The sequence below is a fragment of the uncultured Draconibacterium sp. genome, from assembly GCF_913060805.1.
GTDB lineage: Bacteria > Bacteroidota > Bacteroidia > Bacteroidales > Prolixibacteraceae > Draconibacterium.
The window spans coordinates 1-57,671 of the sequence record NZ_CAJXTC010000013.1 but is presented as its reverse complement, the minus strand read 5'-3'; the positions used below and the strand labels follow the sequence as shown (position 1 = coordinate 57,671).

At 41.8% G+C, this 57,671-nt stretch carries 44 protein-coding genes (1 of these 44 running past the window's edge); 26 read left to right on the top strand and 18 right to left on the bottom strand.

All coding sequences use genetic code 11. The annotated features are described in order from the left end of the window. A protein-coding gene (locus QZ576_RS09950) for a hypothetical protein (protein ID WP_297096631.1) crosses the window boundary here: on the top strand, positions 1-424 show its 3' portion. 140 nt of this gene lie to the left of the window's left edge; the window shows 424 of its 564 coding nt (coding positions 141-564); the start codon falls outside the window, past its left edge; the stop codon is at positions 422-424. A 98-nt stretch (positions 425-522) separates the two neighbouring features. Further along, on the top strand, positions 523-1,572 hold the full coding sequence (locus tag QZ576_RS09945; RefSeq protein ID WP_297096629.1) for an MFS transporter: 1,050 nt from the start codon (positions 523-525) through the stop codon (positions 1,570-1,572). Between the two features lie 43 nt (positions 1,573-1,615). Here the strand turns inward: QZ576_RS09945 and QZ576_RS09940 are convergent, their stop codons facing one another. Next, positions 1,616-2,197 (bottom strand): hypothetical protein, encoded by a 582-nt coding sequence (locus tag QZ576_RS09940; protein WP_297096627.1) that lies wholly within the window; start codon positions 2,195-2,197, stop codon positions 1,616-1,618. A 199-nt stretch (positions 2,198-2,396) separates the two neighbouring features. Between QZ576_RS09940 and QZ576_RS09935 the strand changes: the two genes are divergently transcribed. Beyond that, on the top strand, positions 2,397-2,585 hold the full coding sequence (locus tag QZ576_RS09935) for a hypothetical protein (RefSeq protein WP_297096625.1): 189 nt from the start codon (positions 2,397-2,399) through the stop codon (positions 2,583-2,585). Positions 2,586-2,868: 283 nt separating this feature from the next. Here the strand turns inward: QZ576_RS09935 and QZ576_RS09930 are convergent, their stop codons facing one another. From QZ576_RS09930 to QZ576_RS09910, 5 genes are all read right to left on the bottom strand, one after another. Next, complete coding sequence (locus QZ576_RS09930; protein WP_297096623.1) at positions 2,869-4,293, bottom strand: FAD-binding oxidoreductase; 1,425 nt, start codon at positions 4,291-4,293, stop codon at positions 2,869-2,871. Positions 4,294-4,448: 155 nt separating this feature from the next. After that, positions 4,449-5,555: a nickel-binding protein gene (locus tag QZ576_RS09925; protein WP_297096621.1), complete on the bottom strand. Its 1,107-nt coding sequence runs from the start codon at positions 5,553-5,555 to the stop codon at positions 4,449-4,451. A gap of 91 nt (positions 5,556-5,646) precedes the next feature. Then, complete coding sequence (locus QZ576_RS09920; RefSeq protein WP_297096619.1) at positions 5,647-6,555, bottom strand: hypothetical protein; 909 nt, start codon at positions 6,553-6,555, stop codon at positions 5,647-5,649. 601 nt (positions 6,556-7,156) lie between these two features. Beyond that, a complete protein-coding gene (locus QZ576_RS09915) occupies positions 7,157-7,900 on the bottom strand; it encodes an energy transducer TonB (RefSeq protein ID WP_297096617.1) in 744 nt (247 codons plus the stop codon). 299 nt (positions 7,901-8,199) lie between these two features. Further along, the gene (locus tag QZ576_RS09910; protein WP_297096615.1) at positions 8,200-9,309 is read right to left on the bottom strand and encodes a nickel-binding protein; all 1,110 of its coding nucleotides are present in this window, start codon (positions 9,307-9,309) and stop codon (positions 8,200-8,202) included. Between the two features lie 397 nt (positions 9,310-9,706). Here QZ576_RS09910 and QZ576_RS09905 point away from each other — a divergent pair, with 397 nt between their 5' ends. Next, positions 9,707-10,042, top strand: coding sequence for a DUF6616 family protein (locus QZ576_RS09905; protein ID WP_297096613.1), 336 nt, complete (start codon positions 9,707-9,709; stop codon positions 10,040-10,042). Between the two features lie 39 nt (positions 10,043-10,081). After that, entirely contained in the window at positions 10,082-10,588 is a 507-nt protein-coding gene (locus tag QZ576_RS09900) for a nuclear transport factor 2 family protein (RefSeq protein ID WP_297096611.1), read from the top strand. A 76-nt stretch (positions 10,589-10,664) separates the two neighbouring features. Here the strand turns inward: QZ576_RS09900 and QZ576_RS09895 are convergent, their stop codons facing one another. After that, positions 10,665-11,420: a nuclear transport factor 2 family protein gene (locus QZ576_RS09895; protein WP_297096608.1), complete on the bottom strand. Its 756-nt coding sequence runs from the start codon at positions 11,418-11,420 to the stop codon at positions 10,665-10,667. Positions 11,421-11,606: 186 nt separating this feature from the next. Between QZ576_RS09895 and hutI the strand changes: the two genes are divergently transcribed. Both hutI and ftcD read left to right on the top strand, forming a co-directional pair. After that, positions 11,607-12,860 (top strand): imidazolonepropionase, encoded by a 1,254-nt coding sequence (gene hutI / locus QZ576_RS09890; protein WP_297096606.1) that lies wholly within the window; start codon positions 11,607-11,609, stop codon positions 12,858-12,860. A 350-nt stretch (positions 12,861-13,210) separates the two neighbouring features. Continuing rightward, positions 13,211-14,908, top strand: coding sequence for a glutamate formimidoyltransferase (gene ftcD / locus QZ576_RS09885; protein ID WP_297096604.1), 1,698 nt, complete (start codon positions 13,211-13,213; stop codon positions 14,906-14,908). A 174-nt stretch (positions 14,909-15,082) separates the two neighbouring features. On the opposite strand, the gene QZ576_RS09880 is transcribed toward ftcD, so the two are convergent. From QZ576_RS09880 to QZ576_RS09865, 4 genes are all read right to left on the bottom strand, one after another. Continuing rightward, positions 15,083-15,835, bottom strand: a complete 753-nt coding sequence (locus tag QZ576_RS09880) for a DUF5995 family protein (protein WP_297096602.1) — start codon at positions 15,833-15,835, stop codon at positions 15,083-15,085. Positions 15,836-16,046: 211 nt separating this feature from the next. Then, positions 16,047-17,297: an alpha/beta hydrolase-fold protein gene (locus QZ576_RS09875; RefSeq protein WP_297096600.1), complete on the bottom strand. Its 1,251-nt coding sequence runs from the start codon at positions 17,295-17,297 to the stop codon at positions 16,047-16,049. 79 nt (positions 17,298-17,376) lie between these two features. Beyond that, positions 17,377-17,754 (bottom strand): MotA/TolQ/ExbB proton channel family protein, encoded by a 378-nt coding sequence (locus QZ576_RS09870; RefSeq protein ID WP_297096598.1) that lies wholly within the window; start codon positions 17,752-17,754, stop codon positions 17,377-17,379. Between the two features lie 47 nt (positions 17,755-17,801). Then, a complete protein-coding gene (locus tag QZ576_RS09865) occupies positions 17,802-18,884 on the bottom strand; it encodes a serine hydrolase (RefSeq protein ID WP_297096596.1) in 1,083 nt (360 codons plus the stop codon). 213 nt (positions 18,885-19,097) lie between these two features. Here QZ576_RS09865 and QZ576_RS09860 point away from each other — a divergent pair, with 213 nt between their 5' ends. From QZ576_RS09860 to QZ576_RS09835, 6 genes are all read left to right on the top strand, one after another. Continuing rightward, positions 19,098-20,183: a sensor histidine kinase gene (locus QZ576_RS09860; protein WP_297096594.1), complete on the top strand. Its 1,086-nt coding sequence runs from the start codon at positions 19,098-19,100 to the stop codon at positions 20,181-20,183. Then, the gene (locus tag QZ576_RS09855; protein WP_297096592.1) at positions 20,176-20,889 is read left to right on the top strand and encodes a LytTR family DNA-binding domain-containing protein; all 714 of its coding nucleotides are present in this window, start codon (positions 20,176-20,178) and stop codon (positions 20,887-20,889) included. Before QZ576_RS09860 ends, QZ576_RS09855 begins: the two co-directional genes overlap by 8 nt. Positions 20,890-20,970: 81 nt before the next feature. Further along, positions 20,971-21,630, top strand: a complete 660-nt coding sequence (locus QZ576_RS09850; protein ID WP_297096590.1) for a TetR/AcrR family transcriptional regulator — start codon at positions 20,971-20,973, stop codon at positions 21,628-21,630. A gap of 4 nt (positions 21,631-21,634) precedes the next feature. Continuing rightward, positions 21,635-22,489 carry an ABC transporter ATP-binding protein gene (locus QZ576_RS09845; protein WP_297096588.1) on the top strand — a complete coding sequence of 285 codons (855 nt, stop codon included), beginning with the start codon at positions 21,635-21,637 and terminating at the stop codon, positions 22,487-22,489. After that, positions 22,482-23,180: a hypothetical protein gene (locus tag QZ576_RS09840; RefSeq protein ID WP_297096586.1), complete on the top strand. Its 699-nt coding sequence runs from the start codon at positions 22,482-22,484 to the stop codon at positions 23,178-23,180. The genes QZ576_RS09845 and QZ576_RS09840 overlap by 8 nt, the downstream gene beginning before the upstream one ends. 10 nt (positions 23,181-23,190) lie before the next feature. Continuing rightward, a complete protein-coding gene (locus tag QZ576_RS09835; protein WP_297096583.1) occupies positions 23,191-23,901 on the top strand; it encodes an ABC transporter permease in 711 nt (236 codons plus the stop codon). Positions 23,902-23,906: 5 nt separating this feature from the next. Here the strand turns inward: QZ576_RS09835 and QZ576_RS09830 are convergent, their stop codons facing one another. Further along, positions 23,907-24,659, bottom strand: a complete 753-nt coding sequence (locus QZ576_RS09830; protein WP_297096582.1) for an NUDIX domain-containing protein — start codon at positions 24,657-24,659, stop codon at positions 23,907-23,909. Between the two features lie 150 nt (positions 24,660-24,809). Further along, positions 24,810-25,682: an AraC family transcriptional regulator gene (locus tag QZ576_RS09825; protein ID WP_297096580.1), complete on the bottom strand. Its 873-nt coding sequence runs from the start codon at positions 25,680-25,682 to the stop codon at positions 24,810-24,812. A gap of 127 nt (positions 25,683-25,809) precedes the next feature. On the opposite strand from QZ576_RS09825, the gene rhaT reads away from it, so the two are divergent. The 4 genes from rhaT (at position 25,810) to QZ576_RS09805 (ending at position 30,953) form a co-directional block, all read left to right on the top strand. Then, positions 25,810-26,838 (top strand): L-rhamnose/proton symporter RhaT, encoded by a 1,029-nt coding sequence (gene rhaT / locus QZ576_RS09820; protein ID WP_297096579.1) that lies wholly within the window; start codon positions 25,810-25,812, stop codon positions 26,836-26,838. Between the two features lie 63 nt (positions 26,839-26,901). Next, positions 26,902-28,164 (top strand): L-rhamnose isomerase, encoded by a 1,263-nt coding sequence (locus QZ576_RS09815; RefSeq protein ID WP_297096577.1) that lies wholly within the window; start codon positions 26,902-26,904, stop codon positions 28,162-28,164. An 84-nt stretch (positions 28,165-28,248) separates the two neighbouring features. Next, positions 28,249-29,610: an FGGY family carbohydrate kinase gene (locus QZ576_RS09810; protein WP_297096575.1), complete on the top strand. Its 1,362-nt coding sequence runs from the start codon at positions 28,249-28,251 to the stop codon at positions 29,608-29,610. A 47-nt stretch (positions 29,611-29,657) separates the two neighbouring features. After that, the gene (locus QZ576_RS09805; RefSeq protein ID WP_297096573.1) at positions 29,658-30,953 is read left to right on the top strand and encodes a class II aldolase/adducin family protein; all 1,296 of its coding nucleotides are present in this window, start codon (positions 29,658-29,660) and stop codon (positions 30,951-30,953) included. A gap of 575 nt (positions 30,954-31,528) precedes the next feature. Here QZ576_RS09805 and QZ576_RS09800 read toward each other — a convergent pair. Continuing rightward, a complete protein-coding gene (locus tag QZ576_RS09800; RefSeq protein WP_297096570.1) occupies positions 31,529-32,248 on the bottom strand; it encodes a GntR family transcriptional regulator in 720 nt (239 codons plus the stop codon). Positions 32,249-32,442: 194 nt separating this feature from the next. On the opposite strand from QZ576_RS09800, the gene QZ576_RS09795 reads away from it, so the two are divergent. The 6 genes from QZ576_RS09795 to QZ576_RS09770 all read left to right on the top strand — a co-directional run bounded on the left by QZ576_RS09795 (position 32,443) and on the right by QZ576_RS09770 (position 42,625). Then, a complete protein-coding gene (locus tag QZ576_RS09795) occupies positions 32,443-33,756 on the top strand; it encodes a dihydrolipoamide acetyltransferase family protein (protein WP_297096568.1) in 1,314 nt (437 codons plus the stop codon). Positions 33,757-33,763: 7 nt separating this feature from the next. Then, complete coding sequence (gene lpdA / locus QZ576_RS09790) at positions 33,764-35,125, top strand: dihydrolipoyl dehydrogenase (RefSeq protein ID WP_297096566.1); 1,362 nt, start codon at positions 33,764-33,766, stop codon at positions 35,123-35,125. Between the two features lie 149 nt (positions 35,126-35,274). Further along, positions 35,275-37,743, top strand: coding sequence for a thiamine pyrophosphate-dependent enzyme (locus QZ576_RS09785; protein ID WP_297096564.1), 2,469 nt, complete (start codon positions 35,275-35,277; stop codon positions 37,741-37,743). Positions 37,744-37,839: 96 nt separating this feature from the next. Continuing rightward, positions 37,840-39,057 (top strand): PHP domain-containing protein, encoded by a 1,218-nt coding sequence (locus tag QZ576_RS09780; RefSeq protein ID WP_297096562.1) that lies wholly within the window; start codon positions 37,840-37,842, stop codon positions 39,055-39,057. Positions 39,058-39,160: 103 nt separating this feature from the next. Continuing rightward, complete coding sequence (locus tag QZ576_RS09775) at positions 39,161-41,122, top strand: SDR family NAD(P)-dependent oxidoreductase (RefSeq protein WP_297096560.1); 1,962 nt, start codon at positions 39,161-39,163, stop codon at positions 41,120-41,122. 228 nt (positions 41,123-41,350) lie between these two features. Next, positions 41,351-42,625 carry a zinc-binding dehydrogenase gene (locus tag QZ576_RS09770; protein WP_297096558.1) on the top strand — a complete coding sequence of 425 codons (1,275 nt, stop codon included), beginning with the start codon at positions 41,351-41,353 and terminating at the stop codon, positions 42,623-42,625. Positions 42,626-42,731: 106 nt separating this feature from the next. On the opposite strand, the gene QZ576_RS09765 is transcribed toward QZ576_RS09770, so the two are convergent. The 4 genes from QZ576_RS09765 to QZ576_RS09750 all read right to left on the bottom strand — a co-directional run bounded on the left by QZ576_RS09765 (position 42,732) and on the right by QZ576_RS09750 (position 49,818). Beyond that, positions 42,732-43,946, bottom strand: a complete 1,215-nt coding sequence (locus QZ576_RS09765; RefSeq protein WP_297096557.1) for a glycoside hydrolase family 88 protein — start codon at positions 43,944-43,946, stop codon at positions 42,732-42,734. Between the two features lie 137 nt (positions 43,947-44,083). Then, positions 44,084-45,796, bottom strand: coding sequence for a RagB/SusD family nutrient uptake outer membrane protein (locus tag QZ576_RS09760; protein WP_297096556.1), 1,713 nt, complete (start codon positions 45,794-45,796; stop codon positions 44,084-44,086). 11 nt (positions 45,797-45,807) lie between these two features. Continuing rightward, the gene (locus QZ576_RS09755) at positions 45,808-48,867 is read right to left on the bottom strand and encodes a TonB-dependent receptor (RefSeq protein ID WP_297096554.1); all 3,060 of its coding nucleotides are present in this window, start codon (positions 48,865-48,867) and stop codon (positions 45,808-45,810) included. Positions 48,868-48,918: 51 nt separating this feature from the next. Further along, a complete protein-coding gene (locus tag QZ576_RS09750) occupies positions 48,919-49,818 on the bottom strand; it encodes a glycoside hydrolase family 16 protein (RefSeq protein WP_297096552.1) in 900 nt (299 codons plus the stop codon). Between the two features lie 325 nt (positions 49,819-50,143). Between QZ576_RS09750 and QZ576_RS09745 the strand changes: the two genes are divergently transcribed. From QZ576_RS09745 to QZ576_RS09735, 3 genes are all read left to right on the top strand, one after another. Next, positions 50,144-54,298 carry a two-component regulator propeller domain-containing protein gene (locus QZ576_RS09745; RefSeq protein ID WP_297096550.1) on the top strand — a complete coding sequence of 1,385 codons (4,155 nt, stop codon included), beginning with the start codon at positions 50,144-50,146 and terminating at the stop codon, positions 54,296-54,298. Between the two features lie 153 nt (positions 54,299-54,451). Next, on the top strand, positions 54,452-55,633 hold the full coding sequence (locus QZ576_RS09740) for a glycoside hydrolase family 43 protein (protein WP_297096548.1): 1,182 nt from the start codon (positions 54,452-54,454) through the stop codon (positions 55,631-55,633). A gap of 12 nt (positions 55,634-55,645) precedes the next feature. Next, on the top strand, positions 55,646-57,454 hold the full coding sequence (locus QZ576_RS09735; protein WP_297096546.1) for a glycoside hydrolase family 2 protein: 1,809 nt from the start codon (positions 55,646-55,648) through the stop codon (positions 57,452-57,454). Positions 57,455-57,671 lie beyond the last annotated feature (217 nt).

Sequence of the window (57,671 nt, the reverse complement as noted above, 5' to 3'; positions counted from 1 at the left end):
CCCCGAACCACCGTCGTTACAAATTGATTTTCCTACTTATCGCTACGATGAGGACCTGAATACTCTAAATGGCATCATTGATTTCGAGATTAATAAAAACCTCAAATTTATTTACGGGGGAGGAGCCTGTTTATCGGGTACAGCAGGTGGTGGTTGTGCCAGTGGGCTTACCGGTGTTTACGAAATACCTTTTGAGAACGACTCGTTTGAAGTGCTGAAAATTGAGGACGATGGTACAATTCGGTTTATATACGATGACGAAGTTTTTAGCCTGGCGGTAAATGAAGAACATGCCGTGGTTACTTCCTACATGGATACGACCGATGTGGATGGGGTGAACAGCATCTCCGAAGTTACAAGTACACATACCATCTCGAATTTTGGTTTTATCGATGAGGAAAATATTCTTCAGTGGGAGTGGTAATTATTAGTTAATTAAGCCGGATTATCTTTCCGCAGTTTTCATCTCCACCCGGTTTATAATCGGTACATTTGGAAAAACTGAAAAATCAGCCTCGTATAATGCCTAAAATCCAAAGCAGCAGTACTTCTGTTATCACTAATTTTTTGATAGTTTATGGCTTGTGTCATGCACTGGTTGATGCATCGTGCGCCTTTTTGTTATTGGGCGCTGTAGATGTTCGGTCAGGATTATTAAGCTATATTATTTTGTACAATGCACTGGCTTTTGTATTGCAGGTGCCACTGGGCTGGTTGCTCGATAAATATGAGCAACCCAAGTTAGCGGCAATTACCGGCGTGCTGATTGTATTGGCGGCCTGGTTCTTTTTGCGAACCCCGGCTTTTGCAATCGTTTTGGCAGGTTTTGGTAATGCGCTGTTTCATGTTGGCGGCGGACAAATCGCTTTAAACATCGATCATCAAAAAGCAAAGTATCCGGGTATTTTTGTTGCGCCCGGCGGAGTTGGTTTAGCCCTGGGAATTTACCTGGCAACTTCTCCCGTAAAAATGTACTTATTTGTTTTCCCGGCGGCTTTACTTTTGTTCGCCCTGTTGTTGCTGTTTACAAAAGTTCCGGCGTATTCGGTGCCCCAAAATCCGGTGAAAAAAATAAACTATTTTGTGTTGGTAGTCGTCCTGTTACTTCTGTCGATCGCCATACGGTCGGTTGTGGGATTAACGGTAAACTTCCCTTGGAAATCAAATGTGTATTTATTGGTCTTATTGACCGCAGTGGTTGCATTGGGCAAAGCATTTGGTGGAATTCTGGCGGATAAATTTGGCTGGATGAAAACCGGCATTTTCGGTTTATTACTGGCTTTACCGCTGTTGTCGTTCGGAAGTTCGTATGTTGTTTTGGGGGTGATCGGCGCTTTGGTCTTTAACTTTACCATGCCGGTTACGCTGGTGGCTATTTCGAATACGCTACCGGGTAAAGCCGGATTTTCATTTGGTTTAACCACACTGGCACTTTTTTTAGGTGCCGTTCCAACGTACACCGAATACAAAGGATGGTTTCAGGTGGATTGGGTAATTTTAATTTTCATACTTTTTGCCTTGCTGTTCTTTTACTTCGGACTTCGGACCTTGTTGAAACAAAAAAAGGCTTAACCAGTAGTCAAGCCTTTTGTATTGGGGTATAAGAATCAGCTATTTATCTTTTTCCTTTAAGCATTGTTATGGTGCCTTCCCAGTTATGGTGAGAGTAGCCATCTTCCGTACTGTTGTAATCGTCCGACATTCCTTCTCCTGTGGCTCCTTCAAATCGTCCGGTACCGCCTAAAATCACAAACGGATCTCTCCAGTAATTCACCACATAATCCGGGTGATCTTCCAGAGGCGGTGAAACTACAGCTCCTTCTACTGAGATAAATAAAGAGTCTCCGTTGTCGGCAACAATGTAGGCGTCGGTATTGCCATAAAAAATAGAATCTCCACTAGCTGTTGCGCCAAGAATACAAAAATCGAAATGAACGGTGGAAACTCCCACGTGTGTTCCTTCACCCACTCCGTCAACTATAACATTGGTGGTGCCGGGACATTTGTCTCCCGGTTCCATATAGGTTCCCAGGTAATGCGCTTTAAATGGCACAGTTACCATTTTTACATCTCCATCTTTGCCGGAGCCGTACTTCCCACTTTTCAGGTCGTTCGTAACATCTTCGTTAAAATCTGCACAAGCAAAACACAGGCTGACGCAAAAAACCAGACACAGCAATTTTTTGAAATTTTTCATAATTGGTAATTTTTGGTTAATAAAAGTCTGGTTTTTCCACAACTGAAAATGGACGTAACTCTTCTTACGAATATTTCGGAATAAAAGTTATCCTATAGGTTTTGTAGGAAGGATTTGCTGTGTTGTCTGGTTTTAATCCTCTGTCCGTCAGCCTGGCGAAGTGCATAATTCCGTAGGGATTCGATTTTGGTAACCCCGGATGAACGATTCGTCGGTAGACGAAGCGGGAAATCCGGGGGTAAAAGGACAAACGGAAAAAGGCGCATCAGCAAAAGCCGATCAGGGCAGGGGAGTTTTATGCGCCGTAATTTTCAATAACACCGCCCAAAAGGACGGTGCAAAAGCACCGTTCCCGCGCCCCCGAAGCTTCGGGGCTTTCGCGTGGTAGAAGCAATCTCCCCAGTCGTTGCCCTTACGGACAACGCTTAAACGTTTCGGACCTTTGGTCCTGTTATCAGGTATAAAATAATCCCGTAGGGATTCGATTTTGGTAACCCCGGATGAACGATTCGTCGGTAGACGAAGCGGGAAATCCGGGGTAAAAGGACAAACGGGAAAGGCGCATCCGCAAAAGCTGATCAGGGCAGAGGAGTTCTATGCGCCGCAATTAGCGAAGTTAAAATCGCCTGCACCTCTTTCGCGTGGAAATCCTTTTAAAGCCGCTCCCCAGACTATTCCGCCGGCTTAATATTTTGGTTGATGCGGAATAAATTGTTCGGATCGTATTTCTTTTTTATCACCGACAGACGCTCGTAGTTTTTTCCGTAAGCCGATTTTACCAGATCGACACCTTCTTCGCCCAAACCGGCAAAGTTCACATACAATCCACCGGGAGAGAATTCCTTCAGGTCATCCAGAAACTCGCGGGCATAACGGATCACTTCGTCATTCGCACTGGCATCGGCCCAAATGGCATCGATACTAAACAGGTAATTCGATTGTCGGCCGGAGAAAGGAGTGGCATCGTCTTTTACGCGGCTAACGGCACCTCCAATATGCCAGATCGCGATTAGCACCATTGGTTGTGGCGGATTACTTGCTTTTGGAACAATGGCATCGATGGCTTTTGTATCCATCCGGTTAATGTATCTCGATTTAAAATAGTACAGCTGCTCGCCTTTCGGGAAGAAAGGATCGAACATGGTTTGCAGTACGGTCCACGGTATAGGAGTGCTCAGGTCGACCAGTGGTGTGCTGAGTTCGCGCAAAGGTTTAAGCATTTGCTCGCCTTTTTCCACATCGCCACAATGTACAGCGAGAAGAATAAGCACGCGTCTGCCATGCGCTTCTTCGGGGAAATCGGGAACGGGAGGGATGGTCCAGAACATCGCAGTCGACGATACTTCGTCGGGCGACTCATCCATAAATTTTTGCCATGCCGGCAATAATTCTGGGGCTTCTTCTGCCGGGTAAAAAGGCGCACACAAGGTTACCATTGGCCCTACCGGATGCAGTTGATACTGGAAAGAAGTAACCACGCCAAAGTTTCCGCCGCCGCCACGTACGGCCCAAAAAAGATCGGAATTCTGTTTTTCGCAGGCGGTTATAAATTGTCCGTCGGCAGTTACCACATCCACCGAAACCAGGTTATCGATACTCAGCCCGTGTTTTTTGCGCAGATGACCCAAACCACCGCCCAGTGTTAATCCGGCAATTCCTGTTGTTGAAACTACTCCTGATGGAGCTACCAACCCGAAAATCGATGTTTCGCGGTCGAGATCGGCAATGGTTACGCCGCCTTGGGCATAAACGGTCTTTTTCTCGAGATCGACACGGATGCCTTTCATTTGCGATAGGTCGATCATCAGTCCGCCATCGTTTGTGGCACTACCACCAACGTTGTGCCCTCCGCCGCGCACCGAAAACAGGATGTCGTTTTCGCGGGCAAAATTTACCGATGCCACCACATCGGCCACTCCCGAACACTGTGCTATCAGTGCCGGTTTTTTGTCGTGCATACCGTTCCAAATTTGTCGAACTTCGTCGTAGTTGTCAGCCGAAGCAGTTACCAATGTTCCACCTAACGATGTGCAAAAATCGTCGATCAGCTGCTGATCGATGTTTGTTTTGTTACCGGATCTTGTAATAATTTCCATGACATTATAATTTTTGGTTAAAATGAAAACGTGCATTAGCTTATTTCGAACCACGGGCATTACAAGCATACCAATGCTGTGAATTGAAATATTATCCTGGTAATCAAAGCTTAATCGAGCGGGGGCTTATACGCGCGGGATGGTGAGTTGCTACCTCATACAGCTACCTGCGAAGGAAGAATTCCGTATTTTTCGTGAAAACATTTGGCGAAATATGATGGATTGCTGATGCCAACATCCAGCGCTATTTCGGTAATGTTTTTCTTTCGTTGTTTCATTAGTGAAAGGGCCTTGCTCATGCGTAAGTCGCGGATAAAACCATTGGGCGAAGTACCGGTAAGACTTCGGATTTTTCGGTACAAATGCGGCCGGCTCACACCGATTTCGCGGCTCAGGCTTTCAACATTAAAAGTTTCGTTGGGGTAGTGGCCGTCAACAATAGTAAACAAACGGGTAAGAAAAGCTTCTTCGGCTTCGTTGAGCACTTTTACCGTTTCCTTTTCAATTTCCTGATCGCAGAAAACGCTTAGTTTACCCATGAGTGTGGAGGTGATAATTTCGCCATCGCCGGCAATTTTGCAGAAACGATAACTTTGTTCCACGGCCCGCTCAAAAATAGCATTTCCGTGATCGGTAACCGGCTGGCCAACACTAATTCCCATTCTAAACCGGATGTTCCAGCCGGCATCTTTTTGTTCGCCGATGTGTTTGTTAAACGAATCACGAATACCAATGGCGCATTGAACGGCACTTTCGGGCGTGTAAAAAGTGGCAATAAGGCTGTCGTTCTGCAATTGCCGCAGGATGCGTCCCTGGAATTTATGGATGTAATTGCCGGCGATCTGCCGTGGTTTTTCCGGGAATTTTAATCGTTCGAAATCGATACTTTTCTTCACTGTGGTGAGCGAAATAATATCAAGCGTTAGTATAAAGCGGTAACCGGTATCGGCCTGACTGGCATTTTTCATTACAATGCCATGATCGAGTGCCTGGTCGTAAGCCATAAACGCCGAATACATACCGCCATCTACTTCCACAAGATTACATGTTTCTATATCGTTGGCTTCTTTGTGTACGGCACGGCAGGCTTCTTTACTTGGGCCTTCCATCAGACAAAACACCATGCCATCTTTTTCATTCACCCAAAACTGGTGGTATTTTACGTTGTATTTCGACTGCACTGCGAGGTCTTTGAGGTGCGCCTTTTTTGCTTCTTCGAGCTTTATGCCCGGGGTTATGTGGTAATCCATAAATAGTGGCATAGTGCAGTTTTTAAAAGTTCAGTATAAAGTGTAACATGGCGTTGTAAAAATTTGTTCATCAGGCAGATGTGCCGGCCGATTCATTGGGTGTTTAATTCTGCGTTGTTTGTTCGGCCTGCATGGCTGCCACTTTCTTTTCAAAGTGATCTACCAAATGCTGAATACCTTCCTCGGGGCCAAAACTTACCAGCAACAGATTTTCCAGAACACCGCCCGTATGTCCGGGTTTCATGTAAAAAGCTTCACCGGCACGAAACACTTCCGAAGTACCATCTTCGTAATCCATACGAATGGCGCCTTCAACAACATAGCCCCAGTGCGGCACCTGGCAATGGTCGTTTTCCAGTCCTTCCAAAAGCGGCGAGAACTCGGTTCCGGCAGGTGCGTTGTTGATGTCGACACACATACCGCCCCAACCTTCAATCATCGGGAATACTTTATCCTTTGGAAAATCGTCAAGATGGACATGTGTTTTTTCGGGGGCGTTGTTGGCATTCACCACAAATTTTCCTTCGGCGTAGCTCTCAGTGCCAAACAGGTTGATATTTAAAATTTTCCAATCGTTATTTTCCTTTTTTAGCACGTAGGCTCGTCTGTCTTTTACACTTTTGTCGGCATCATACTGCGATACATTTACCCAGGCCATGTTACCATCCACCAGTATGTTGTGGTATTCGAAGTCTTCAGGATTTTCAACGGTTTTAATGTTGTTTTCAATTTTGAAATCCATATGTTGTGTCATGGTCTCGCTGATTAGATCCCAGCCTTGCATCGAAAAATGATCTTCCATACTTGCATACATAAAAAGTGCCTGCTCATTTTGAATCCAGTTTTTTGCATAGGCTTCAAAATCGTTGTCGCAATAGGTTTTTCGTTCGTTTTCAAGGAGGCTAATTATGGCCTTGTTTTCGTCTTTATTTCCGGCATTTATAAATAATATACCCAGAAGTACAATAACCAGTGTGCCAAGGCTTCCGATGCTGATGATTTTCTTTTTCATAATTCTGTGATTTTAAGTTATTAATGGTGTGCTGCACGAATTCTTGTTGTAACGTTTAATACAAAATTACGCCATGGCGAGTATGCCAGTCGAACACAGATGAATCATTAAATGCAACATTTGTATCATTCGGAAGATTGATAGAAGATTGGTGGGAGATTGATGGAGACTGAGAGCGAAAAAAGGTGTTTGAGGAGGAGAAAAACGGAGGGATTTTGGACTGAGATTAATTAAAAAACCGCCGGGATTTCCCAACGGTTTTTAACTTAAGTATAAATAACTGTCATCTGCTATTATGATGACTTAGGCATTTTTTAGCGTTCAAATTTTTAACTGATGTAGAATGTTTGTGTAATTTATTGTAAACAAGTTAAGACCTTTTGGTCAATTTCGCCAAACGTTTTTCCTGAAAAATTTAAAAATATGGCGATGATTTCGGCTTGAACTCTTGTTTACTTCTGATGTTTTGTTGAAGTCAGGTTTAACGGAAATTAGCGGTGTGGTTTGGTTGCTGCACTGAGATTATAGACAAAAAAAAGGCCATCCCGGAAACATGTTCCGAAACGGCCTGTGTTAAAATTCTACTTAATAGTACGTTTAATTATTCGGTTGCAAAAAGTTGCGATAGTAGTTCGTATCCGTCAACGCTTTTCACGTCTTGTGCCAGATTTTCTTCCAATATATCTTTATCGCCTCCCAGTTTTCTGAATCTTTCGACGTATGCTTGTGCTGCATCCATATTTCCGCGGTCAACTTCGCAAAGTGCTAACATATACAAAGTGCCCTGGTCGTAAGGACGGTAGCGTGCAGCAGCCTCGAAACATCTGATGGCTTTTTTAGTTTTCTGATCGAAGAATAACTTCTCAGCTCCTTTGGTGAAATAGTCCTGGGCAATTTCGGTAAAATCGCGATCTTCTGCTGCCGATTCTGTCATTCCCAGTTTAATCTGAATAGCAATTTCTTTTTCCATGGCCACCGGAACTCCATTGTTTTTACCCGGCATCCACATGTAATCGGTTTCTGCCAATATATTTGTAATAAGGTCGTCAACTGTTGGCGAAACGCTGTTTACTACCTCAATATTCGACAAACTTCCGTCGGAATTGATAATAAACTTAACTACTTGGGTGCCTTCAGCTGCTTCTCCAAAATCTGCATCGTATTTAAAATTGTTGGCGATGTAGGTTTTCAGTGCGTTTGTGTTATCAGTAGGACTGTACTTAACTGCTGTAAACTTAGGAGGTGTTACTTCTACGTCTTCCATAGTATAAGGAGGAACGCTTTCTTGTGCATGCGCAAAAATGGCTACTAACATGCATACGAATAATAATTTAATTGTTTTCATGACTTTGAGTTTTAATAGTTTCTAAAATCTAATTTTCATTGTTTCTGTTTCTAAATGTTTTCTGTTGTCGATATATAGTTATTTTCCTTGTTGTCAAACTAACCACCGGATACCCATTAACGGATGTTTCGGACCTAAGTAGCATTTAAAATAAAAAGGGTTTGATGCGTTGGGGTGCTTCTTCAATTCTGATCCATTGAACTGTTACTTGCAAATTTACGACACTAGAGAAGACGGGTGTTAGCAAATTTGATTCAAAATAAGATATAAAAAGATCATTAAGTGTTAAATAGGGTGATTTATGCTTCTGCAAGCATTATTTGAAAGTCGGATGGGGTAATTCCGTATTCTTTCTGAAAACATTTCGAGAAGTACGATGGGCTGCCAAAACCGGTATCGAAAGCTATTTCGGAGATGTTACCACTTTTACTGCGCAGCAATTGTTTAGCCCGGTTAAGGCGATAGGCTTTTATAAACGAGTTTGGCGACTCGCCAATAAGCGCTTTCATTTTTCGGTAAATCTGCGATTTGCTACACCCCAGGTGGTTTTCGAGCATTGAGGCATGCAGGTCGTGATTTTTCCAGTGTTTTTCCATGTAATCCATTAAACTGGTAATAAAGCGCACTTCGTCAGGCGAAATAGATTTTATGCGGTCGCCTTTAATCACCACTTTCATACTTTCGCTCTGAAACAGGTTCCGCACTTCGAGGGTAACCAGAATTTTTTCTGTAGAAATGTAGCACAATCGTTTTGCCAGTTTTACCGACTGCTCGAATTCAATATTGCTGATATGTTCCAAATAACAACCGCTGATTCCCACCTTTAAAAATAGTTTGCGTTGCAGTGGTTTAATAAACGGAGCAAATTCCTTATGAATTTTTAATGCGCAATAAACCGCAGCACTTGTTGAATCGAAAGTTAGCTGCGAGGCAAATTGGTCGCGCAGAATAACAGTTCCTTTAAAGTGGTTGCAATAGTCGAGTACCAGTTTCTTGAATAATTTCGATAGCGAACGTCGCTCTTCCTGTTTCAAACTGTACAACTCATTCGAATCGATGCTTAGCGCCATAATGGTTGTAAGCGGCTGCGTGCTGACACTATTAATATCTACCTTTTCGGTTTGAGTTTGCGATTCGATTTGTTTCAGGAAAAAATCGATGATCCTTGAATCTACTTCAATAATGTGGTTGGCCACGTTGCCATGTTCCTCCTTGTGCAGTTGTTCTATACACGCGCGGTTGGGGGCTTCGAATAAACAAAAGGCGATCTTTCGTTTTTCGTCGTACCAATATCCCAGTTTCCGGCAATGATATCGGTGTTGTACAGTAATATCCTTGAGGTGCTTTTGTGCGATTGCCTCGGTGTGGACGTCACCATTTAGCTCATGATTATCGATGAAATAAGGCATACTCTCAAGCTTTAATTAGTGGTTAAGCACTGGGGATTGGCCAAAATGTATATAAGGATAACCGGGTTAACATGATGGTTGCAATTAAATTTAAAAACGTGTGCATGGCGTAAAATGTTCAACGTCAAAAATTTATTTATTCTGAATGGAAAGCGAAAAGTAGAGTTGGGTGGAATGCCATTCGAAGAAACCGGCTGTGCAAAATTCCTTGAGACTGGTAATTACTGAATTTAGTGCATCCCATTCAACTCCGGTAATTTGCAGGTTCTATTGCTCGATTCTCTTTTTTGTATTGATTAATACATTGTTTTTCAGTGGTTTATTTTGTAACTTATTTAATTGAAATTCGGGCAGACCGGGCGGTCTGTCTGTGGGTATTAACTAAAATCAAACAATCATGGAATGTTTTATCGAATTGTGGAGTGCACGGGATGCGTGGAAACAACTATCGCGCGAGGAACGTGGCAGTTACCTTGAACAAATAGGGCCGCACATGCAGTCGTTGCTCGAAAAAGGGGTGGAAATTGTTGGCTGGGGTGTTAACGATGAGGCGACAACACACCGGGCTAATTTTGATTTTTATGCCGTTTGGAAATTCCCCTCGCTGGATATGAAAAAGGAGTTTGAAGCCGTGGTAATGGAAGCCGGCTGGTACAACTATTTCCACCAGGAAAATGTGTCGGGAGAATTGACTACACCCGATGAAATAATTGGTAAACTGATTTCGATGTAACAATTCGACTTAAATATTAAAACCTTAAAGACTAAACAAATGAGAACTATTTCAATCCTTTTAACCGCAGGTTTGTTTATGCTCGCTGCATGCACAAACACAGCAGAAAAACCAATTACCCAAGCTGAAAAAGAAGTTTTAAGCCAGGAGGTTGAAACCACTATCAATAAAATGATGGAAGGCATGAAACACATGGCTGTAACGCAAGCTTTTGAGTCAAACTTTTTGCTCGATAAAGATTTTAAATACATTGGAATTCGTGGAGAGACAATGCGTGTTGATGCTTTTAGCAAAGAGGTACACGGAGTATTTGACAATCTTGAAAAGGTGGACTTTGCATTTTCAACTCCTGATATTCGGATAGTTACCCGCGATGTTGCTATTGTTACCATGCCTTACAAGGGAAAATTTTATTTTCCCGGATCTACTTTGAGTTTTCCCGAATGTGGAAGCACACTGGTACTGCAAAAGATCGACAATAAATGGATGGTGATTCATTTTCATGAATCGTTGCAGGAGTCGGAGTTTGTTACCGCTGATTTATAGAACACAAGTTTTACAAAGCAAAAACATCCATAATTTGCATGAGTTATGGATGTTTTTGTGTTGCTACTGAGTGTTTTTATAAATCCTCAACTTTCACATAAATCTGATTTTCCATTAGCTTCGAAGCTTCTTCCGGGAAATTATCAGCAATCGATTTCCATCCTTCACTATCGTGTATGGCGTCGTAGGTTTCCTGGTTTTTCCAGTTTCCTTTTATAAAGTAGTTGTATTCGTCGTTGCTGTCGGGTACCACCTGCATTACGGTGTAACCACAATCCCAGAAACCCATTTCGGCAATGGCCTGGTTAAATTTGTCCATGACATTTAGCATCGGGTCAATTGATCCTCCTTCAGGTACTTTAAGTAAGTGAAGGCTGGCCAGATGAACATCGTTTTTATCGGGTAAATGTGTGCTGTGACAGTAATGAAGCAGCCATTTATTATTTACCTTTTTGAACACATACGTTTCGTAGGCTTCAATGCTCATTTTGGCATCGCCCATTGCAATGTCGGCATTAAAATTAACCACCGAAAAAGCCATTTCGCCCGATACTTCGGTGCTTTTTATATCGATAACAACATTAAAAGCTGCACCTTCCATCGATTTTACCGACTCGATAAAACCATCCAGATCCTTGTGATCGAACCCGGTTTCGTAAAGGCTAAAATCGGTGGTGCAAAGTGCTCTCACACCATCGTAATCGAAATTTTCCATGGCAGTGTAAAAATCATTCAGTGTGGTTTCAACGGCTGATTTTTCCTGTTCAGGATCAGCAGTCTGGCAGGCCATTAGCAGCGCTAAAAGCCCCAAAAGAAGCAATAAGTTTTTCATAATAGTTGTGATTAAAGTTTTCATCTCTTACGTGCTATTCGGATAAAAGTTAAGCGCCGCTGTTTGGCTTTTTCAGTGCTTATTTGGTTTTGCTGATTTCCATCATTTCAAAAACGGCCGGTAAAAGGTTGATTTATGCCTGCATTTTTGTACCTTTTTAAAACAAACAGAATAACAGCAAAGGGAATGAAACTATTACTGGAAAATATAAAAGAGCTGGTTCAGGTGGAAGACCAACCCGTTTTATTCAGAGCCGGAAAAGAAATGGCAAAGGTGAATACCATAAAAAATGCGTTTCTTATTATCCGCGATGAAGTGATTGAGGACTTTGGCACCATGGATCAGCTAAAAGACAAATATATTGATGATGATTTGCTAATTGAGATCGATTGCTCGAACCGGCTGGTTTACCCCAGTTTTTGCGATTCGCACACGCATTTGGTTTATGCGGCACCGCGCGAAAAGGAATTTGTGGATCGGATAAAAGGTTTGTCGTACGAAGAGATTGCGCGCCGGGGTGGTGGTATTTTGAATTCGGCGAAACTGTTGCACGAAACGTCGGAAGAAGAACTGTATGAAAGTGCTATGGAGCGCATTTGGGAAATCGTTAAAATGGGAACCGGAGCCGTAGAAATAAAAAGCGGCTACGGATTGAATACCGAGGACGAATTGAAAATGTTGCGCGTTATTCAGCAGATAAAACGCACTTCGCCCATTTGTGTGCGTGCCAATTTTTTGGGTGCACATGCCATTCCTTTGGAGTATAAAAACAATCCATCAGAATATGTCGATATTATTATCAATGAGATGATTCCGCAGGTTGCCGCCGAAGAGCTGGCCGATTTTATTGACGTGTTCTGCGATCAGGGCTTTTTCTCGGTGGAAGACACCGAACGAATTCTTATGGCCGGAATAAAATATGGTTTGCGTCCAAAAATCCATGCCAATGAACTTGGATTAACAGGCGGTATTCAGGCCGGCGTGAAATACAATGCACTTTCGGTTGATCACCTGGAATATGTGGGTGAAGATGAAATTGCGGCGTTAAAAGGTTCGGAAACTATGCCGACGGTTTTGCCGGGGGCTGCTTTCTTTTTGAACATGAAATTGTCGCCTGTGCGCGAAATGATTGAAGCTGGTTTGCCGGTGGCGCTGGCATCCGATTTTAACCCGGGCTCGTCGCCAAGCGGAAACATGAGTCTGATTTCGGCAATGGGCTGCATTAATTTTAAAATGTTGCCCGAAGAAGTGATCAACGCTACCACGCTGAATACGGCATACGCCATGGGAATTAGTGAAAGCTACGGAAGTATTGCCCGTGGAAAAGTTGCCAACCTGTTTATTACCAGCGAAGTTCCGGGAATCGAGTATTTGCCGTATGCTTATGGTTCGAATTTGGTTGAAACGGTAATTATTAATGGCGAGATTCAAAACTTCTAAGCTTCGACTCCGCTCGGTCTGACTGTTTAATTCAACTTTAACTGATTATCTTAATATATGATTTTTTGGATTTTTACCCCAACCCTGAAGGGTGAAGTCCAAAAAATCAATCTGGTTCCCTTTAGGGATTAGGGTAAAACAGATTGATTTTATAAATAGTATAATAAATCAGTAAAGTGGAATTAATCACTGCAAAAAATCATAAGCTAAATCTCTTGCAATTTATACATTCGCATAAAATGTCATTTCGACGAGTAGGCGAGGAGAAATCTGTTACAAAAGGAAGAGATTTAGCTCCGCTGATTTTCAATTCTCTCTTCGTTCGAAATGACAGCAATAAACTAATTGAAATGAAAAAAATTATCGAATGCGTCCCTAACTTTTCTGAAGGGCGCGATATGAGTATAATCAAAGAAATTACCAATGCTATTGAAAGTGTGGCCGATATCAGTTTGCTGGATGTTGATCCCGGTAAAGCGACCAACCGTACAGTGGTAACTTTTGTAGGCACGCCTGATGATGTGATCGAAGCTGCATTTCGCGGAATAAAACGCGCTGCCGAGTTGATCGACATGAGTCAGCACAAAGGTGAACACCCGCGTTTTGGTGCCACCGATGTTTGTCCGCTGGTACCCGTTGCTAATGTTAGTATGGAAGAAGCCATTGAATATGCCCGAAAACTTGGACAACGTGTTGGCGAAGAACTGGGAATTCCGGTGTTTAGTTACGAGTTTGCAGCTTTTAATGAGGAACGTCGCAGTTTAGCAAATTGTCGTTCAGGCGAATACGAAGCCTTAAAAGAACGTATTACTACCGAAAAATGGAAACCTGATTTTGGCCCGAATGAATGGAACGAAAGAGTGGCTGGAAGTGGTGCCACAGCTATCGGTGCACGTAACTTTTTGGTGGCTTACAATATCAACCTGAATACAACTTCAACCCGCCGGGCTAATGCCATTGCTTTTGATATTCGTGAGGCAGGACGTGTAAAACGCGAGGGAAACCCGATTACCGGGAAAATTGTAAACGACGAAAATGGTGAGCCGGTTCGTATTCCGGGAAGTCTGAAAAAGACACGCGCCATTGGTTGGTACATCGAAGAGTATGGAGTGGCGCAAATTTCCATTAACCTGACCGACATAACAGTTACGCCTGTTCATGTGGCTTTTGATGAAACTTGTAAAAAAGCTACGGAGCGAGGTATTCGTGTAACAGGATCGGAGTTAGTTGGATTGATTCCGCTTCAGGCGATGTTGGATGCGGGGAAATATTTCCTGCGAAAACAAGAACGTTCAACCGGTATTTCGGATGAGGAGATTATAAAAATCGCCATCAAATCGCTGGGGCTGGATGAACTGGCACCTTTCGATCCGAAAAAGAAGATCATTGAATATGTGATCGAAGATAAATCGGCGAAAAAGCTGGTTGACATGACCTTAACTCAGTTTAAAGACGAAACAGCTTCTGAATCACCGGCTCCGGGAGGTGGTTCTATTTCTGCTTATGTTGGTGCTTTGGGAGGTGCTTTAGGTGCTATGGTTGCCAACCTCTCGGCGCATAAACGTGGATGGGATGAGCGTTGGGAAGAATTTTCCGACTGGGCAGAAAAAGGCAAATATTACCACACCGCTTTATTGAATTGTGTGGATGAAGACACGGATGCTTTCAATAAAATTATGGCAGCATTTGGACTGCCAAAATCCAGCGAGCAGGAAAAAGCCGAGCGCAAACAAGCCATTCACGATGCCACAAAAAATGCCATTGAAGTGCCGTTAAAAGTAATGCAGCTGGCGCACGATTCATTGGTAGTAATGCAAGCGATGGCAGAAGTTGGAAATCCAAATTCAGTTTCCGATGCGGGGGTAGGAGCGTTGTGTGCCCGAACAGCTGTTCATGGTGCCTACCTGAATGTGAAGATTAACGCGGCGGGTTTTGCTGATGCCGAATTTCTAGAAAATGCTTTGGCAAAAGCAGAGGACCTGTTAAAAGCTGCCAATGAAAAAGAGGCAGCAATTCTGGAGATTGTCAATAATAAAATTGAAGGATAGTTCTTGTCATTTCGAAGGAGGAACGACTGAGAAATCTGTTATTTAACCGAAATCAGCGACAGATTTCTCTCTGCGTTCGAAATGACAGAACTATAGAGGCTTTACGCGCTAAGCGGTTCCAAACCGCTAAGCGCATGCACACAACGATAAAACTAAGGCGGTGAATACAAATTTTCATCGCCTTAATTTTTGGATTTTATCGGCAACTGTTCCGCGTTCAGTCCAGCGAATGATGCGGAACAAAAGCCGGATAACTTTCCCGGGATCGGTAATGAGCAATGTTTTATTTGCAACTTTTTTGTCTCTGATTTTGATCGTTTCCGGCCATCCGGCTTCTTCAATGGTAGCTATTTCTTTGGCAAATTTCCATGCTCCATCGCGAGCGATTTTCATACTAAAATCTACCAGCATATTATCTACCTGTCCGAGCCATAAAAGCAACTTCCGTAGAAAGGGCCAGATGGAAGAAAGTCCTTGCTGTACTTCGTCTACCATCGATGCCAATATTTCATTTATGCGTTTAAAATCATCCTCCAAATCAGCGATGTTATTGTTGTTTGAGATTTCCGCCGCCGCAATTCCAAGATCAAGATTGATGTGTGCATTCATTCCAAGTAAAAGATGTTGGACCACCAGCAGGTTATTATTCGAGGCTTCTGTAAAAGCAATCTCCCACGACTGAGTTATCGGTCGATTTTTCTTCCATGCGAAATAGGCATCGATGTAACGTTTGGCAAAAACAACATCCAGTTTTTCCATTCGCAGGCCGTCATCAAAATAATTATTCTCGATTTCTTCTTTTACCTTAATCGTTACCTTTTGGTAGAGTACGGCAAAATAGCCGAGTGTATCGCCGGTTTTCAACGATTCTTCGATGATAGAATCCAGGGTTTGGATTACATCGGTGATGGATTCGATTGGTCTCATTTCGTGCTTAATTTGGTTGTGTTATAATTAAGCAACAACAAAACGAGGCAAGTGTTGAAGAAGAAGCTCTGTGGTATAAGAGAGTCGAAAAAACAATTGTCATTTCGACGAGTGAGGGAGGAGAAATCTGTTACTTTCATATTGTAACAGATTTCTCACTTTGTTCGAAATGACAGTTTTTTTATGGATGTTATTTTTTATGCCTAATACTTTATTTCGTCAAACTTTCAATTCTCTTTTTATAATAATCGTTACCACTTAATTCAAATGCCTTATTCAAATATTTTATGGCATCTGCTGGTTTTCCCTGCGCTTCATAATAGTCGGCCATTGAATCGTAAACATTAGCACTTTCGGGATAATATTCAAGGGCAAAATCAAAATACATTTTTGCTTTTGGCATTTGTTGCATGTCCATATTCATATAGCCCGACATATTTAGTAGTTCTTCAGGATAGGGGGGAACAAAATAACCAAAATGGTCTTTTAGCTTTTGTTCCCGGTGTTTTACGATTTTGTAGAGTTCTTCTTTTGGTGTGTCAAACGAATTAATTTTGGCTGTATTTTCCATCTGAAACCAGTTAAAAACTGCAATTAACCCATCCATAATCGAAGGGAATGGAATTGTACCATGAATATCGTTGGGATAAAATTTCCAATTAAAACTTAATCCGTTTTTTGCGTTTTGTTTTGCGAGGTCTGAAAAAGCGATATTCGAACGCGCAAACAGCGTAAAATCGCTGGTGTCCTGCATTACATTATCGATGGTTACTGCCGGATTTTGCATGTGCAGTTGTCCGCTTAACGACATAAATAGAGCTTTGTTTTTAAAACTTTGGTAAGCAAGTACTCCTTTAGCATCATTAATAAGTTTCTGATCATCCCAATCAAGACTGGGGTCGATGGCGATGTAATTGGTAAATAAATCAGGGCGGTTAATTAACGAATAAATGGTAAACAACCCTCCGTACGAATGGCCAATTAATGTTCTGAAATTGCTAACCCGGTACTTGTTTTCGATGTAAGGGATGAGTTCTTTTTCAATGAATTTCAGAAAGTGCTCTGCTTCGCCATTCTTCTCGTTAAACGGCATACCATATTTTGTTGTTATGGTCGACGTGGTTAAATCTCTGGTCCGGTTTTGTTTGTTTGAAATACCAACAAGTACCATTTCAGGAATAAATCCGCCACTGTAAAAGTCGTGTACATTGCTAACTGTTGGCAGAAATACTTCTCCATCTAAAACAAAAACTACAGGATATTTTTGTGCTCCATCCGGATCGTAGTTTTCCGGAAGTTGAATATAAATCTCTCGTGATTCTTTCAGAATGTTGGAATATAAACTGTCGACAATCCCTGTTTTTTTCAGATAATGAACCGGTTTGTTTTGTTGTGCAGTTGCAGATTGTTGAAATAGAAGAATAAGGCTTACAATTAATATGAGCCGGATTTTTGTTTTCATGTTGAGGCTGTTTGAATCGTTTACTATTATTGAGCTAAGCGGTTCAGGCAGTTGAATGTGTTGGAATAATTCTTGGTTGTTACTCCTTTTCTTGTGGCTGGTAATTTTTTTGCAGGCCGACAAGTACAATAATTCCTAACCGTGTTAACGCAAACACCAGAATTCCGCATAAAGGAGCAACCAGAGCAATTTTTAATCCGTCGGCAAAAACGCTTGGTGCTACATCGCCCATCGCCTGAACTTTATCGAAGATCATAATCAGTCCGAAAACGCGCCCTAAAAATCCCCAGGCTACTGCAAACCAACTTATTTGCTTCATCAATTCAATGGTTTTGTACTTTTCTCCTTTCATTAAAAGTCCACGTACAAAGAACCCTATTATAACCAAAAATGCCAGTACAATAATGTAGGTAAAAGCGGGGCCGCCATCGTTAAGTTTGTCAATAATTGCATTCATAATTTTTAAATTTAATATTTATAAAAAAAGTTTCCAAAATTTCAGTTTTAGTGCTTCACGGTGCTCTGCTGCTCATCGGCGTATAAAATATTCCTAATTTTATTGGCCATTTTCATAAGACCGGGATCTTCATGATTATCGAGTAAAACGATAAAAAACCGGCCATTATCGAGAACGTGCATCAGCGATCTGAATCCAAAAAATTCTCCCTCGTGTCCCCAGATTCTGACGGGTTTATTATTCGTAGGAATTGTAATCAGACCGAATCCATACCCATAATGTTCGGTGTGAGATGTGGTCATTAAAGCCACACTTTCTTTTGAAAGAAGCGTGTTGTTAACCAGTGCATTTTCCCAAATCTGTAAATCATTGATGGTAGAATACAAAGCTCCGGCAGCATAGGCAACAGTCGCATTAACCGGCGGGGCAAGCCGGGTTGAATCATCTTTTGTAATATATCCTGAGGCTATTTTTTGAGGAGGATTTGAATTCTGATATACACCCGAGTTTTTCATCCCCAAGGGATTGAAGATCTTTTCCTGAAGGACTTCTTCGTAGGTTTTACCGCTTACATTTTCTATAATTTGTCCCAAAACGTAATAGCCGGAATTGGAATATTTAAATTGAGTTCCGGGTTCAAAATCAAGGTCAAGATCCCGGAAATTTTTGATTATATCCAAAGGTTTATTTTCAGTATACATCAACTTTTCTATTTCCGGAATCTCCAGATAACCGGGTATGCCTGAAGTATGAGAAAGCAGATGGTGGATGGTAATTTTATCGCCTTTTTCCGTAGGATAATCGGGAATGTATTTAGAGATCGGATCCGTCAGCGCCAGTTTTCCCTCTTCCTTGAAAAGTAGAATCAGGGCTGCAGTAAATTGTTTCGTACACGAGCCGATCATAAATTTAGTATCGGTTGTATTCGGAATTTTTAGGGCTGTATGAGCAAAACCAACACCTTTTTGATAAATTGGTGTGTTATCTTCTGCCACTAAAATACTACCGTTAAACCGGCCTGCCTTGTAATACTTGTTTACGATTTTATCTATTTGTGTTGGAACTGGCTGGCTAAACAATTGCCCGCCTGCAACAATTATAAACAGTAGTATTAATTTAAGTTTCTTCATTTGTCAATGCTAACTTGGTTATTTCGGAATTAAAATTAGTTGGAATATGTTGTCGGTATTTTTTTATGCGACAGATGAAGGATTACCCGCCTTATTCTGCATAAAATGCGTTTTATACCGATTTATTGGGGCGGATATGCAACAACAGGCGCTTAACCCGTAATTCATCGATTAAAAGGCGTAAATACACCAATTTTGAGTAATATTGTTTTTATGATTCAAATAAGAAGAATACCATTTCGAACGATCCTGTTTCACACGCTGTTTTGGGTGGCGGTTTGGTTTTTCTTTTTCTATTTCTTTAGCTATAACTCTGACAAAGTAGATTATGCGCTGTGGTTTTCGAGCGGCTTATTGCCATTGACTATTGGCGTTACTTATTTCGTAAACTATCGCCTTATTCCCCGGTACTTGCTGGCTAAGCGCTACTGGAAATTTGCCCTGTATAGCTTTTATACCTTCGTTTATATTTCCTACGTTATCTCGTTGCTGATATATACCTGCCTGATTTTGGTGCTTAAGTTTAACCTGAACGAGATGCCTCCAATGAGCAAGAATTTCTTTTTTGTTTTGCTGTTGGTGATTATCGTTGTTGGCATAATTAGTTTTGTGAGCATTCTGAATCAGAGTTTTAAAACCGCAACAGCGAACAAGGAGTTACAGAATAAAATTCTGGAAACACAACTTCAGTTAAAAGACCAGGAACTGCATTATTTGAAACGCCAGATCCATCCACATTTTTTATTCAATACATTAAACACGATTTATGGTTTTGCGCTGAAACAGTCGAAGCAAACGCCGGACATCATTCTGAAACTATCGAATTTGCTTGATTATATTTTGTACCAGGTAAACAAGCCGCTGGTAAGTTTAAAGGAGGAAGTGTTGCATATTCAGGAGTACATCGAGTTGGAAAAAGTACGCTTTCAGGATACGCTGAAAGTGGATTTTAAGTCGTCGGAAGTGAACGAGGAGATTCAGGTGGCGCCAATGTTACTGATCCCTTTTGTTGAAAATGCCTTTAAACATGGTAACTTAGTAGATGGATTTTTGCGCATTAAAATTGAGGTGCGGATTGAAAATGGCTGCCTGGAATTTGAAATTGCAAATTCGTTTATTGATGAGGATAACGTGCATAAAAATGGTGGACTGGGACTTTTGAATATCAGAAAACGGCTGGATTTGAATTACCCGAGCAATTATGAATTGACGCACGAAATAAAAGGAAACTGGTACACAACAAAACTTGTTATTTGCGACCTGACAAAAACAGAACAATCGAATCAGAAGGATGACTAAAAAGATACGTTGCATAATTGTTGATGACGAGCCCATGGCGCGCGAAATTCTGGAGAGCCATCTTCGGAAAATCGAAACCGTTGAGATTATTGCTCTTTGCAAAAATGCAGTCGAGGCTTTTAATGTCATCAGCAGTCAGCCGGTCGATCTGGTTTTTCTAGATATAAATATGCCGGAGATTTCAGGTTTGTCGTTTGCCAAATCGATAAACAACGCGGTGAAAGTAATTTTTACAACGGCGTATCGCGAGTATGCCGTTGATGGGTTTGATTTGCAGGCGGTGGATTATCTGCTGAAACCCATTTCGTTTGGCCGATTGATGCAGAGTATTAATAAATACCTAAGCGAAAATCAGCAGGTGACTTTTGAAGAGTCGGCACGAATTGAACCGGAAAAAAGCGAGTCGATCTTTGTGCGCTCCGACCGGAAAATGATAAAAATAAATTTCCCGGAGATCCTGTACATCGAAAGTCTGGCTGATTACATTAGAATCCATTTGGTTGATAAAACCATTGTAACACGCGAAACCATTTCCAGCATTGAAGCCAAGTTGCCACAACAGGATTTTCTGCGTGTGCATCGCTCATTTATTGTGGCTGTAAATGCGATTGATTCGTTTACTGCCGAAATCATTGAAATTGGCAAAAAGCAAATTCCAGTAAGCCGCAGTTACAAAGACGCGGTGCTGAAAAAACTCCAATCTTAAATTCAGTTCTGTTTTTTTAATCCCAAAATGTGACTATGCAGTCATTTTTATTTTTATATTTGTGACTGAGTAGTCATAAATATGCCAAAAGAAACATTCATAAAGTTAAAGGAGGAAAAGAAAAAGCAGATCACAGATGCTTTTTTGAGAGAGTTTGCGGTAAAGACTTACGACGAAGCTTCCATTTCTATGGTAGTAAAACAGTTGGGAATCGCCAAAGGCAGCGTTTACCAGTATTTCAACGATAAGCTGGATTTGTTTATGTATTTGGTGAACGAATCGGTTGCGGTTAAGACGAAGTACACCGAAGCGGTTAAACGCGAAAATTACCCCGATTTTTGGGCTTTTTTTTCCGTTTTGTACGAACATGGTTTTCGCTTTGATGATGAGAACCCGTTGCACAGTCATTTTTTGCATAACCTCACACAAAATCTCAATTCGCCTTCCTTAAAACATTTGTACAACGAGTTGCTTTCGCAGGTGGTGGCAGGTTTTGAAAAGATGGTAGAATATGAAGTGCAAGCAGGTTTGTTCCGTTCTGATATTTCGGTAAAAACGCAGGGTTTCTTTTTATATAAACTGGGTGTTAGTATTCAGGAGCAACTGGAAGTTACAGGTGTAATCAATCCTAAAGAAAGTATAGAGAGGCAGCAACCGGTTTATTTTGGTAAAAAGGATGATTTAATGCAAGTGGTTGCAGACTATATAAAACTGGCCAAACCGGCTTTTGATAAAAACTAAACGAATGATACAGGTTGAAAATTTGGTGTTTCAATACCCCGGTAATGATGGACCGACTTTAAAAGGTCTTGATTTCTCGATTGCAAAAGGGGAGATATTCGGTTTTCTTGGTCCGTCGGGAGCCGGGAAAAGTACGGCTCAAAAAGTGCTGTATAAAATTCTGGAAGGCTACAAAGGTCAGGTGAATATTGATGGGAAGAATCTTTCGGAGTGGAATAATTCGTATTTCGAGCGTATTGGCGTTGGTTTTGAGCTACCGAATCATTATCTGAAATTAACGGGAAAAGAAAATCTGGAGTTGTTTGCAGCTTTCTACCCTAACGGTAAAAAACACAACAGTGCCGAACTTTTCGAAATGGTTGACTTGCAGGATGCGATGGATAAGCCGGTTGAAACCTATTCGAAAGGAATGAAAATGCGACTGAATTTTATCCGCGCCATTCAGCACGATCCTGATATTTTGTTTTTCGATGAGCCAACCACCGGCCTTGATCCGGTAAATGCGCACAAGATAAAACAGCATATTCTGGACTTGAAAAATCAGGGGAAAACCATTTTTGTAACCACACATAGCATGGAAACTGCCGATGGTATTTGCGACCGTGTGTCGTTTATCGTGGATGGTAAACTGGTATTGACTGACACACCCCGCAACCTGAAAAGCAGTTACGGTAAGGAAGCAGTAACAGTTGATTTGAAAGGTGGTAAAACAGAAGAATTTCCACTGAAAGACCTTGGCGTAAATCCGCAATTTCTTGACTTTATTAAGCAGGGTGAGGTAAAACGCATTCATACGCTGGAGGCAACTTTGGAGGAGGTTTTTATTCGTGTAACCGGAAAATCACTTGATCATGAATAGTTTTGGTTCGCAATTAAAATGGCAGTTTGTTTTGCTGCAAAAGAACAGCATTATTGCGGTTAGTTTTGCGGTAACTTTGATGTACGGACTGGTGCTGTATTTTTTACGCGACATCAATGGTTTAGATAAATTGGTGGTGGCACTGGTTCTGAACGATCCGTCGGTAATTGGCTACTTTTTTATTGCACTGGCAATTTATATTGAATTGAAACATCAGATCTTACAGGCTATTTTTGTCACGCCTTTCAACTTGCATCATTTACTGATTTCAAAAGTTATATCCATTTCTCTGATTGGTGCAATTTGCTCGCTCGGGCTGGCATTTTCCGTAAAAGGATTTGATTTTAACATTGTTTTGTTTGCAGTTGGTTCGCTTTCAATTTCAATACTATCAGCATTGTTGGGGTTGTATATGCTTACTTTCTCCGATGAGATCTTAAAATTTACCATGACCTCCATTCCCGTGTTCCTTGTATTTGTAAATCTGCCACTCATTCAGTACCTCGGAGTTTTGGAGTTGGGCGTGGTGAAATATATTCTCCCCATTCAGGGAAGCCTCGACTTGATTGATTACGCCATTAGTGGTACGCCAGTAAATTTTGTTTATGCTTTATGCTCAATTGTGGTTTTTATCCCGCTTTTTTACTGGCTGGCATTTCACAGGTTTTCAGGCAAAATTGTTCATCAATAAAACACCGGAAATGAAGAAGATTTTAAAACTGGCTTTTACTGATTTTAAACTGATTTTTCGTGATCCGTCACTAAAATCATTTTTGGTTTTGCCCGTAATTATGTTTGCCCTGATTATTTGGGCAGTGCCTCCATTGCTTGAGAAATACGACTTTTTGATTCCTTACTTGTCGTTGTTTTTGGTGGTTGCCGTTATTGAAAACACACAAATGTTTTGCTTTATTAATACTATGGTTCTTATCGATGAAAAAGAATCGGAAGTGGCAAAAGTATATGGCGTTGTTCCGCTGAGTAAGCTGGAGTACATCGTTTCCCGTTTTCTTATTCCGTATTTATTTACCGTAGTTTTGAACCTGATCTTGCTCTTCATCCAAAACATTTGCGAACTGTCGTTGGTATCAATATTGTTGATCTCGTTTTTGGCGGCGCTGGTAGTTCCGGTTTATGCTTTGGCGGTTAATTCAGTAGTGCAAAACCGCATGCAGGGAATGGTTTATGTAAAAGCGTTTAACATGCTGGTGTTGATCCCGATTGCAGCCTTTTTCGTGCCGGAAAAGTTTGTGCATTTATTTGGCATTTTTCCAACGCACTGGGTATTTCAAGCTATCGACAACGCAACGCAAAACCTGCCTGTTGGCTTATTTGCAGCCGTTGGATTTATCTTCTTCCTGGTTTTGTTGTGGGTGGTAACCCGAATTTTTATCCGGAAACATTTTGCGTAAAGCTTCTACCAAACTCCACTTAAACCGTCTTCTAGCGCTTGTTTGTAGCTCTCGCGATTAAATTCGTACAGGAACGGTGCTTTATGTGCTCCTCCGGTTTTTCGCTCATTCAGTTTATTCAGAATTTTGTATGATAATATCTTTCGCTGAAAATTTCTGCGGTCGAGTTCGCGCCCCAAAATCGTTTCGTATAACTTTTGCAATTGTGGCATGGTAAATTTCCGTGGCAGTAATTTTAATCCAATAGGTTGCTGGTTCAATTGAATGCGCAACGTTGTCAGCGCTTTATCGATAATATCTTTGTGGTCGATAAACATTTCAACATCGGCAAACGGACTTATCCATTCACAGCCGTCAGACAATGCATCGGGTTGCGGATCAACTTTCGAGAACTCAACCAGCGCATAAAAACCAACCGAAATAAAACGTTTTTTGAAAAACTCAACCACTTCGGGCGGTTCGTTCCGTAAAAATTCAGGATCGTCTTTTTTCGGTTTATCTCGAAGTGGATCGCTAAAAACCTTAAACTGTCTCAGGAAAATATTGTCCAATCCGGTTCGTTCTTTCAGGGTGCGCTCGGCTGCCTGCTCCAACGTTTCTTCGTGTTTTAAAAAACCACCCGGCAAACCATAGGCATCGGTGTGTTTTAAACGAAGCATTAAAACCTTTAATTCGTTGTCGTGAAAACCAAATATTACACAATCTAAAGAAATATGATCGAGTACCTCAGAAACGTTAAGATGATGATTATTAGCCAATGTTTGAATATTTTAAAAGGTACAAATTAACCTATTTTTTTTGAATCTCAATTTTCTGTGCGAACTTAGTTTTGTTCGTAATAAAAAGCAATGACATTTACGTGTTTTTAGGGAATATGAGTAGGTAATTTCTGAAGCGTTTTTTAGCCATCAATTCAAGCGCTTGCGAAACTCCGAAGGATTCATGCCGACTTTCTTTTTAAAGATGAGGCTGAAATAATGAATGGTTTGAAAGCCCAGTTCAAGACTGATCTCTTTAATACTTTTATCAGTAGAAATCAGCAGTTCTTTGGCACGGATTATACGCAATTGCAAATGATACTGACCGGGAGAAACACCGGTATACTTTTTAAACATCTTGCGGAAATAAGAATAACCAACATTGTGCTGGCGTGCGAGCTCTTCCAAATCGAATTCCTGTGCCGCATTTTGGCGCATTAAAAAACGTACCTCTTCAATTACTTTCGAGATTTGTTTTCCGGAGAATCCTTTACGCTTCTCGAACGAGATGATGTAGCCCAGCAGTTTTACCACCATGCCGGATGCGATTTGCTGATAACCGGGACGCTCTTTTTCAACCAGATCGCTTATTTTCAAATAGGTGTCGATAATCTCCTCGCGAATACCGCATTGAATAACCGGTTGCTGCGACGAAAATGTTGGGTGTTTCAAAAGCTGGTCGGCAATGTGGCCGTTAAAACCAACATAGTTTTCCACCCAACCTGTTTTTTTTGTGGGGCGGTAGCGGTGCCATTCGTTGGGGAAGATTACGATTAAACTCCCTGGTTTTACCTGGAATTTTCCGTTAGCATTTTCAAAAATGCCGGTGCCCTCCGTTATGTAATTCAGCTGAAACTCGTGCAGAATGCGTCCGCTTTTCCATTCAAAATAATATTCCGACGGATGTTCGCGAGGCGGGTACATTGTGTTGGCTTTTATTCGTGCATAGCCGGCCACCTTTAAATATAAACCCCAGTTTATATCTTCTTCACTTGTTGTTAGGTATTTAAAATACTCGTTCATTGAAATAGTGCCAAAAAATATAAATTTTTTGCCAAATTCTGTATTGATATCCTAAAAAAACGCCTCTACTTTTGACCTGAACTTATAGACTTAGATTTAATTTAATAAAACAATCAAACTTGAAATTATGAATTTTATAATTGGATTGGCGATTATCGCCATCGGAAGTTTTGGGCAATCGAGCTCGTACGTTCCAATTAACAAAGTTAAAAATTGGTCGTGGGAAAGCTTCTGGTTAACACAAGGCGTTTTTGCCTGGCTGGTATTTCCTTTATTAGGCGCATTACTTGCCGTTCCGGCAGGACATTCATTGGGAGAAATTATTACAAGCGGCGACGGAGCCATGTGGAAAACAATGGGCTACGGCGTACTTTGGGGAGTTGGAGGTTTGACTTTCGGTTTAAGCATGCGTTACCTCGGAATCGCTCTTGGTCAGTCAATTTCGCTGGGTACTTGTTCTGCATTTGGTACCATTATTCCGGCGCTTATGGAAGGAACAGATCTTTTTCACGGAAAAGGTTTGGTGCTTTTAATTGCTGTAAGTATCGCCATTGCCGGTATTGCTATTATTGGTTATGCCGGTAGTTTGCGCGCCAAAAACATGTCGGAAGAAGAGCGAAAAGCCGCCATTAAAGATTTTGCTTTGGGAAAAGGATTGTTGGTTGCTTTGCTTGCCGGTGTAATGAGCGCTTGTTTTAGTTTAGGTTTGGCTGCCGGACAACCAATTGCCGATGCCGCTGCCGGAATGGGATCGAAAGCATTGTTCGTAACACTTCCTGCAACACTATTAGTAACTATCGGTGGTTTTTTTACCAACGCAGTTTATTGTTTGTATCAAAATGTAAAAAACAAAACCATTAAAGATTATATCTCGGTTCCCGGAAATGTATTGATCAACAACTTGCTATTCTGTGCACTTGCCGGAGGTTTGTGGTACTCACAATTCTTCGGTTTGGGAGTTGGTAAAAGTTTTTTCGAAGAGGGTAGTGTAATCATGGTATTCTCGTGGAGTATTCTTATGTCGCTCAACGTAACATTCAGTAACGTTTGGGGTATTATCCTGAAAGAATGGAAAGGTGTTGGAGCAAAAACCTGGACGATTCTCATCATCGGTTTGGTCATCCTGATCTTCTCAACTTTCGTTATCAATTTCTAAAACGAGGTTATTTTTAAGAAAAGAACTTATACGCAATAATTATAAATCAATAAAACAAAAATTATGAGTGAATCAATTAAAAAGGCTTATGAACTGGCCAAAGAACAATATGCCGCAATTGGTGTGGACACTGAAGCAGCATTGAAAAAAATGAGCGAATTAACTATTTCGCTGCACTGCTGGCAAACCGACGATGTAGGTGGTTTCGAAACTCCGGATGCAACACTTTCTGGTGGTGGTATTCAAACTACAGGTAATTATCCTGGTAAAGCAAAATCGGTTGCCGATGTTCGTCAGGATCTTGAAAAAGTAATGTCCTTACTTCCTGGTAATCAGCGTGTGAATTTGCATGCTATTTATGGTGAATTTGGTGGCGAAATGGTTGATCGTGATCAAATTGAATTAAAACACTTCCAGGGCTGGATCGACTGGTGTAAAGAACAAGGAATCGGTATGGACTTTAACGGTACTTTCTTTGCTCACCCGAATGCGGCCGATGGTTTTACTTTATCAAGTAAAGATGAAAAAATCCGTCAGTTTTGGGTAGAACACCTGAAACGTTGCCGTGCTATTTCTGCCGAAGCAGGAAAACAACTGGGAACGCCTTGTGTACACAATACGTGGGTACCTGACGGATCAAAAGATACACCAATTGACAGAAACGGATACCGCACATTGTTGCAAAAGTCGTTAGACGAAGGTTTGGCAACAAAATATCCGAAAGAGCACATGAAAGACGCTGTTGAAAGTAAAACTTTCGGTATCGGTTTGGAATCAATGACTGTTGGTTCTAACGAATTTTATGTGGGTTATGCAGTGAAAAACAATATTTTAATGTGTATCGACAACGGTCACTATCACCCAACCGAAATTGCAGGTGATAAAATTTCTGCAGTTCTGCAGTACGTCGACGGTTTGTTGCTTCACGTAACTCGTCCTGTACGTTGGGACTCTGACCACGTTGTTACACTTAACGAAGAAATTCAACTAATTGCATCAGAAATTGTACGCAACGATTTTATGAGCCGTGTAAATGTTGGTCTCGACTTCTTCGATGCTTCTATCAACCGTATTGGTGCTTATGTAACCGGTACACGCGCAGCTCAAAAGGCATTCTTAATTGCAATGTTAGAGCCAACTAAAGATTTGGTTGCAGTTGAGGAAGCCGGTCAGAATTTCGAGCGTTTGGCTATGTTGGAAGAACTGAAAACTATGCCGTTTGCGGCCGTTTGGGATTACTACTGTTTGCAGGAAGGTGTTCCAACCGGAATGGATTATATTTCTGAGATTCAGAAATACGAAAAGGATGTTTTATTAAATAGATAAGTTTAGTCTCTAATTCATTTCTTCTCCTGCCTTGCCGTGTTGACGGATTTAGGCAGGAGAGGATTGTTTTTAAAAACCTGCAAAATGACCGAAGTAATAGCTGTTTTCGACATAGGAAAAACCAACAAAAAAATATTGTTATTCGATAGTAACTTCAAAGTTGTAAAACAACACGAAGAGAAGTTTCCGGTGATAACCGACGATGACGGATTTGAGTGCGACGACATCGATTTGATAACATCGTGGATCAGTAAAAGCCTGGAAGAAATTGTAACCGGTAACGAATACGATTTGAAAGGGGTGAATTTCTCAACTTACGGCGCATCATTAATGTTCTTGGATGAGAAAGGGCAACGCCTAACACCGGTTTACAACTATTTAAAGGAGATTCCTGAAACAATTGCTGCAGGTCTTTTTGAGCAGTATGGAGGAAAAAATGAATTTTGCCGAAAAACTGCCAGTCCTGCCTTGGGCTTGTTGCTGAATTCAGGTATTCAGATTTTGTGGCTGAAAGACCAGAAACCTACAGTTTACGAAAAGGCAAAATCTGTTTTACATTTCCCACAATATTTATCGTATACTTTATCAAACGAAATAGTTTCGGAGCCTACATCAATCGGTTGTCACACCTTTATGTGGGATTTCGATCAAATGAAATACCATCAGTGGATTTCGGACAACGATATTGCATTGCCGGAACCCATTAACAACGATGTGGTTTTTTCTGCCGACGTAGCAGGAAAAGAGGTAAAAGTTGGAACCGGTATTCACGATAGTTCGGCATCGTTGGTGCCTTACTTAAAAGCCAGTCCGGCTAAATTTATCCTTGTTTCTACCGGAACGTGGTGTATCAACATGAATCCATATAACGAAGAGCCTTTAACTACCAGCGAGCTGGAGCAGGATTGTTTGTGTTTCCTTACGCCGAATAAAGAACAGGTAAAATCTTCGCGTTTATTTATGGGGCATTTCCACGAAGTTTGGGCCGAAAAACTGGCCAAACATTTCGATGTGGCGCAAGACTCATTTAAAAAAGTGAAAAATGATCAGGAATTGGTTGATGCGCTTTCAAACAAATACGGCGATGCTTCCGTATATTTCCCCAATGGCAAGGAAAGTTTTGACGAAGGTCTGAAGACTGTTGACCTGAGTGTTTTTGCAAATTACGAAGAAGCATACACCAAGTTGATGATCGACCTGACGGCACTTTGTATTACAAGCATTAACCTGGCCGTGCCGGAAAATGATGATACAGAGATTCTTTATGTTTCAGGTGGTTTTGCACGTAATCCGATTTTTATCGAGTTGCTGAAAAAGAGCTTTCCTGCTAAAAAAGTTCTTATATCAGAAATTGACAATTCGAGTGCACTTGGAGCCGCGATGGTTATTTCAGATACCTTGTCGGATGCGGATGTTGCTAAGCTCGATCTTGGAATTCAGGAGTAAGACTAGCCATTTTACAAACAGACAGCTAACAGTTTAAAATATACGAAATGAGAAAATTGAATACGAAATGGATGCATCCGCGCGACCAGATCATCATGATTATTGATAAGATTTACAAAGGGGGGTTGACTACAACTTCCGGCGGAAATATCTCGATAATTGACGACGATGGGGATGTGTGGGTAACGCCATCGGCCATTGATAAAGGGACATTGCGTGCGACAGATATTATTTGTGTGAAAAGGGATGGAAGCATCGAGGGGCGTCATAAGCCGTCGTCGGAATATCCGTTTCATATTGCCATTTATAAATGTCGTCCGGAGATTAAGGCTGTAATTCACGCGCATCCGCCGGCATTGGTTTCGTTTAGTATTGTTCGTCAAATTCCTGATACCAATGTAATTCCGCAGGCAAAACACGTTTGCGGGCCAATTGGTTACGCACCTTACGCTTTGCCCGGAAGTAATGAGTTGGGCGATGTAATTGCCGATGAGTTTGCAAAAGGTGTGAATGCGGTAATTATGGAAAACCACGGAACAGTGGTGGGCGGTGCCGATTTAAGTGATGCCTATCAGCGTTTCGAGACCATGGAATTTTGTGCCCGCACCTTGATAAACGGAAGCACAATTGGCAAACCTAATTATTTGTCGGATGAGCAGATCGATGCATTTGAAAGCCAGATTCCAAGGTTGCTGCCGGAAATGAAGAAGGTGGAGTATCCTTCTGATGAACGCGCGATTCGTGAAATGATACAACGTATTGTTTTGCGTGCCTGCGATCAGGGAATGATGATTAGCTCGTACGGAACAGTTTCGGTGCGTTGGAAGGGCAATGATTTTCTGATTACACCAACCAATGTAGCGCGCTGGGATATTCAGTTGAAAGATATTGTGCAGATAAAAGATGGTAAACGCGAGCCCGGAAAAATTCCGAGTCGCTCAACCTGGCTGCACCAGGAGATTTACAAACGTTTCCCACATATCAATTCCATCATTCTTACACAAACGCCTTATTTAATGGCTTATAGCGTAACCGGTGAGAAAATCGATGTACGTACGATTCCTGAAAGTTGGATCTTCCTGCAAGACATTCCAAATGTACCTTTCGGATCGCATTTTGCTGGCGAAGAAACCATTTTGAATACTTTGGGAGAGAATACTCCTGCAGTGATCATCAACAACGATTCAGTTTTGGTAACCGGTGACAAATTACTGGGAACCTTCGATAAATTGGAAGTTGCAGAGTTTAGTGCCAAGTCACTTACCATGGGAGCTTCACTTGGAAAACTTGTTCCAATCAATCAGGAACAAATCGAAGATTTAAGGAATAAATTTTTATCGTAACGATATAAAATGAAAAGGGCTGCAATCGCAGCCCTTTTTTTGGGCCAAAAGAGAATCGAGTAACTTTTTTTTACCAAGATGGAATAGTTAATTACGCATTCTGATAAGAGAAAAGCTTTAATGAAGACGGATGTTTCAAATTGCGTAAGAAACCTGGAAATTTAAATTTCTTGTTGTGACTTTTGTCTTCAAGCCAGACAGGCTCTTTCTTTTCCAGTCGATGAAAAGAAAGCAAAAATCTTGTCAAAAAATAACCTTTGCGTTTTTTCAATGTAGCCAATTAGCCCGACTGACGGATTTTTGACGAGCCCGCACAGAATTTGCCCTCAAGTCCGCCTTCGAGAAAAAGCGTTAAGAAAATAAATGGAGAGAGCATAAAAAAATCAAGTCTGTTCGACGCTCGTTAGCCCTGAAGAATGAAGGGCTAAAAGGAGGAGTTTCTTGATTTTTGTGAAAGGAATTTATTTTTAGCTTTTTATCGTCAGCGGTGGCTTTTTTGAATACTTTTTCAGCTAATGGAAAAAGTATTTCCTGTCTGGAAAGACAAGAGGGAATTTTATTTTTTTTTATCCTACTTAGAAAGTACCGAAAATAGCGTACTTCTCGCTGTTGCAGTACACCTGGCTATAGATAAAAAAGCCTTCGCGACTGGTTTCCAGTTTACGGTTGAGGTGAAGGATCGGATGTCCTTCTTTTACATTCAGGTATTCCTGAATATTTTTATCGGCAAGAATAGCCATCAAGCGCTGCTCGCCACCGGTAACTTCTATGTCGTACATGGTGCGTAAAATGTTGAACAAGGATTTGTTCTCCAGGTTCCGGCTGATAAACCGACGTAGATTGATGTTGGGCATCATAGTAATATCGTAAAAAACAGGCTGCTTGTTCATAATACGCAGTCGCTCGAAATAAATACAGCCAAACTCTTCCTCATCATTCAGCAGCGGATATGCCAGGTTTGTAGTGTCCCACTGCCTGATCTCCGGTTTTACAATGATCTCCGTGATTAGGTTTTCCTGTCCCACTGCACTCGTAGTTCCTGAGAGAGACAAAATTCCGACACCCTGCGGAACGCCCATTACAATACTTCCTTTTCCCTGTTTCTTTTTAATGTAACCTTCGTGAACCAGGCGGTCGAGTGCCTTTCGTATCGTTGGGCGTGTCGTCTGATGTACCGCACAAAGTTCGTTTTCCGATGGGAGAATGTCTCCTTTTAAGTAAACTCCATCTGATATGTGTTTGCGAATAATTTCGTAAACAACTTTGTATTGTGGTAGATTTTTGCTCAGACGCATAATGATTCTTTTTTCTCGAGTGACAAATATAAGCGATTTTCTCCTTAGATGTAAACACAAAATTAAAAAAATGTATTTACAAGTTACTTGTAAATGTGTTGAAAAGGTTGTATATTAGGAGTTTAAATAAAAACAAAGAATTAACTTGTAAATACAAGTTGTGTCATATAAGTTTGTCGAAAATTAATAAAATTATGGCTACACCGATAATAATGCCTCGACAGGGGCAGTCTGTTGAATCCTGCATCTTTACCGAATGGACGAAAGAAGTAGGAGAGGAAGTGAAAAAGGGCGAAGCGCTCTTTGCTTATGAAACTGATAAAGCATCATTTGAGCAGGAAGCTGAGGAAGATGGTGTTTTATTGGCTGTTTTTTGCGAAGAAGGAGATGAGGTTCCTGTTTTGCAAACTATTGGCGTAATTGGCCAACCGGGCGAGAACATCGATGAATTTTCTGCCGGAACCGCACCTGCCGCAGCGGCTGAAGTAAAAGAAGAAGTTGAAGAAAAACCTGCCGAGGAAAAAGAAGAGCTTAAGGTTGTTCTGAAAGAAAAAGCTGAAGGCGAAAAAGTGAAAATTTCTCCACGCGCCAAAAATCTTGCTGAAAAAGACGCGGTTCCTTATGAATCGATTGAAGGTTCGGGTCCTGGTGGACGCGTAATCGAACGTGATGTTAAAGCTTATGAATCATCGCAGCCAAAAATGTCGCCACTTGCTAAAGAGGTTGCCAAAGCTGAAGGTCTTGAAGCAGCAGGAGAAGGCAGTGGATTGGCAGGAACTGTCAAAGCATCCGATCTTGGAACGAATCCGGTTTATGCCGATGATTTCGAGATCAAGAAAATGCCTCATATCCGCAAGCTGATCGCCAAAGCAATGCACCAGTCGTTGCAGAATTCGGCGCAGTTAACACACCATTTAGGTGCCGATGCCAGAAGATTATTGGCCCTGCGTAAAGAAATTAAAGCCAAAGAAGGTGCTCCGAATATTACATTGAACGATATGGTTTGTTTTGCCGTTATCAAAGCGCTGAAACAATTCCCTGATGTAAATGCACATTTCCTTGGCGACAGTGTAAAATATTTTAATAAAGTACATCTTGGACTGGCCGTTGATACCGACCGCGGTTTGATGGTTCCTGTAATTAAAAATGCAGACGACCTTTCTATTACCGGTTTGTGCAATCAGTTTAAAGAAGTTGCCGACGCTTGCCGTACCGGAAGTATCGATCCTGAATTGCTTTCTTCTGAGGCTGCATCATTCACAGTATCGAACCTTGGAAACTACGGTGTTGAGATGTTTACACCAGTTATTAACCTTCCACAGGTAGCTATTCTGGGAGTAAATACAATCGTTCCACGACCAAAAGATATGGGCGACGGAGTTTACGGATTTGTGCCTTACATGGGCTTGAGTTTGACTTACGATCATCAGGCACTGGATGGCGGAATGGCAACACGTTTTGTGAAGCAGGTAGCTATTGAAATTGAAAACTTAACCTTTGACTATTAATACCGAAATGAAGTACGATTTAGCAATAATAGGTGCCGGACCGGGCGGATATGTTGCCGCTGAAAGAGCCGGAGCAAAGGGACTGAAAGTGGTTCTTTTCGAGAAGAAAGAACTGGGCGGTGTTTGTTTGAACGAAGGTTGTATTCCTACAAAAACATTGCTTTATGGAGCCAAAATTTACGATAGCGCAAAAAGCGGAAGTAAATACGGTGTGGAAGCGAACGATCTGTCGTTTAGCTTCGATAAAATGATGGCCCGTAAGAATAAAGTGGTGAAGAAACTGGTTGGTGGCGTTGGCATGAAAATGAAGCAGTTTAACGTGGAGGTAGTCAACGATGCAGCAATGATACAAAAGAGAAGTGCCGAAGGTATTGAGATCGAAGCAGGTAGTAAAACTTATAGTGCTGCCAACCTTATGATCTGTACCGGATCGGAAGCTTTTGTGCCCCCAATTCCCGGAGTTCAGGGTAATGAAGAGGTACTGACTAATCGTGAGATCTTGCAGCTGAAAGAGCAGCCAAAATCACTGGTGATCATTGGTGGAGGTGTTATCGGTATGGAGTTCGCCAGTATTTTTAACAGCCTTGGAACGAAAGTTACCATTATTGAAATGCTGGATGAGATACTGACCGGAATGGACAAAGGACAGAGTGCTATGTTGCGTCAGATGTACGCTAAAAAAGGCATCGAGTTCAATTTGTCGTCAAAAGTTACCAAAGTTGACGGGACAAAAGTAAGCTTCGAAAAAGATGGTAAAACAACAGAGATCGAAGGTGATAAGATATTAATGAGCGTTGGCCGCAAGCCGGTAACTACTGGTTTTGGTCTGGAGAATTTGGGCGTTGAATTATTCAAAGGCGGAATCAAAGTCGATGAAAAAATGCGCACAAACATTCCTAATGTTTATGCAGCCGGCGATGTAACAGGTTTCTCATTGTTGGCACACACTGCCAGTCGCGAAGGTGAAGTAGTGGTAAACAACCTGTCAGGTCGCCCGGATAAAATGCGCTACAATGCCATTCCGGGAGTGGTTTACACCAATCCTGAAATTTCGGGTGTTGGATTGACCGAAGAAACAGCAAAAGCAAAAGGAATCGATTATAAAATTGCCGAACTGCCAATGGCTTATGCCGGAAGGTTTGTCGCCGAGAACGAAGGCGGCAGCGGATCGTGCAAAGTGTTGGTAGGAGCAAAATATGGCGAAGTACTGGGAGTTCACATGATCGGAAATCCATCGAGTGAAATGATCTACGGCGCCTGCATGGCCATTGAAGCCGAAATGACACTGAAAGAAATGGAAGAAGTGGTGTTCCCACATCCAACCGTTTCTGAGATATTTAAAGAAACCGTTTTTAGTTTCGGTCACTGATCGTAAAAGCAGAGATGCTGAAACGAGTTCAGCATGACGTACTTGGTATTGTCCTTGTAATCATGTTCTGAACGTCACCCTGTCCGTCAGCTGACGGATCCAGGTCTGAATAAAAGAAAAACAAGTAAAAATTAATAAAACAAAATATTATGCCTAAGTCGCAATTTATTGATCCGGTTGAAGTAAGAAAACCGGGTTCAATTCAATTCAAAGAAATACCTGTAAATCAATACAACAAAAGTATTGAAGAGGAAAAAGCTAACTTTTCGAATGACGAATTCATCAATATCTTCCATGATATGTCACTGATTCGTGAGTTTGAAACCATGTTGAATCTCATTAAAATCAAAGGGGAATACGAAGGAATCGAGTACAACCATCCTGGCCCTGCTCACTTGTCAATCGGACAGGAATCGGCTGCAGTTGGTATGGCGTATCACCTGGGAGTAGAGGATTTTATTTTTGGTTCGCACCGTTCTCACGGCGAGATTTTGGCCAAAGGTATGTCGGCCATCCATAAAATGAGCGATGACGAATTGATGGATGTAATGACCAACTTCTTTGATGGTACAATTCTGAACATCGTAAAAGAAGGTCACGAAGGCAACGTAAAATCATTGGCACGCCGTTTCCTTATTTACGGAACACTGGCTGAGATTTTTGCCCGCGAAACAGGTTTCAATAAAGGTTTAGGTGGATCGATGCACGCTTTCTTTACACCGTTTGGCGTATATCCGAACAACGCTATTGTTGGTGGTTCGGGCGATATCGCTGTGGGTGCTGCATTATTCAAAAAAGTAAATAAAAAAGATGGTATTGTGGTTGCCAACATTGGTGATGCTTCAATGGCTTGCGGTCCTGTTTGGGAAGGTCTGGCTTTTGCATCGATGGACCAGTTTGAGCAGCTTTGGGAAGGCGCTTACAAAGGTGGTCTGCCAATCATTTTCAATATCATGAATAACCAGTACGGAATGGGTGGACAAACCTGTGGTGAAACTATGGGTTACGACATTGCCGCTCGTATTGGTGCCGGTGTAAACCGCGACAGTATGCACGCCGAGCGCGTTGACGGTTACAATCCACTGGCTGTAATCGATGCGTACAAACGCAAAATGGAACTGCTGAAAGACAAAAAAGGTCCGGTTCTGTTAGACGTTTTAACTTACCGTTACAGTGGTCACTCGCCTTCTGATGCTTCGTCGTATCGTAGCAAAGAGGAAGTTGAAGCATGGGAAAAACAGGATTGTATCGCTTCGTATGCAAGCGAGCTGGTTGGAGCCGGAGTTGCAAAAGAAGCAGAGCTTGAAGATATTAAAGCCGACATCGTTGAGTTGATGAAATACGCGATGAAACTGGCTATCGATGAAAAAGTTTCTCCTCACATGGATATGGAAAAATATCCTGAACTGATCGGTGACATGATGTTCTCGAACGAGAGCCTGGATAAAATGGAAGACCGAGAAGTTGAGGTGAATCACCCAATGGAAGAAAATCCACGTGTGAAACAGCTTTCTAAAAAAGAACGTTTTGCATTTGATGCCAACGGAAAACCATTCTCGAAAATTAAACAATACCAGTTGCGTGACGGTATTTTTGAAGCTGTTGTTGATCGTTTTTACAAAGATCCAACCTTGGTAGCATACGGTGAAGAAAACCGCGACTGGGGTGGCGCTTTTGCCGTTTACCGCGGTTTGACCGAAGCGCTGCCATACAACCGTTTATTTAACTCACCAATTTCGGAGGCGTCGATCATTGGAACAGCCATCGGTTACGCCATGTGTGGTGGACGCGTTATTCCTGAGATCATGTATTGCGATTTCCTTGGACGTTGTGGTGATGAGGTTTTCAACCAGATGCCTAAATGGCAGGCCATGTCGGGTAACGTAATTAAAATGCCGGTTGTAGTTCGCGTTTCCGTTGGATCGAAATATGGTGCACAACACTCTCAAGACTGGACATCATTGGTGGCACATATTCCGGGATTGAAAGTTGTATTCCCGGTAACTCCATACGATGCAAAAGGATTGATGAACACTGCACTGCAGGGAACTGATCCTGTAATTTTCTTTGAAAGCCAGCGTATTTACGACATTGGCGAGCAATTCCACGAAGGTGGTGTGCCGGAAGAATATTACGAAATTCCATTTGGCGAGCCGGATGTAAAACGCGAAGGAAAAGACATTACAATTCTTACCATTGGTGCAACATTGTATCGTGCTCTTGAAGCCGCTGATAAACTGAAAGAAGAATACGGAATGGAAGCAGAAGTTATCGATGCCCGTTCAATTGTTCCTTTCAACTACGAAAAAGTATTGGAGTCGGTTAAAAAGACCGGAAGAATTATCATTTCCGGCGATGCCAACTCACGCGGTTCATTCCTGAATGATATGGCAAGAAATATTACTGAGCTTGCATTCGACGAGTTGGATGCACCTCCTGTAGTTGTTGGTTCGCGTAACTGGATCACTCCGGCGTACGAATTGGAACAGTATTTCTTCCCACAGGTTGATTGGTACCTGGATGCGATTCACGAGAAGATCGTTCCGCTGAAAGGTCACGTTGTGAAAAACAACTATACAAATGCCGAGCAAATCCGTAGAAATAAGTTAGGTATATAATCTTGGTTAGTTTGAAAAGCATGGTGTGGATAAGTTTTGGTAGGAAAGGATTTTTTATATTCACACCTGCTTTTTAACCAATAACTAATAACTGATATGAATTTTCTAAAAGAATACCCGGATATTGAAACATTAATGCGAATTGGAGGCGATGTTAGCGTTCCTCACGTAAACGGCCACATCCACACACCCTACTCATTCAGCTCTTTCGATAATATTGCGCAGATTTTTGATCTGGCAAAAGACGAAGAGGTTGATGTGTTGGGAATTAACGACTTTTTTGTTTCCGACGGATATAACGAATTCTATAATTACGCGGTAAAAAACGGCGTATTTCCATTGTTTAATGTTGAGTTTATCGGATTGATTCCGGAGCTTCAGCGCCGCAATGTTACCATCAACGATCCGAATAATCCGGGGCGTATTTATTTCAGTGGTAAAGGACTGAATTATCCTTACCGGGTTTCGGAAGAAAACGCGCAGTTTTTGAAAGAGCTTTTTGCTGAAAGCCAGAAGCAGGTGAAGCAGATGATTGAAAAGGTGAACTATCTTTTGCAATCGATCTACCCTGATATGAGTCTTACTTACGAAGATGTAAAGGCAAAATACGCCAAAGAACTGGTGCGCGAAAGACATATTGCAACAGCCATTCGTACTTTGGTGGAGGAGAATTATCCGAAAAAGTCGGGTAAAATGATGTTCTACACCGAACTTTTTGATGTGGAGCCAAAATCGAATCCTGAGGATATTCCTGCAATTGAAAACGAAATTCGCGGTAAATTATTAAAAGCCGGAGGTTCTGCATTTGTTCCTGAATCGCCTGCATCATTCCCGCCGGTACAGCGCATAAGCGAGTATATTTTGGATGCCGGTGGTATTCCATGTTATCCTGTTTTACTCGACGACCGAAAAGGAAATCTGATTACCGGTTTCGAGAAGGATTGGGAATTTATGGACGAGCAGTTGAAAGCAATGAATGTGCACATGATCGAACTGATTCCATCGAGGAATTCAGTGCAGAAATTGCGCGAGTTCATCAAATACTTTACTAAAAAAGGATATGTGATTTCATTGGGATCGGAGCACAATACGCCGGGAGTTTTCCCAATCGAGGTGAAAGTTGATGGGGAAGATATTCTGCCTGATGATTTGAAAAAAGTATCGTACGATGGAGCTTGTGTAATTGCAGCTCATCAATATTTAAAAACCAATGGGGAAGAGGGATTTGTTAAGGCAAATGGGGATCGTACCGAACGTTCGGTAGCCGACCTGATCACTCTTGGAAACGCGGTTATAAAAGAAATGATCGCATAAAAAATTTCACGCAGATAGCGCAGATATTCGCAGAGAAATAGAAGAAGTAAATCTGCGCTGATCCGCGAAATCTGCGAGCAAAATTCAAAGCGAAAAAGAAAAAATGGAAGGATTAGAAAATCTTATTAAGATATCACAATTCTATGGCAAAAATCCGGAGATGGTTATTGCCGGAGGTGGAAACACTTCTTATAAAAACGACGAAAATATTTGGGTGAAAGCCAGTGGTCATGCGCTTGCAACAATTACCGAAGATGGTTTTGCAAAACTTGACCGCAAAAAACTTGGGCTGATCTCGGAAAAAACATACAGCTCAGATTCGTTTGAGCGCGAACGCCAGATCAAAGACGATTTGATGGAAGCTACCATCACAAAAGATCGCCGTCCGTCGGTGGAAACATCAATGCACGATGTTATCGATTACGCTTATGTGGTGCACCTGCATCCAACAAAAGTAAATGGACTAATGTGTGGCAACGAGGTTGAAAAATACCTCGGTGAATTGTTTGGTGACCAGGTGGTTTATATTCCTTATATCGATCCGGGTTATGTGCTGTTTAAAGAGGTTGAAAAGCAGTTGTCCAAATTCAAAGCTGAAAAAGGAAAAGCCGCTCAGATAATCTTTTTGCAAAATCATGGAATTTTTGTGGCTGCCGATTCAATCGATGAAATTGAAACCATCTACAACGATGTATTTGCAAAACTGAACGGTGTATTGAAAGAGGAACTGTCGGAAGAAGCACTTCCAATCCGCGATGATATTGCTGAATTTATTCCAGCTATCCGAATGATGGTTTCTGAAGAGGAAATTAAAACACTCAAACTTCGGAACAATGCAGTAATTGCTCAATTTGCAAAAGATGCAGCGGCCTTTGAAAAAGTGGCCAAGCCATTTACGCCGGATCTGATCGTTTATTGCAAATCGAAATACGTTTTTATCGAAAATACCGAAAACGTTGAAGATCTTTTGAAAGAGGCCAAAGACAAGATTACGGCTTTTATTTCAGCTAACGGATTTGCTCCAAAAGTAATTGTTCTGAAAGGAATTGGTTTGTTGGCGGTTGGCGATCATGCTGCGCAGTGCGACACCATTCTTGATGTTTACGAAGATGCAATGAAGATCAGTGCTTATTCGGAATCATTCGGTGGTCAGCATTTTATGACACCCGAGCAAATTGCATTTATCGATACATGGGAGGTGGAGAATTACCGCCGCAAAATTGCTGCCGGAACATCGGTTGGCCGCGTTCAGAATAAAACCATTATTGTAACCGGCGCTGCCATGGGATTTGGCGAAGGTATTGCCCGCCATTTAACCGAAGAAGGTGCCAATATTGTTGTTGCCGACATTAACGAAGAAGTTGGAAATAAAACGGCTGCTGCACTGGCCGCGATGAAAGGCAATAACCGGGCGATTTTTGTAAAAACCAACGTGGCCGATATGGACAGTTTGGCCAATTTGATGAAAGAAACTGTTGCTACTTTTGGAGGTCTGGATGTATTTGTTAGCAATGCGGGGGTGTTGCGTGCAGGCGGTCTGGATGAAATGACTCCGGAGAATTTCGAGTTTGTTACCAAGATAAACTACAACGCTTATTTCTATTGCACAAAAGTAGCTTCTAAAATATTGAAACTTCAAAATGCTTTTAAACCGGATTATTACTCTGATATCATTCAGATCAACTCAAAATCGGGCTTAAAAGGCAGTAAGAAGAATTTTGCATATGCCGGTGGTAAATTTGGTGGAATTGGGCTTACTCAGTCGTTTGCACTAGAGCTGGCACCAGAGAAAATTAAAGTGAATTCGGTTTGTCCGGGTAACTTTTACGAAGGTCCGCTGTGGAGCGATCCTGAAAACGGTTTGTTCATTCAGTATCTGAATGCAGGAAAAGTGCCGGGAGCAAAAACAATCGAAGATGTGAAGCAGTTTTATTTAGACCAGGTGCCTCTTGGAAAAGGATGTTCGCCAAAAGACGTGGTGAAAGGAATTTTATACCTGATCGACCAGGAGAATGAAACAGGACAGGCGCTGCCAATTTCGGGCGGTCAGTCGATGTTGCACTAGAAGTTAAAGGCAAAAGTAGAAAGTAAAAAGTTGAGAACAGCTGTGCTGGTCGAAATCCCGACCGAAGCGTCGGGAGCAAAAGTAGAAAGTAAAAAGGCAAAAGATGGGAAGAATTAATGATTAACGATGAGTGATTAAGAAAGCTTCGAGTCACGAGTTTCGAGATAGAAGTTTCAATCTTAATCAATCTGATTCAATCTTTTTTCAATCTGAAAAAATAAATAGAAAATGAAGACAAAAGCAGTTCGATTATACGGTAAAAAAGACCTTCGTGTTGAGGAGTTTGAATTACCGGCAATCAGTGATGATGAGATTTTGGCCAAAGTAATAACCGACAGCCTTTGTATGTCGAGTTACAAAGCTGCCAACCAGGCAAGCGATCACAAACGTATTCCGGATGATATTGCCGAAAATCCGATTATGATCGGTCACGAGTTTGCCGGTGAGATTGTTGAAGTGGGAGCAAACTGGCAGGATAAGTTTAAGTCTGGACAGAAATTCTCGATTCAGCCGGCAATTTATTACGAAGATGGTCCGGTGGGTGTTTTGAGTGCGCCGGGTTATTCGTACAAATACATTGGTGGTGATGCAACTTATGTGATCATTCCAAAAGATGTGTTGGTGCAGGATTGTTTGTTGGCTTACGAAGGACCGGGGTATTATCCCGCCTCGCTAGCTGAGCCGTTAAGCTGTGTTATTGGTGCTATGCATGCCAATTACCACACAACAGCCGGAAGCTACGTGCACAAAATGGAAATTGTTGAAGGTGGTAAAATGGCAATTTTAGCAGGTGTTGGTCCAATGGGACTGGCAGCCATCAATTACGTTTTGCGCCGTGAGGACAGAAAACCATCGTTGATGGTAGTTACCGATATCGATCAGACAAGATTGGATCGTGCAGCTGAGCTTTACACTGTTGAGTTCGCCAAAGAACGTGGCATTGAATTGAAATACATCAATACCGCAGAAATGGCTGATCCTGTGGCCGGATTAAAAGATTTAACCGGCGGTACAGGTTACGACGATGTATTTGTGTTTGCTCCGGTAGCTCCGGTTGTTGAGCAGGGCGATGCAATTCTTGGTTTCGACGGTTGTCTTAACTTTTTTGCCGGCCCATCGAACACCGAGTTCTCGGCAAAAATGAATTTCTATAACGTACACTACGCTTATACACACATTGTAGGAACTTCAGGCGGTAACACCGACGACATGAACGAAGCACTGGAAATTATGACCGCAGGACTGGATCCGGCAGGACTGGTAACCCACATTGGTGGTTTAAATGCAGTGCCTGAAGCAACCTTGAATCTGCCAAATATTCCTGGTGGTAAGAAATTGATTTATACACATTTTGATTTCCCGCTTACAGCAATTGCTGAATTCGAAGAGAAAGGAAAAGATAATCTGGTGTATGCCGAGCTGGATAAGCTTTGCAAAAAGTACATGGGATTATGGAATGTGGAAGCAGAAGCCTATTTGTTGGAAAATGGCGATAAATTGTAGAATTTAATCGAAGATTGGTGTGTTGACATCAATCGGGTGTTAGATATAAACTTGAAAATAAACGTAAACGACAGCAGCGAGGTTCTCTTGCTGCTGTTTGTTTTTATTACAACTTACCTTCTTTTATCAACTCTTTAGCACGCATTAAAGCTTCAACAAAATAATAATCGGCGTAGCTTAACGGAACGTCAACCTCGCTTTTGTTCGGCATATGTCCAACGCTGTGTTTTAGAATGAAGTTTGCATTCTCTCCGGCTTTTGCCAAATACTTATCGGAACTTAAACTGCGAAGCTGTGTTTCGGCAATATCGAGATATGATGCTGCTTTTTCTGGCGAAACATAAGCGCTTAATTCGAGTAGGGCAGAACACATAATTGCTCCTGCCGAAGCATCGCGCAAAGCATTGGGAATATCCGGTGCATTAAAATCCCAGTAAGGAATTTTGTCTTCCGGTAAATTGGGGTGATTGATGATAAAATCGGCAATATGTTCAGCCTGTTCTAAATAGGTTTTATCGCCTGTTTCGCGGTACATCATGGTGTAACCGTAAAGTCCCCATGCCTGGCCACGTGCCCATGCCGATTCATCAGAATATCCCTGCGAAGTGTTTTTCTTTTCAACTGCACCGGTAATGGTGTCGTACGAAATTACGTGGTAGCTACTGTAATCGTCACGGAAATGGTTTTGCATAGTTGTGTTGGCGTGTGTGCGTGCCACGTGGCTAAATGTTGTGTCGTTAAATGTTTTGGCGCTCCATTCCAGCAATTCCAGATTCATCATGTTATCGATAATAACCGGGTATTGCCACTGAGCGCTCCAGCTGGCGTAATCCCACGAACGAATGCAGCCAATGGTTGGATTAAAACGTGTGATCAACGACTTGGATGCGTTATGGATCACTTCTTTGTATTCCGGATTTCCGGTGATGCGGTAACCGTTTCCAAAACTGCAAAAGATCATAAAACCAACATCGTGATTGTCGGTGGTGTATTGCTGGTCTTCAACACGCAGGGTGAAGTTTTCTGCCCAGTGTTTTAACGAGTCGGACGGTGAATTTTCATACAAATACCACAAAACGCCAGGGAAAAATCCGCTTACCCACCAATCCGAATTACAGGTAACCAAATTGCCGTTTTTGTCAATCGTTTGAGGAAGTTTTTCCGGTTGATCCTTCAGTGATTCGGCCATACGTAGGCTTTGTTCTGTCGCAACTTCAAGCGACTGGTCGATCACTGAACTAAATGATTGACTTTTGTTGTCGGGAGTTTTACAACTGAAAAACAGAATTAGGATGACAAAAAAGGAAGTGGTTTTTAACATGATGAATTGTGTTATAAATGAAAACAGTAACAAGTATAAGAAAAAGAAATGCCCCGAAGGGCATTTCTTACTTAATAACTTAATCTAACTAACTATCTAGAACCATCGTGGTTTTATTTGTTTAGTTGGTTGAAATTCTAATTGTATCCAGGGTTTTGCTCCCACAGAACATCTTTGTTACGTTGAATTTCGCTTAACGGAATAGGTAACAACAGGTGAATCTCACTGATTCCACTGATTGTACCTTTAATTGTACTTTCGGTGTTCAATGCTGCGCGCTCAACTAATGTTCCCGTACGCATCAATGTCATGCGGCGGTTTTCTTCAGCAAACAATTCACGTGCACGTTCATCCAAAATAAAGTCGAGATCGATATCCGATGACGATACTTTTCCTAGTTCGCTGTTACCACTTTCTTCGCGGGCAGCTTTAAAGGCACGATCGCGTAAAACGTTAATGTCGTCGGCAGCACCTGCTGCATTACCGTTTTTAAGACGAGCCTCAGCACGAAGCAGGTAAGTCTCGCCAAAACGCATAATTGGGAAGTCTTTAATGTTTGTCCATCCCCACTGATCAGTAGGATCGAATGAATCCCATTTACGTGTGTACGGGTAGGCAACTTCCAAAGTATCGCTGGCAGCAATTAGCGCAGTGTCACCAACCATAACGTCTTTTACCATAACTGCATCCGGCGAATCTGCTGCAACTCTGAAACCGTTTGCATCTATACCCCAGGTTGCACTATAACCAGGTGCGTTGTAGTAGAATGTTCGTGTAATATTGTTTTCCGAATTACGAATGTCGCCATCTTCGTACAACTCGTATTTTACCCAGTTACTTGGGCGAATACGGCCGTTACCACGACCTCCGTATGGATGCACAAAACTTTCGTCAACACCATCGTAAACATAGGTCATTCCCGGAATATTGTGATAAGCCGGTACCCAGTTACGACGTTGCTGAGGTGCGTTTGTAAATCCGCCAGAAATGCCGCCTTTGTTGTATTCCAGTTCGAAAGTCCAGATCGCTTCAGTGTTTCCTTCAGAACGACGTTGATTACCGAATTTGAACATGTCGCTGAAATAGTCGCCATTTACATCTATAGCAACACCATAACGTTCCTCAACAATTGAGAAAAGTCCGCTGTTGATAATGCTGGTTAATACTGTTTCTGCATCAGCAGGTTGATCCAGACGCAAATACACTTCGCCCAAACTTTGCATAGCCATGTGTTTGTTGGCGCGGCTTTCGCTTACTGTACCCGTAATGTCAGGTAAATTTTCTGCTGCATATTTCAAATCTGCTACAATTTGTGCGTTTACCTGAGAAACAGGAGTACGCTCCAAATCGGTACGTGCAGAAGATGTAGGCTCGGTAAGCAAAGGCACGTCGCCATACAATGTTGCCAGAATGTTATAACAGTATCCGCGGAAGAATCGTGCTTCGGCCATTTTCGCAGGATCGCCATCTTCGCCGATTGCTACCATTGCATTGTTTGCATTGTTGATGATCAAGTAACACATCGACCACATGTAACTAACTGCGGCATTCTCCGAATTCAGGTCTTCGTATTTGAAAAACGGAATTTCAACGCCTTGAACGCCACCAGGAGAACATACATCGGTTCCGTCTTGCCAAACACCAGCCCAACCTTGTTGGTCAGACCAGGTCCAGATTCTACCAAAATTATAGTGTAAACCTTTCAAAGCGGCTTCAATACCGGCTTCGTCGGTTAATGTTTCAGGAGCATACGAAGAATACGGTGTCTCGTCCAAAAAGTCTTCGCTGCAAGAGATGGCCAGAAAAGTTAAAGCCATCACTATCATTATATGAAATTTATTCTTCTTCATTTTGTATTCTTTTATAGAGTAAGGTTAATACCGAAAACTACTGTTCTTACTGCCGGATAGTTGATTTCCCAATTATTCCAGCCACGTTGCGTATCGCGTTCTTCAGGGTCCCAACCGATCCAGTCGGTAAAGGTGTACAGGTTACGTCCGCTCAGGTACAGGCTTAAAGCGCTGATTCCGGCTTTGTCGAGCAAATGCTGAGGCACATCGTAATTCAAGGTGATGTCTTTAATACGAGTGAAGTTGTTTTTAACCGGGAATCCGTATCCGTGAGGATTTGAATTTTTGTTCAGCGAACGCCACTCGTTGCTTTGGTTTTCCGGTGTCCAGTAACCAATTTCAGCAAAACTGTTTCTACGCTCAATTTCGTCGGCAGCCATACCAATGTGCGAGTTGTTACGCATAGCTCCCTGAACGGTTTGGATAAATACGTTCAGCGTGAAGTTTTTGTAAGCGAAAGTGTTGGTTAAACCACCAGTCCATTTTGGAGCTGTTTGGCCAAGAATAACACGGTCGTCGTCGGTAATAACTCCGTCCGGAACACCGTCAGGACCGCTAATGTCTGCTACTTTTACATCACCTGGTTTTGCTACCGGATCCCAATCTAAATGATCGCCATTTGTAATTTCATCTTCCTGCCAGATACCTATTTTTTTGTAATCGCGAATAACACCGATAGGCTCGCCAAGAAACCAGCCACTACCAATGTCATCAAGGCCGTCGCCATACAATTCAGTAATTTCGCTTTTGCTGTTCGAGAAAACGATAGAACTGTTCCATTTGAAGTTTGTAGTTGCAACGTTTACAGTATTCAATGTAAGTTCGATACCTTTTGTAGAAGTTTCACCAATGTTTGCTGTTACAGAACCAAATCCAGAAGCTGAAGGTAATTTACGCGATAATAACAGGTCGGAGTTATTAGCAGAATACACGTCGAGTGAACCGTTGATGCGGTTATTGAAGAACCCAAAATCTAAGCCAAGGTTAAAACTTTCTTTGGTTTCCCAGCTTAAGTCGCTGTTTCCTAAACGATCGGTAACCATGGCAATATTTGTTGATCCGCCAAACGGAATTTGTCTGTCGGCCATTGTGGTAAATGTGCGGTAAACACTAACGGCCTCGTTTCCTGATTTACCGTAAGATAATCTCAGTTTCAGGTTGGTAATTTTTTCGGCATTTGCCATAAAACCTTCGTGGCGGATATTCCAACCAAGAGCAACTGAAGGGAAAGTACCGTATTTCATACCGTCGGCAAAAACTGAAGAACCATCGCGACGAACAGTAACTGTAAACAGGTAACGGCTGTCGTACGAATAGTTTAAACGTCCCATTTGCGAAATTGCAGCATAACGGTCAGCATAAGAACTAACACTTGAGCTGGCACCTGCCTGCATTCTGTCCCATCCAAGCTCGTCGTTTACAAAGTCGCTGGCTTGTGCCCAGTTGGTGTTATAGACTCTTTCCTGAGAAGAATAAACTCCGGTAAGATCGATATGATGTTTGTTTACATCATAGTCGTAACGAAGAATATTTTCAATGGTGTATGCCTGAGTTTCGCTTCTTGAAATTGTTGCAGTACCCAGCAAATCGTTAACCGATTGACCAGTGTAGTTACTGTTGCGGCTTTGAATGGTAGAGTGACCGGCATTCAAACGGTAAGTCAATCCTGTAAGTGGTTTCCAGATGTCGCCAAAAGTTACATAAGCAAAACCATTCAGGTTTACGTTGAACTGACGACGCTCAGGACTGGTAGTCGTTGGAAGCATTGGGTTGGCCCACAAAGTTTCACCAAACATTGGGTAAATAGTGTAGGTACCATCATCTTCGTACATTCTTCCGTACGGGCTCATTGCTTCTGCATTCAGCAAGTTCGCGCGGCCACCGTCGCGGTTGTGATAAACAATCGATGAGTTGGTACCAATTTTCAGGTAACTGGTAACCTGTGCATCAATGTTGGTACGTATTGAATTACGTTTGTAGTTATAACCTTTTACCACACCTTTTTGATCTAATAAATCACCCGAGATGTAGTAGCTTAAATTCTCGCTTCCACCCGAAATGCTGATGTTGTGATTTTGCTGAATACCGGTTTGCGATACTTCGTCGATCCAGTCGATAGTATGACCGTTTTTGTAGTTTTCTACCTCGTACTGGTATTTTACCGGAGCTTCGTAAAGTGGAGAACCGTTGATGCGGTTTCCTTCAGCATAACGTGCAAGCAATTCATCGGTTGATACCATTTCAGGAATATTGGCAAATTCTTCAACACCAAGATAACCTGAATATTTAATGGTAGGTTTCGATGATTTTCCGCTTTTTGTAGTGATAAGAATAACACCGTTGGCACCATTCATACCATAAATTGCAGTTGCCGAAGCATCTTTCAAAATCTCGATTGATTTGATGTCGTTAGGGTTGATATCGTTAATCGATCCTCCCATTTTTGAAATAGGAATACCATCAACTACCACATATGGTTCGGTTGATGCAGTAAGTGAGCCGCCACCGCGAACCAAAACTTGCGGAGCTTCACCAGGAATAGAAGAAACCTGTGTAACACTAACACCTGAAACAGCACCCTGAACGGCCTGCATAACGTTTGAAACAGGAATTTTGGCCAGTCGTTCTTCCGACACCGAACTTACCGAACCGGTAATGTCCGATTTCTTCTGTGTACCGTAACCAACAACCACAACCTCGTCAACACCAATTACGGCGTCTTCCATAGTAACCTCAAGGTTGGTTTGATCGCCCACAGTAACCTCAACTTCTTTCATACCGATAAAAGAGAAAACAAGAATGTCTTCAGAGCGAACATCGCTAAGCGTGAAGTTTCCGTCAATATCGGAAATCGTTCCGTGTGTAGTTCCTTTTACTAAAATCGATACACCGGGTATTGACTCGCCACTTGTGCTGACTACCCTACCAGTGATTGATTTTTCTTGTAATGCAGTTCCGGAACCGGCAAATGCTGCTGTTCCGTGAACAATGATTAACATCAATGCCAAAGCCATGGTTTTTAAAATCCCATTGCTGAAATAACATTGATTCAATTTACTCTTCTTTTTCATAAAGATTCGTGATTTAATTATTAAAATTGAAATAGTTATAAATTCGAATATCTAGTTCGTTTGTTTGTAGACTTTCACATAGTCAACCTCAAACTGGATGGGGAAATCTGTGTGTGTAGGATCGCCGCCGTTTGCTCCAATTGCAAGGTTGAGCAACAAGTAGAATTTCTGATCGGAAGTAAAAGGATTGCTTCCGTCAGGATTGATGGTTTGTTGCAGATCGATTTGGTTCAGTAACTTGTTATCAAGGTAAATGCTGATCTGTTTTTTGTCCCAGTGCATCGACCAGGTGTGGAATTTATCGGCCCAATCGGGGTCGGTTTTTGTAAAATGTTCTAAAGGTATTTTTGCATCGTCCCATTTGGCCTGGTAGTTTAATTCCGAGCCCCACGCTGCGTTGGCCAGAATGTGTGGAACATTATTTATACGATAGAATTCCATAATGTCTATCTCGCCGCAATGTGGCCAGCTCTGCTCGGTTCCTAACAACCAAATGGCGGGCCAGGCTCCGTTCGATACGTTGATACGTGCACTTATTTCGAAGTAGCCAAAAGGAGGCCATTCGTGCAGATCTTTAGTAATAAGGCATGCTGATGTGTATTTAGCGCGCGAGCGATTCGTGCGCCAGTCGTCGCTAAGCGGATTGTAATTCGGATTGAAAATGTTTTCCCTTTTGCCTTCTATAATTAAAAGGCCATTTTGGCAATAAGCATTTTGTGGCTGATACCATTGTAGTTCGCGGTTGCGCACAAAGCCATATTCGAAATTCCAGTTTTTTGCATTCGGATAACCGTCGTTATCGAAATTATCCTCCCAAATCAGTTGAAGATCTTTGGGCCTGTTTTTCTCTGCATTTTGTTTGTTGCCTGCGTAACTATTGTACCCAACAAAAATACACAGCACCAGAAACAGCTTTGTAAGAATAGTCTTCGTATGGTTAGTACGATTCATAAGTTATAGTTTTCGTTCATTGGTTTGTTTCCCTTCTTTCAGGAAAACATTACAAAGCTCCGGCAAAAAAAAATGAATGATTTGAACAAAATCGATGTACACTTTCAATTAATTGAAATCGATTGCATAAAATTGAAAAAAACTGTTACAAATTTGACTCGTCGGATTTGTGTAAAATTGAAATGTCTCGTAATGTCTATGTAATCAGGTAGTTATGTTGGGGCGATTCATGCGCCGGGGGCTTGTTATATTTTTAACGTATATTGAGGTACACAAACCTTATTTTTCAAATTTCATATAAATTTGCACAAACGCAAAAACTAACATGCTACGAATTACTAAACTGCTTTTTGTTCTTCTTTTTTGCTCTTGTGCAGCGTTGGCGCAAAACGAGCTTTACTTTTCTCATTTTGGAGCAGAAAACGGACTTACCATCGATAAATCAAATACCATCGTTCAGGATCAGAATGGTTTTATGTGGATTGGCACTTTAAATGGCCTGACACGTTATGATGGTTACGACTATGTTACTTATCACCCGCATTTCCATGATTCTACTTCCATTTCAAACCGCGAGATTACGAAGTTAATGGTTGACAAGGCCGGCAATTTGTGGATTGGTACGGCAAGTGGTTTGAATTTTATGAACTTAAAAACCGGTGCCCTGAAACGATATAAAATACGAAGCCGGATTCTTTCGTTAAACGAAGATCACGAAGGAATTATTTGGATTGGCACCTGGAATGATGGCTTGTACAAACTGGCTCCTGAAACCGGGGAGATGAAACATTTCCTGGCCAGTGAGGTGGTAAGCGATATTTACGAAGACTCGCGCCAGATATTATGGATTGCCACGTACAACGGCTTGATTCGTTTTTATCCGGAAAGCGGTGAATATTTGCGTTATGTTGCTGAACCCGGCAAAAACTCGCTTTCAAATTCTACCGTTACCCAAATTGTTGAATCGAAAGAAGGAAACCTGTGGTTTGGAACATGGAGCGGCGGTTTGAACAAAGCAGAAGTAAATTCCGCTGGTGAAATAACTCACTTCACTGCATACCGCGAATCTGCCAGATCGAACAGTTTAGGTGATGATGTAGTATTCAAATTGTATTACGATCAGTTTGATAATTTGTGGGTCGGATCGTGGAACGAAGGTTTGAGTTTGCTGAAATACGATCAGCAGCAACTTCCGCCCGAAGAAGCAAGTTTTTGGAATTATCAGGCGTCGGTTAATAATCCGGGAAGTTTGTCGTCAAATGCAATATCAGCACTTTTTGTAGATAAAAGCGGTTTGCTTTGGGTGGGCTCGTCAAAAATCGACCGAGCCTCAATAACCGATAATGGATTAAGTCGTTACGTGTTGCCGGAAACGGTCGATAATCTTGGAAACCAAATCTATATAAAAAGTTTTGCCGCCTACAACGATCAGTTGTGGATTGGTACGTCGTACAACCTTTTGCAGTACGAAAATCAAAACGGGGTGTACGTTTTAAAGAAAGATTATGGCGAGCAGAAATACACGCAAGCTGGCCGCGAGTTTGTAGCTTACACCATTTACGATATGTATGCCGATAACACCGGCCTCTGGATTGGCACTGAAGATGCGGGGCTTATTCATTATCAGTTTAACCCGAATATGGAACTCAACGTTTCGAGCCGTGAATACTATAACGAGAATACAAATGTTGCTATTCCGGGAAATAAAGTCATCGAATTGGTTCCATCCAAAAAATTCCCCAACGTAATTTATGCGGGGATTACAGAGCGTGGTTTTGTAGTTTTAAAGACCGATGGAAAGAAAGTTATTTCGGTTGAAAGCTTTTCATCCGGCGTTGAGAATGATCAGATAAGTAGCAATATTATCCGGGCATTATACGAAGATCGCTCGGGCGATGTTTGGATCGGTACTGAAAACGGGCTCAATTGTTACCACCCCGAAACCGGAAAATTCGACAAATATTTTTATTCAACCACCGATAAAAAATCCTTGAATGACAATGCAGTAAATGCGATTCTTGAAGATTCATTTGGCAACCTGTGGATTGGAACAACCTCCGGCTTGAACCGCAAAATAAAGGAAGTTGATTCGTCGGCAAATGAAGTGGTGAAATTTAAAGGTTTTCCTGAAATTGAATACTTGCAAAACGACCTGATATCGGGTTTGATGGAAGACAAATCGGGTGATTTGTGGATTCGTACTTACCGCGGTATTGTTGAGTTCGATGTGGAAAATGAGCTAATCGTAAGCAAACATTTTTCGCAGGATTATCAGAACGACCGCGTGGAAAGAAATGCACAATTCGTTTTGGAGAATGGCAGAATGGTGGTGGGTAACCTGGCCGGTTTTATTATACAAGAGCCCAAAAATATTAGCCAAACCGAGCAAGCTGCCAATGTGGTAATTACCGACCTGCTGATCTACGATAAAAGTATGAACGATGAGTTGGAGCTCCGAACAGAATATGGCATCAATTCTGACATTCCTTATGCTGAAAAGGTGAACCTGTCGTACAAAGACAAAATGGTGACCTTTAGTTTTTCGGATATGGATTATAAAAATCCGGGGAAAAACGAATACTTCTTCCAGATGGAAGGTTTTGATGAGCAGTGGAACAGTGCCGGAACACGAAATACGGCTACCTACACCAACCTTCCTCCGGGCGATTATACCTTTAAAGTTGTCGCGAGCGCCGGTAACGATGTTGACTATACAAAAGCTACTACTTTTCAGGTTTCCATGTCGCCGCCGTGGTGGAAATCAATTGTTGCCTATATCGTTTATGGCCTGTTATTTATTGCCGTTTTGTATTTTTTTATGAAATACTCGATTATAAACGCGCATAAGAAAAGTGAGCTGGCATTTGAGCATTTAAGGGCCGAAGAATTACGAAATCTGAACGAACAAAAAACACTGTTTTTTACCGATATAACACACGAGTTAAGAACACCGCTGACACTTATTTTAGGGCCGTCGAAAGAATTGCTTGACGATAAAAAACTAAGTGCCGAGTCGCACAAACTGGCGCAATTAATAAATACAAGCGCTTATAAATTGTTACGTTTGGTTAACCAACTGCTGGAGTTCCGGAAAATTGAAAAAGGAATTCCGGATAGCCTGTACATTCAACATTGTAATTTGGGAAATCTGCTTCACGAGGTTTTCAATTTCTTTAAGCCAATGGCTGATTCGCGGCATATCGATTTTAAATTAAATACCACTCCCGAGACTATCATGGCCTATTTCGACCCTGATAAAATGGAGAAAATAATATTTAATCTCTTGTCGAATGCCTTTAAATATTCACCCGATAACAGTACGATTTCCATAAACGCTCTTGAGCGTACGAATGCCCACGAAGATAAAGAAGTGGTGATTGAAGTTCAGGACAGTGGAGTTGGAATTGCAAAAGAGTACCAAGAGAAAATATTTGAGCGTTTCTTCCAGGTGAAGCAGTTGCGGACACAAAGTACCGGCGGCATTGGTTTGTTTATGGCCAAGGCAATGATTGAGCAACACGGCGGATCGATTGAGCTGGACAGCGAAGAAGGAAAGGGAAGCTGTTTCCGGCTGGTTTTACCACTAAACAGCGAGCTGGCGGCAAAAGCAGAAAAAAGCGAAAAATGGAAACCTCAAGATTCAGTAACCACTTTGGTGCAGCCCGAAGATGCCACTTTCGAGAATATTTTACACGACGCGTCATTAAACGGATCGGATAATACAAAACCACATGTTTTGGTTGTTGAAGATGATGCGGATTTGAAGGAGTTTTTGTGTACCGGCTTGTCGAAACACTTAAATGTTACGTGTGCCGATAATGGCAAGGACGCACTCGAAAAAGTTGAGGCAAACACTCCCGATCTTATTCTTTCGGATGTGATGATGCCCGAAATGGATGGTTTTGAGCTGTGCACCAACCTTCGAAACGACCTGAATTATTCGCACATTCCTGTGATTTTCCTTACGGCCAAAACCATGCAGGAAGATCAGATAAAAGGACTAAAGCTAGGGGCGGTGGATTATATCTACAAACCTTTTAATATGGTCTCTTTGTCGCTGAAAATTTACAACCTACTTACTCTGCAAAAGCAAAAGCAGGAGCGACTGCGAACAGAACAAATACTGGAGCCCGAACACATTGAATTGTCATCTCTGGACGAGGAATTTCTGAAGGCGGCTGTTCAATCGGTGCAAGATAATTTGGACAATACCGATTTTGATGTGGAAGCGTTTAGTGCCGAACTAAAAGTTAGTGCCAACCAGGCTTATCGTAAAATAAAAGCACTTACCGGGCAAACAGCCAACGAATTTATCCGTACACAACGATTAAAGGTAGCATCGGGCTTGCTGGTGCAGAAAAAACGATCGATTAGTGAAGTGATTTACATGGTTGGATTTACCAGCCCGTCGTATTTTAGCCGTTGTTTTAAAGATTTTTACGGGTGTACACCAAAAGAGTATATTGAAAAAAATACCTGATCGGGCAAGTAAAGCAGCATGAAAGTTGGTTTATCGAATATGTACAATTTTACGTTGAATTTATGCCACTGATTGCGAAAACGGACTGATATTTTTGCTTCACTTTCTGATGAAAGCTGAGAATAAAATCAATAAAGCAAAATTGCCGTTATCATGAAACCACGATCAAACCAACTTTATCCCATTCTCTTTACTTTTTTTTGCGCTTCGTTAATGGTTGCATTAATGGGATGCAATTCAAAAAAAGAAGAGCCGCAAGGATTTCAAAATTTTAATCCGGGGCAACCCTGGCCCGATGCCGACAGTGTGCATATCAACGCGCATGGAGGCGGCATTCTTTATCACGATAACACGTATTATTGGTTTGGCGAATTCAAAAGCGAAAATACCAGCTCGGCGCGGGTGGGTGTGAATTGTTACTCATCAAAAGATTTGTACAACTGGAAACCTGAAGGTGTTGTGCTGCCGGTAAGCGACAGTGTGGGTAGCGATATCGAGGCTGGTTGTGTAATGGAGCGTCCGAAGGTGATTTACAACGCCAAAACGCAACAATTTGTACTGTATTTTCATTTGGAGTTGAAAGGAAAAGGTTACAATGCTGCTCGTGTTGGTATTGCCGTTAGCGACAATGTAACCGGGCCTTACACTTATCTTCGTTCCTTGCGACCCAATGCCGGAATTTGGCCGCAGAACATGACTGAAGAACAGAAAACCAGTAGTGTTACTATGGATGATTTTTCCGACTGGTGGACCGATGACTGGATGAAAGCAGTTCACGATGGTTTGTTTATCCGTCGTGATTTTGATGGCGGACAAATGTCGCGCGACATGACACTTTTTGTTGATGACGACGGGAAAGCTTATCATATTTATTCATCGGAAGAAAACCTGACACTACATATTGCTGAACTGAGCGATGACTATTTAAGTTACACGGGAAAGTATATTCGTGTTGCTCCCGGCGGGCACAACGAAGCGCCTGCCATTTTTAAGAAAGACGGGAAGTATTTTATGATCACGTCCGGTTGTACCGGTTGGGATCCGAATGCTGCCCGAATGTTTACGGCTGAATCAATTTGGGGACCTTGGGAGCAACATCCAAATCCATGTGTCGGCGAGGATGCCGACCTTACTTTCCATTCACAAAGCACATACATTTTACCGGTTGCGGGAAAAGATGATGCCTTTATTTTTATGGCCGATCGCTGGACGCCCAAAAAGCCAATCGAAGCCAGTTACATTTGGTTGCCCATTCAATTTGAAAACGGATTGCCTGTGTTAAAATGGATGGATCAGTGGAACCTCAGCATTTTTGACGAAACAAACGAATTATAATAGATAGAAATAATGAAGAAATTAGCAGTATTTGCATTGCTCCTGTTGCCATTTATTGGTTTGGCGCAGGATGTTTTTATTCAGAATGCAAACGGAAGGGAGTTCACCAGTTTGAATGGGAAGTGGAAATATGTACTCGATCCTTACGAACAAGGGCAAATCGGTTTTATGCCCGTTTATGAGAATGTAAAACAAAAGGACAAATCAGACCGTGTTGAGTATAGTTTCGACGATGCGCAAACACTTTGGGTTCCGGGTGCCTGGGATGCACAAAAAACTGAACTTTCCTATTTCGAAGGAAGTATCTGGTACCGCAAAACCTTTGATAAAACAGATCTTTCGAACGAGAAACGTTATTTTGTATATGTTGGTGCGGCCAACTATTTAAGCACCGTAACGCTTAATGGAAAAGTGCTGGGAGTTCATGAGGGTGGTTTTACGCCCTTCGCTTTTGAGATCACCGACTTGCTAAAAGAGAAGGACAATTTTCTGATTATCGGTGTAAACAATAGCCGTAGAAAAGGAGGAATTCCTGCTCCGGTTACCGATTGGTTTAATCATGGTGGTATTACCCGTGACGTGAAATTGATCGAGGTTCCAAAAACTTTTGTGAGCAACTATTTCCTTTCGTTAGATAAAAGTACGCTTAATTCAAAAACCAAACAGATTAACGGAAAGCTGGAATTAAGTGGAAAGCTTTTTCCTGAAAAAGCCCGTATTGAAATTCCGGAATTAAAGGTAGATGAAGAAGTTGATGTTGCGGCTGACGGGACTTGTAATTTTACTATCGACGTAAAAAATATGGAGTTGTGGTCGCCTAAAAATCCAAAGTTGTACGAAGTTTCCATCTCTGCTGCAAACGATAAAGTAAGCGATCAAATCGGTTTCAGAACGATTGAAACCGAAGGCAAAAAAATCTTGCTAAACGGAGAACAGGTTTTCTTAAGAGGAATTTCGTTGCACGATGAAAATCCACTTCGTGCCGACCGTGCCAATTCTGTTGAAGATGCACAACTTGTATTGGGCTGGGCAAAAGAACTCGGATGTAATTTTATCCGTTTGGCACATTATCCGCACCAGGAAAATATTCTTCGCGAGGCGGATAAAATGGGGATTCTGCTTTGGGAAGAATTGCCTTTATACTGGGGAATTGACTGGAAAGATCAGAATGTTCTGCAAAAAGCAAAACAGCAGTATTCCGAAGTGATCAACCGCGATTATAACCGTGCAAGTTCAATTATCTGGTCTATTGCAAACGAAACAACACCATCCGACTCACGCAACGCATTTTTGGGCGCTGTAGCCGATCATATTCGCTCCATTGACAATACCCGATTATTGTCGGCTGCATGTAAAAAAGATCAGCCCGGTGATGGAAACAAAGAAAAATATTATACCATTAATGACCCGCTAATGAAGTACCTCGATATTGTAAGTTTTAACGAATATCTTGGATGGTACGGTGGTCTGCCCGACGAGTGCCGCGAAAAAGTAATTTCATCGGATGAAGACAAACCAATTATTGTCAGCGAATTTGGAGGCGGTGCTTTGCAGGGATTTCATGCCGACAGTCTTACTCGTTGGAGTGAAGAATTTCAGGAATATTTGTACCATGAAAGTATTAATATGTTCGACAAAATTGACGGTTTGGCAGGAATGACACCCTGGATTTTGACTGATTTTATGTCGCCGCTTCGTCAGTTGCCCGATGTTCAGGATGGCTGGAACCGCAAAGGTTTGATTTCTGAAAAAGGCTACAAAAAGAAAGCTTTTTTCGAATTGCAGAAGTATTACGAAAAGAAAGCAGCAGAATACGAATAGATTTTGGAAATAGATAGATATTGATTATTTGGAAGCAGCGGCAGGAATTTCTTGCTGCTGTTTTTTTATGTGAGATTTTCCCGAAAATCAATAGCACAATTTGGCTCAAAGTTATTAGACTCACCCTGATTGTGCCTTCGACACAATCGTCCCTCTCTATTCTTATGAAACAGACAAGGGATTAATGTAATTTTGTAGGTACTCTTTTTCTTTTTTT

Excerpts from the sequence above, each read along its gene's own strand:
- hutI (WP_297096606.1), top strand. The coding sequence starts at position 11,607 with ATGAAACTATTACTGGAAAATATAAAAGAGCTGGTTCAGGTGGAAGAC.
- QZ576_RS09780 (WP_297096562.1), top strand. The coding sequence starts at position 37,840 with ATGAATTTTCTAAAAGAATACCCGGATATTGAAACATTAATGCGAATT.
- QZ576_RS09840 (WP_297096586.1), top strand. The coding sequence starts at position 22,482 with ATGAATAGTTTTGGTTCGCAATTAAAATGGCAGTTTGTTTTGCTGCAA.
- QZ576_RS09745 (WP_297096550.1), top strand. The coding sequence starts at position 50,144 with ATGCTACGAATTACTAAACTGCTTTTTGTTCTTCTTTTTTGCTCTTGT.
- QZ576_RS09835 (WP_297096583.1), top strand. The coding sequence starts at position 23,191 with ATGAAGAAGATTTTAAAACTGGCTTTTACTGATTTTAAACTGATTTTT.
- QZ576_RS09945 (WP_297096629.1), top strand. The coding sequence starts at position 523 with ATGCCTAAAATCCAAAGCAGCAGTACTTCTGTTATCACTAATTTTTTG.
- QZ576_RS09810 (WP_297096575.1), top strand. The coding sequence starts at position 28,249 with ATGACCGAAGTAATAGCTGTTTTCGACATAGGAAAAACCAACAAAAAA.
- QZ576_RS09760 (WP_297096556.1), bottom strand. The coding sequence starts at position 45,796 with ATGAAGAAGAATAAATTTCATATAATGATAGTGATGGCTTTAACTTTT.
- QZ576_RS09925 (WP_297096621.1), bottom strand. The coding sequence starts at position 5,555 with ATGCCACTATTTATGGATTACCACATAACCCCGGGCATAAAGCTCGAA.
- QZ576_RS09905 (WP_297096613.1), top strand. The coding sequence starts at position 9,707 with ATGGAATGTTTTATCGAATTGTGGAGTGCACGGGATGCGTGGAAACAA.
- lpdA (WP_297096566.1), top strand. The coding sequence starts at position 33,764 with ATGAAGTACGATTTAGCAATAATAGGTGCCGGACCGGGCGGATATGTT.
- QZ576_RS09815 (WP_297096577.1), top strand. The coding sequence starts at position 26,902 with ATGAGTGAATCAATTAAAAAGGCTTATGAACTGGCCAAAGAACAATAT.
- QZ576_RS09775 (WP_297096560.1), top strand. The coding sequence starts at position 39,161 with ATGGAAGGATTAGAAAATCTTATTAAGATATCACAATTCTATGGCAAA.
- QZ576_RS09860 (WP_297096594.1), top strand. The coding sequence starts at position 19,098 with ATGATTCAAATAAGAAGAATACCATTTCGAACGATCCTGTTTCACACG.
- rhaT (WP_297096579.1), top strand. The coding sequence starts at position 25,810 with ATGAATTTTATAATTGGATTGGCGATTATCGCCATCGGAAGTTTTGGG.
- QZ576_RS09930 (WP_297096623.1), bottom strand. The coding sequence starts at position 4,293 with ATGGAAATTATTACAAGATCCGGTAACAAAACAAACATCGATCAGCAG.
- QZ576_RS09805 (WP_297096573.1), top strand. The coding sequence starts at position 29,658 with ATGAGAAAATTGAATACGAAATGGATGCATCCGCGCGACCAGATCATC.
- QZ576_RS09935 (WP_297096625.1), top strand. The coding sequence starts at position 2,397 with ATGAACGATTCGTCGGTAGACGAAGCGGGAAATCCGGGGGTAAAAGGA.
- QZ576_RS09800 (WP_297096570.1), bottom strand. The coding sequence starts at position 32,248 with ATGCGTCTGAGCAAAAATCTACCACAATACAAAGTTGTTTACGAAATT.
- QZ576_RS09825 (WP_297096580.1), bottom strand. The coding sequence starts at position 25,682 with ATGAACGAGTATTTTAAATACCTAACAACAAGTGAAGAAGATATAAAC.
- QZ576_RS09735 (WP_297096546.1), top strand. The coding sequence starts at position 55,646 with ATGAAGAAATTAGCAGTATTTGCATTGCTCCTGTTGCCATTTATTGGT.
- QZ576_RS09770 (WP_297096558.1), top strand. The coding sequence starts at position 41,351 with ATGAAGACAAAAGCAGTTCGATTATACGGTAAAAAAGACCTTCGTGTT.
- QZ576_RS09865 (WP_297096596.1), bottom strand. The coding sequence starts at position 18,884 with ATGAAGAAACTTAAATTAATACTACTGTTTATAATTGTTGCAGGCGGG.
- QZ576_RS09755 (WP_297096554.1), bottom strand. The coding sequence starts at position 48,867 with ATGAAAAAGAAGAGTAAATTGAATCAATGTTATTTCAGCAATGGGATT.
- QZ576_RS09750 (WP_297096552.1), bottom strand. The coding sequence starts at position 49,818 with ATGAATCGTACTAACCATACGAAGACTATTCTTACAAAGCTGTTTCTG.
- QZ576_RS09895 (WP_297096608.1), bottom strand. The coding sequence starts at position 11,420 with ATGAAAAACTTATTGCTTCTTTTGGGGCTTTTAGCGCTGCTAATGGCC.
- QZ576_RS09855 (WP_297096592.1), top strand. The coding sequence starts at position 20,176 with ATGACTAAAAAGATACGTTGCATAATTGTTGATGACGAGCCCATGGCG.
- QZ576_RS09880 (WP_297096602.1), bottom strand. The coding sequence starts at position 15,835 with ATGAGACCAATCGAATCCATCACCGATGTAATCCAAACCCTGGATTCT.
- QZ576_RS09795 (WP_297096568.1), top strand. The coding sequence starts at position 32,443 with ATGGCTACACCGATAATAATGCCTCGACAGGGGCAGTCTGTTGAATCC.
- QZ576_RS09845 (WP_297096588.1), top strand. The coding sequence starts at position 21,635 with ATGATACAGGTTGAAAATTTGGTGTTTCAATACCCCGGTAATGATGGA.
- QZ576_RS09940 (WP_297096627.1), bottom strand. The coding sequence starts at position 2,197 with ATGAAAAATTTCAAAAAATTGCTGTGTCTGGTTTTTTGCGTCAGCCTG.
- QZ576_RS09785 (WP_297096564.1), top strand. The coding sequence starts at position 35,275 with ATGCCTAAGTCGCAATTTATTGATCCGGTTGAAGTAAGAAAACCGGGT.
- QZ576_RS09900 (WP_297096611.1), top strand. The coding sequence starts at position 10,082 with ATGAGAACTATTTCAATCCTTTTAACCGCAGGTTTGTTTATGCTCGCT.
- QZ576_RS09850 (WP_297096590.1), top strand. The coding sequence starts at position 20,971 with ATGCCAAAAGAAACATTCATAAAGTTAAAGGAGGAAAAGAAAAAGCAG.
- QZ576_RS09870 (WP_297096598.1), bottom strand. The coding sequence starts at position 17,754 with ATGAATGCAATTATTGACAAACTTAACGATGGCGGCCCCGCTTTTACC.
- QZ576_RS09740 (WP_297096548.1), top strand. The coding sequence starts at position 54,452 with ATGAAACCACGATCAAACCAACTTTATCCCATTCTCTTTACTTTTTTT.
- QZ576_RS09765 (WP_297096557.1), bottom strand. The coding sequence starts at position 43,946 with ATGTTAAAAACCACTTCCTTTTTTGTCATCCTAATTCTGTTTTTCAGT.
- QZ576_RS09875 (WP_297096600.1), bottom strand. The coding sequence starts at position 17,297 with ATGAAAACAAAAATCCGGCTCATATTAATTGTAAGCCTTATTCTTCTA.
- QZ576_RS09910 (WP_297096615.1), bottom strand. The coding sequence starts at position 9,309 with ATGCCTTATTTCATCGATAATCATGAGCTAAATGGTGACGTCCACACC.
- QZ576_RS09920 (WP_297096619.1), bottom strand. The coding sequence starts at position 6,555 with ATGAAAAAGAAAATCATCAGCATCGGAAGCCTTGGCACACTGGTTATT.
- ftcD (WP_297096604.1), top strand. The coding sequence starts at position 13,211 with ATGAAAAAAATTATCGAATGCGTCCCTAACTTTTCTGAAGGGCGCGAT.
- QZ576_RS09915 (WP_297096617.1), bottom strand. The coding sequence starts at position 7,900 with ATGAAAACAATTAAATTATTATTCGTATGCATGTTAGTAGCCATTTTT.